At 55.1% G+C, this 47,100-nt stretch carries 43 protein-coding genes and 1 tRNA gene (1 of these 44 running past the window's edge); 16 read left to right on the forward strand and 28 right to left on the reverse strand.

What is annotated here, in order from left to right; translation table 11 throughout:
• Positions 1-713: the 5' portion of a 5-(carboxyamino)imidazole ribonucleotide synthase gene (locus tag MKJ04_RS10835; RefSeq protein WP_241641656.1), read on the reverse strand. Its footprint begins 418 nt before the window's first position; 713 of the gene's 1,131 nt are visible here — the first part of the coding sequence; it begins with the start codon at positions 711-713; the stop codon falls past the left edge of the window.
• 150 nt (positions 714-863) lie between these two features.
• Between MKJ04_RS10835 and MKJ04_RS10840 the strand changes: the two genes are divergently transcribed.
• From MKJ04_RS10840 to hemE, 3 genes are all read left to right on the forward strand, one after another.
• The gene (locus MKJ04_RS10840) at positions 864-1,112 is read left to right on the forward strand and encodes a hypothetical protein (protein ID WP_241641657.1); all 249 of its coding nucleotides are present in this window, start codon (positions 864-866) and stop codon (positions 1,110-1,112) included.
• 40 nt (positions 1,113-1,152) lie between these two features.
• On the forward strand, positions 1,153-1,776 hold the full coding sequence (locus MKJ04_RS10845) for a MarC family NAAT transporter (RefSeq protein ID WP_241641658.1): 624 nt from the start codon (positions 1,153-1,155) through the stop codon (positions 1,774-1,776).
• A 211-nt stretch (positions 1,777-1,987) separates the two neighbouring features.
• Entirely contained in the window at positions 1,988-3,028 is a 1,041-nt protein-coding gene (hemE, locus tag MKJ04_RS10850) for a uroporphyrinogen decarboxylase (RefSeq protein WP_241641659.1), read from the forward strand.
• A gap of 210 nt (positions 3,029-3,238) precedes the next feature.
• Here hemE and MKJ04_RS10855 read toward each other — a convergent pair whose 3' ends face one another.
• From MKJ04_RS10855 to MKJ04_RS10895, 9 genes are all read right to left on the reverse strand, one after another.
• Positions 3,239-5,038 carry a TrkH family potassium uptake protein gene (locus tag MKJ04_RS10855; protein ID WP_241641660.1) on the reverse strand — a complete coding sequence of 600 codons (1,800 nt, stop codon included), beginning with the start codon at positions 5,036-5,038 and terminating at the stop codon, positions 3,239-3,241.
• A gap of 1 nt (position 5,039) precedes the next feature.
• Entirely contained in the window at positions 5,040-6,038 is a 999-nt protein-coding gene (locus MKJ04_RS10860) for a bifunctional heptose 7-phosphate kinase/heptose 1-phosphate adenyltransferase (protein WP_241641661.1), read from the reverse strand.
• Positions 6,038-7,252: a pyridoxal phosphate-dependent aminotransferase gene (locus tag MKJ04_RS10865; protein WP_241641662.1), complete on the reverse strand. Its 1,215-nt coding sequence runs from the start codon at positions 7,250-7,252 to the stop codon at positions 6,038-6,040. Before MKJ04_RS10865 ends, MKJ04_RS10860 begins: the two co-directional genes overlap by 1 nt.
• A gap of 150 nt (positions 7,253-7,402) precedes the next feature.
• Positions 7,403-8,404, reverse strand: coding sequence for a type IX secretion system membrane protein PorP/SprF (locus MKJ04_RS10870; RefSeq protein ID WP_241641663.1), 1,002 nt, complete (start codon positions 8,402-8,404; stop codon positions 7,403-7,405).
• A gap of 23 nt (positions 8,405-8,427) precedes the next feature.
• Positions 8,428-10,407 (reverse strand): gliding motility-associated C-terminal domain-containing protein, encoded by a 1,980-nt coding sequence (locus MKJ04_RS10875; RefSeq protein ID WP_241641664.1) that lies wholly within the window; start codon positions 10,405-10,407, stop codon positions 8,428-8,430.
• A gap of 441 nt (positions 10,408-10,848) precedes the next feature.
• The gene (locus MKJ04_RS10880) at positions 10,849-11,850 is read right to left on the reverse strand and encodes a type IX secretion system membrane protein PorP/SprF (RefSeq protein WP_241641665.1); all 1,002 of its coding nucleotides are present in this window, start codon (positions 11,848-11,850) and stop codon (positions 10,849-10,851) included.
• Positions 11,851-11,859: 9 nt separating this feature from the next.
• The gene (locus tag MKJ04_RS10885; protein ID WP_241641666.1) at positions 11,860-13,821 is read right to left on the reverse strand and encodes a lectin-like domain-containing protein; all 1,962 of its coding nucleotides are present in this window, start codon (positions 13,819-13,821) and stop codon (positions 11,860-11,862) included.
• 243 nt (positions 13,822-14,064) lie between these two features.
• Complete coding sequence (gene recR, locus MKJ04_RS10890) at positions 14,065-14,673, reverse strand: recombination mediator RecR (RefSeq protein WP_241641667.1); 609 nt, start codon at positions 14,671-14,673, stop codon at positions 14,065-14,067.
• An 11-nt stretch (positions 14,674-14,684) separates the two neighbouring features.
• A complete protein-coding gene (locus tag MKJ04_RS10895; RefSeq protein ID WP_241641668.1) occupies positions 14,685-14,972 on the reverse strand; it encodes an ATP-dependent Clp protease adaptor ClpS in 288 nt (95 codons plus the stop codon).
• A 449-nt stretch (positions 14,973-15,421) separates the two neighbouring features.
• Between MKJ04_RS10895 and MKJ04_RS10900 the strand changes: the two genes are divergently transcribed.
• Complete coding sequence (locus MKJ04_RS10900; protein ID WP_241641669.1) at positions 15,422-15,967, forward strand: hypothetical protein; 546 nt, start codon at positions 15,422-15,424, stop codon at positions 15,965-15,967.
• 38 nt (positions 15,968-16,005) lie between these two features.
• On the opposite strand, the gene MKJ04_RS10905 is transcribed toward MKJ04_RS10900, so the two are convergent.
• The 6 genes from MKJ04_RS10905 to MKJ04_RS10930 all read right to left on the reverse strand — a co-directional run bounded on the left by MKJ04_RS10905 (position 16,006) and on the right by MKJ04_RS10930 (position 22,538).
• Positions 16,006-16,770, reverse strand: a complete 765-nt coding sequence (locus MKJ04_RS10905) for a DUF6503 family protein (RefSeq protein ID WP_241641670.1) — start codon at positions 16,768-16,770, stop codon at positions 16,006-16,008.
• Positions 16,771-16,890: 120 nt separating this feature from the next.
• Positions 16,891-17,553: a YceI family protein gene (locus MKJ04_RS10910; protein ID WP_241641671.1), complete on the reverse strand. Its 663-nt coding sequence runs from the start codon at positions 17,551-17,553 to the stop codon at positions 16,891-16,893.
• A 224-nt stretch (positions 17,554-17,777) separates the two neighbouring features.
• The gene (locus MKJ04_RS10915) at positions 17,778-18,452 is read right to left on the reverse strand and encodes a YceI family protein (protein WP_241641672.1); all 675 of its coding nucleotides are present in this window, start codon (positions 18,450-18,452) and stop codon (positions 17,778-17,780) included.
• 39 nt (positions 18,453-18,491) lie between these two features.
• On the reverse strand, positions 18,492-18,941 hold the full coding sequence (locus MKJ04_RS10920) for a MarR family winged helix-turn-helix transcriptional regulator (protein WP_241641673.1): 450 nt from the start codon (positions 18,939-18,941) through the stop codon (positions 18,492-18,494).
• A gap of 353 nt (positions 18,942-19,294) precedes the next feature.
• Positions 19,295-20,284 (reverse strand): dipeptide epimerase, encoded by a 990-nt coding sequence (locus tag MKJ04_RS10925; RefSeq protein WP_241641674.1) that lies wholly within the window; start codon positions 20,282-20,284, stop codon positions 19,295-19,297.
• Positions 20,285-20,396: 112 nt separating this feature from the next.
• Complete coding sequence (locus tag MKJ04_RS10930; RefSeq protein ID WP_241641675.1) at positions 20,397-22,538, reverse strand: ATP-binding protein; 2,142 nt, start codon at positions 22,536-22,538, stop codon at positions 20,397-20,399.
• Positions 22,539-23,487: 949 nt separating this feature from the next.
• Between MKJ04_RS10930 and MKJ04_RS10935 the strand changes: the two genes are divergently transcribed.
• Complete coding sequence (locus MKJ04_RS10935; RefSeq protein ID WP_241641676.1) at positions 23,488-23,919, forward strand: RDD family protein; 432 nt, start codon at positions 23,488-23,490, stop codon at positions 23,917-23,919.
• Here the strand turns inward: MKJ04_RS10935 and MKJ04_RS10940 are convergent.
• The 5 genes from MKJ04_RS10940 to MKJ04_RS10960 all read right to left on the reverse strand — a co-directional run bounded on the left by MKJ04_RS10940 (position 23,911) and on the right by MKJ04_RS10960 (position 28,646).
• The gene (locus tag MKJ04_RS10940; RefSeq protein ID WP_241641677.1) at positions 23,911-25,194 is read right to left on the reverse strand and encodes a DUF389 domain-containing protein; all 1,284 of its coding nucleotides are present in this window, start codon (positions 25,192-25,194) and stop codon (positions 23,911-23,913) included. The genes MKJ04_RS10935 and MKJ04_RS10940 overlap by 9 nt on opposite strands.
• 122 nt (positions 25,195-25,316) lie before the next feature.
• Positions 25,317-25,892: a SixA phosphatase family protein gene (locus MKJ04_RS10945; RefSeq protein WP_241641678.1), complete on the reverse strand. Its 576-nt coding sequence runs from the start codon at positions 25,890-25,892 to the stop codon at positions 25,317-25,319.
• A gap of 63 nt (positions 25,893-25,955) precedes the next feature.
• Positions 25,956-26,645 (reverse strand): phosphatase PAP2 family protein, encoded by a 690-nt coding sequence (locus MKJ04_RS10950; protein WP_241641679.1) that lies wholly within the window; start codon positions 26,643-26,645, stop codon positions 25,956-25,958.
• A gap of 82 nt (positions 26,646-26,727) precedes the next feature.
• Positions 26,728-27,969, reverse strand: coding sequence for a sensor histidine kinase (locus MKJ04_RS10955; RefSeq protein WP_241641680.1), 1,242 nt, complete (start codon positions 27,967-27,969; stop codon positions 26,728-26,730).
• Entirely contained in the window at positions 27,966-28,646 is a 681-nt protein-coding gene (locus MKJ04_RS10960) for a response regulator transcription factor (protein ID WP_241641681.1), read from the reverse strand. The genes MKJ04_RS10955 and MKJ04_RS10960 overlap by 4 nt, the downstream gene beginning before the upstream one ends.
• 266 nt (positions 28,647-28,912) lie before the next feature.
• On the opposite strand from MKJ04_RS10960, the gene MKJ04_RS10965 reads away from it, so the two are divergent.
• The 4 genes from MKJ04_RS10965 to MKJ04_RS10980 all read left to right on the forward strand — a co-directional run bounded on the left by MKJ04_RS10965 (position 28,913) and on the right by MKJ04_RS10980 (position 33,104).
• Positions 28,913-29,971, forward strand: a complete 1,059-nt coding sequence (locus tag MKJ04_RS10965) for an NAD-dependent epimerase/dehydratase family protein (RefSeq protein WP_241641682.1) — start codon at positions 28,913-28,915, stop codon at positions 29,969-29,971.
• A gap of 98 nt (positions 29,972-30,069) precedes the next feature.
• Positions 30,070-30,822 (forward strand): glycosyltransferase, encoded by a 753-nt coding sequence (locus MKJ04_RS10970; RefSeq protein WP_241641683.1) that lies wholly within the window; start codon positions 30,070-30,072, stop codon positions 30,820-30,822.
• Positions 30,809-31,462, forward strand: coding sequence for a lipid-A-disaccharide synthase N-terminal domain-containing protein (locus MKJ04_RS10975; protein WP_241641684.1), 654 nt, complete (start codon positions 30,809-30,811; stop codon positions 31,460-31,462). Before MKJ04_RS10970 ends, MKJ04_RS10975 begins: the two co-directional genes overlap by 14 nt.
• 4 nt (positions 31,463-31,466) lie before the next feature.
• The gene (locus tag MKJ04_RS10980) at positions 31,467-33,104 is read left to right on the forward strand and encodes an ArnT family glycosyltransferase (RefSeq protein ID WP_241641685.1); all 1,638 of its coding nucleotides are present in this window, start codon (positions 31,467-31,469) and stop codon (positions 33,102-33,104) included.
• A 181-nt stretch (positions 33,105-33,285) separates the two neighbouring features.
• Here the strand turns inward: MKJ04_RS10980 and MKJ04_RS22780 are convergent, their stop codons facing one another.
• From MKJ04_RS22780 to MKJ04_RS11000, 3 genes are all read right to left on the reverse strand, one after another.
• Complete coding sequence (locus tag MKJ04_RS22780; protein WP_262918074.1) at positions 33,286-34,068, reverse strand: LuxR C-terminal-related transcriptional regulator; 783 nt, start codon at positions 34,066-34,068, stop codon at positions 33,286-33,288.
• A gap of 498 nt (positions 34,069-34,566) precedes the next feature.
• A tRNA-Leu gene (locus MKJ04_RS10995) sits at positions 34,567-34,648 on the reverse strand.
• 119 nt (positions 34,649-34,767) lie between these two features.
• Positions 34,768-35,481 carry a phosphatase PAP2 family protein gene (locus tag MKJ04_RS11000; RefSeq protein ID WP_241641686.1) on the reverse strand — a complete coding sequence of 238 codons (714 nt, stop codon included), beginning with the start codon at positions 35,479-35,481 and terminating at the stop codon, positions 34,768-34,770.
• Positions 35,482-35,592: 111 nt separating this feature from the next.
• Between MKJ04_RS11000 and thpR the strand changes: the two genes are divergently transcribed.
• The 7 genes from thpR (at position 35,593) to MKJ04_RS11035 (ending at position 43,433) form a co-directional block, all read left to right on the forward strand.
• A complete protein-coding gene (thpR, locus tag MKJ04_RS11005; protein WP_241641687.1) occupies positions 35,593-36,138 on the forward strand; it encodes an RNA 2',3'-cyclic phosphodiesterase in 546 nt (181 codons plus the stop codon).
• 60 nt (positions 36,139-36,198) lie between these two features.
• On the forward strand, positions 36,199-36,690 hold the full coding sequence (locus MKJ04_RS11010; protein WP_241641688.1) for a CinA family protein: 492 nt from the start codon (positions 36,199-36,201) through the stop codon (positions 36,688-36,690).
• 34 nt (positions 36,691-36,724) lie between these two features.
• Positions 36,725-37,414 carry a class I SAM-dependent methyltransferase gene (locus tag MKJ04_RS11015; RefSeq protein ID WP_241641689.1) on the forward strand — a complete coding sequence of 230 codons (690 nt, stop codon included), beginning with the start codon at positions 36,725-36,727 and terminating at the stop codon, positions 37,412-37,414.
• Between the two features lie 551 nt (positions 37,415-37,965).
• Positions 37,966-39,801 carry a M61 family metallopeptidase gene (locus MKJ04_RS11020; protein ID WP_241641690.1) on the forward strand — a complete coding sequence of 612 codons (1,836 nt, stop codon included), beginning with the start codon at positions 37,966-37,968 and terminating at the stop codon, positions 39,799-39,801.
• Positions 39,802-39,913: 112 nt separating this feature from the next.
• On the forward strand, positions 39,914-40,588 hold the full coding sequence (locus MKJ04_RS11025) for a hypothetical protein (protein WP_241641691.1): 675 nt from the start codon (positions 39,914-39,916) through the stop codon (positions 40,586-40,588).
• A 234-nt stretch (positions 40,589-40,822) separates the two neighbouring features.
• The gene (locus MKJ04_RS11030) at positions 40,823-41,839 is read left to right on the forward strand and encodes an MBL fold metallo-hydrolase (protein WP_241641692.1); all 1,017 of its coding nucleotides are present in this window, start codon (positions 40,823-40,825) and stop codon (positions 41,837-41,839) included.
• Between the two features lie 127 nt (positions 41,840-41,966).
• Complete coding sequence (locus MKJ04_RS11035; protein ID WP_241641693.1) at positions 41,967-43,433, forward strand: sodium:solute symporter; 1,467 nt, start codon at positions 41,967-41,969, stop codon at positions 43,431-43,433.
• A gap of 293 nt (positions 43,434-43,726) precedes the next feature.
• Here MKJ04_RS11035 and MKJ04_RS11040 read toward each other — a convergent pair whose 3' ends face one another.
• From MKJ04_RS11040 to MKJ04_RS11055, 4 genes are all read right to left on the reverse strand, one after another.
• Complete coding sequence (locus tag MKJ04_RS11040; RefSeq protein WP_241641694.1) at positions 43,727-44,374, reverse strand: SCO family protein; 648 nt, start codon at positions 44,372-44,374, stop codon at positions 43,727-43,729.
• Positions 44,346-44,858 carry a toxin-antitoxin system YwqK family antitoxin gene (locus tag MKJ04_RS11045; RefSeq protein WP_241641695.1) on the reverse strand — a complete coding sequence of 171 codons (513 nt, stop codon included), beginning with the start codon at positions 44,856-44,858 and terminating at the stop codon, positions 44,346-44,348. Before MKJ04_RS11045 ends, MKJ04_RS11040 begins: the two co-directional genes overlap by 29 nt.
• Before the next feature lie 61 nt (positions 44,859-44,919).
• The gene (locus MKJ04_RS11050) at positions 44,920-45,663 is read right to left on the reverse strand and encodes a YHYH protein (RefSeq protein WP_410896822.1); all 744 of its coding nucleotides are present in this window, start codon (positions 45,661-45,663) and stop codon (positions 44,920-44,922) included.
• Between the two features lie 26 nt (positions 45,664-45,689).
• Positions 45,690-47,000, reverse strand: coding sequence for a sulfatase-like hydrolase/transferase (locus MKJ04_RS11055; protein ID WP_241641696.1), 1,311 nt, complete (start codon positions 46,998-47,000; stop codon positions 45,690-45,692).
• Positions 47,001-47,100: the final 100 nt, after the last annotated feature.

Here is a 47,100-nt window from a genome sequence, read left to right on the forward strand (position 1 = left end):
GCCTCGATCACGCGGGTGGCGATCTCGATGGCCAGGCGCTGTAGCTTGTAGGGCACGTTGGCTGGCGCGAAAAGCGAGTCGACCAGGTTGTGCTCCGGATGGAAGCTCAGTTCCACCACCGGAAAGGCCGTTACCTCGCCGTTGGCGTTCCGGGCCACGATCACGGAAATCTCCTTCTCAAAGTCCACCAGTTTCTCCAGCAGCGAGGGCTCCGCGAAGGCCTTGCCAAAGTCGGCGGGGCTGGTCAGGCGCGTCACGCCGCGGCCGTCGTAGCCCTCGCGGCGCAGCTTCTGAAAGGCAGGCAGAAAGCCCGCGTTCTGGTCAAGCTCGGTCTGGTCTTTCAGCAGTATAAAATCGGAGGTCGGGATGCTGTGCTTTTTGTAAAACTCCTTCTGTAGTCCCTTGTCCTGGATGGTGCGCACCGTTTTCGCGTCCGGGTATACCTTCACCCCCTCCTGCTCCAGTTTCTCCAGCGCGTCGGCGTTCACGTGCTCAATCTCGATGGTCAGGATATCGCAGTTTTTGCCAAATTCATACACCGTGTCGAAATCGCGGAAGCTGCCCACGTAAAACTCGTTGCAGATATCTTTGCAAGGCGCGTTCTCGTCAGGGTCCAGCACCAGCGTGTACAGGTTAAAATCGAGTCCGGCCTGCATCAGCATGCGGCCCAGCTGCCCGCCGCCCAGGATGCCAAGCTTTATTTCTCCTTTCATGTAGCGTTTGGTTTAATTGATATTTCCTCAAAAATACGGATTATAGGCGAACCTCCCTCCCTCTTGCCAGAGGATAATGTTGCACCCGATGTATAGGTTTGTTTTTTTATACAGAAACTTATATATTGGAGGAAACTAATGCAAATGCTTATGTCACAGAAATTGGTGCGCAGCATGATGGTACTATTCCATGTCCCCATGTTCCTTATCATACTCCATATGGTGTGGCACATGGGCAATACCCCAAACACGAACCTATTGATCATGCCGTTTCAGCTGATAAGCCTTGCCCTGGCCGGGTACCTGGTGCTGGGCGACAGTTCCCGCGACGAGTACTACCCCACGTTGCTCGCCTTGCTGGTGTATGATCTGGTGCTGTACTGGTACATTTTACATTAATTCTGACTAGCTTGCGCCTTTCGATCGCCTATTCACCCCTATGGAAATCATACTGGCCACCTTTTCTGCCTTGTTCTCTGTGGTAAACCCCTTTGGGGCCATGCCCGTGTTCCTCACCCTGACGCAGGACGACACCCCGGAGCAGCGCAACCAGCAGGCCCTGAAGGCCTGTTTATATATGGTGGGCATCCTGGCGGTGTTTTTTCTGACAGGGCAGTATGTCCTCAACTTCTTCGGAATCCGGATACACGACCTGCGCATTGCCGGGGGCCTCATGATCATGCGGGCGGGTTTTGACCTGATGACGCCGGGGGCCAACAAGAAAAAAATCTCGCCGGAGGTGGTGGAAGAGGGCCAGCTGAAAGACGACATTTCCTTCACGCCGCTGGCAATGCCCATGCTCTCCGGTCCCGGCTCCATCGCGGTTAGCATCGGCCTGTTCACTACTTCACTCTCCGTCCTCAACATGCTCTCCATTCTGGTGGGCATTATCCTGTTGGCGGCGGTGAGCTACTTCATCCTGCGCTCCTCGCACCAGCTCACGCGCTTCATGGGCAAATCCGGCTTGGCAGCACTCTCCCGCATCATGGGTTTCATAGTCTTGTCCATCGGCGTAAACTTCATCGTCACGGCCCTTATCGCCCTGTTCTTTACCGAAAGGTAGTTTGGTGGTTGTTAATTGTTGGTTGCTAATTGTTGATTGTTAAATAGGTAGGGGTTGATAAATCTATACTTCCTGAATCCTCTCACTATTTAGCTGCCACGTTTGCGACGGCAGCGTTACCGTCTGGTACAGCTGCTTCTGTTTATATATAGCTCGCAGCCATTCGGCAATCAACCACAAACAATCAACAACTTTCTTGTATCTTTGCGGCATGCAACTGAAGAACGATCTGCTATTGAGGGCCGCCAGAGGCGAGAAAGTGGAGCGCACCCCCGTGTGGCTCATGCGCCAGGCTGGCCGCATTTTACCGGAATACCGCGCGGTGCGCAACAGCCTGAGCGGTTTTAAAGAACTGGTGGAAACGCCGGAACTGGCCGCCGAAGTCACGATACAACCCGTGGACATACTGGATGTGGACGCCGCCATTATTTTCTCAGACATTTTGGTGGTGCCCGAGGCAATGGGCTGCACTTACGAAATGATAGAGAAGCGCGGACCTTATTTCCCAAAAACAATCCGCACCGAGGCCGACCTGAAAAAACTGCGCGTGGCCGACCCGCACGAGCACCTGCACTACGTGCTGGACGCCATCCGGGTAACGAAAAGAGGACTGAACGGTCGGGTGCCGCTCATCGGTTTCGCCGGTGCCCCCTGGACGATCATGGCCTATATGGTAGAGGGCAGCGGTTCCAAAACGTTCTCACAGGCGCGGGGCATGCTCTATACCAACCCGCGGCTGGCACACCAGATGCTCCGCATGATCACGGATACCACCATTGCCTACCTGCAGGCGCAGGTAGAGGCAGGCGCCAACCTGATTCAGGTGTTTGATTCCTGGGCGGGCATCCTGTCGCCGTCGCATTACCGCGAGTTCGCCCTGCCCTACATCGCCGAGATTTGCGATGCCATCCAGAACGTGCCAGTGACGGTGTTTGCCAAAGGCGCTTTCTTTTCCCTTGAGGATTTCAGCAAATTGAACTGCGAAACCATCGGCCTCGACTGGAACATGGAAATTGCCACAGCCCGCCAGCAGGTTGGCCCGAACAAAACGCTGCAAGGCAACATGGACCCTTGCCTGTTATACAGCTCTTTCGATACCATCCAGCACGAAACGATCAAGATGCTGCGGGCTTTCGGCCCCCAGCGCCACATTGCCAACCTGGGCCACGGCGTATACCCCGACACAGACCCGGAAAAAGTAAAATGCTTTGTGCAAACCGTAAAGGAGTTTGGGCAAGTGGCAAAAAGTTAGAGAATTAGAGGAAAACGTATCTCCTGCCTATACTTACTGAAAAAGGCCCGCAATATTGCGGGCCTTTTTCAGTAGGTCAGTATATATAAATCTGGTGTCTGAATTCTGAGAGATTCTACTGGCGCAAGCGTCCGCTTGTGCCATATATGCTACGCCATCAAACACTATAACCCTCTAACTTTCTAACTCTCAAACTCGCTACCTCTCTAATTACCCTACGGCCAGCTGCGTTTCCGGGTACTTGTAGGCGGTGGAGTACGCGCGGGTGCTGAGCGCAAGTGCCAGGGTTAGCGTGCCTACCCTGCCCAGGTACATCGACAGGATGATCACGCACTTGCCCACATCCGATAGGCCGGCAGTGATTCCGGTGCTCAGGCCCACGGTGGCAAAGGCCGATACCTGCTCGAAGGCCAGCTTGATAATATCGAACTGGGCATCGCTGATGGAAAGGATGAAGATGAAAAGAATGTTGATGATGGCCGCAAAGGTAAACACCGAGAACGCCTTGTACGCCACAGAGTGCGGGATGGTGCGGTGCCCGATCTCCATGTTGCGCTTGTTCCGGATGGTGGTGGCCACGGCAAAGAGAATCACTGTGAACGTGGTGGTTTTTATACCTCCCCCCGTAGAACCCGGCGATGCCCCGATAAACATCAGGAAGGTAAAGAGCAGCAGGGTTGGCACCGTCAGGGCGGAGATGTCCACGGTGTTAAACCCCGCCGTACGTGTAGTTACGGACTGAAAAAAGGAGGCGATCAGGGCTTCCACAAAGCCCAGGCTGGAGAGCGTGTTAAAGTACTCCAACAGGAAAAAGCCAACCGTGCCCAGCGCCAGCAGGGCCGCAGAGGTATAAATCGTCACCCGGGAGAGCATTTTCCAGTTCTTCCAGGGCATCTGCATACGGATGCGCATGTTCTTCGGCGACAGCACATCCAGGATTGTGGGGAAGCCAAGCCCCCCGAAAATGATCAGCATCGCGATTACCAGGTGCAGGACGTAGGCAAAGCGTATGGGCTGGGTATACAAGCCCTCCGGATAAAGCGAGAAGCCCGCGTTGCAGAAAGCAGACACCGAGTGGAAAATCGAGAAGAAAATCTTGCTGCCCAGGTTGGTGAACGGCACGTCCATGCCCCAGGTCAGGAAAATCGCCACCGCACCGATGCCCTCGATGGTGAGCGTCAGGAAAATGAGTTTCCGCATGAGGCTCTTGGTCGAGAAAAGCGACTCGCTGTCGAGCAGCTCGTGCATGGCCACGTGCTGCTTGATACCCACCCCCTGCCGCATGAGCGAGGCGAAGAACGTCGCAAACGTCAGGATGCCCAGGCCGCCCATCTGAATCAGCATCAGGAGCACCACCTGTCCGGCGAAGGTAAAATAAGTGCCGGGGTCTACCACCGCCAGCCCCGTTACGCAAGAGGCGCTGGTGGCCATAAAGAGCGCGTCCAGAAACCTGATGCCGTCGGGCGAGTTCGTCATTTTGGGCAGCATAAAAAGGCCGGTGCCCATCAGCACCAGCAGGATAAAGCTGAGCAGGAAGGTGAGCGAGGGCTTCAGCTGCATGGTCTTCAGGTGCACGCGCGTCTCCAGCAGCTCCACAATCAGCAGCACCAGCATATACAGCGACACCACCACACGGTAAAGCTCCACCGAGAGCGGGATTCCCATACCCTCAAACACATTGTAGATGAGCGGGAAATTCAGCCCGTAGGTAAAGACCTCGTTCAGGAAGATAATCCCCATCAGTACCCCCTCGAACCAGGTGCGCCGCAGGAACTTGACCCGCTCAAAGGCATACAGGATGCGGAGGAAGTAGATGATAACGAAGATGGCCAGTATGCCGTCGATGGCGTAAAAGAGCACCCGCAGCCGCACCGGGCTCTCCACCACCCCGTGCGCGTAAATAAGCAAGCCAATGGCCAGTAATGTCAGGATGTAAGTGGTGCGGCGCATGAGCGTATACGCCGTCAACTTGCTGCCGTATAAATATCTGTTTAACGACTCTGTATTCATTCTATTCCGCTAGCCTAAGATGCCCGGCTTCCTCTAGCAGCCGGGATTTGTTGATGGGCACGACCCCCACCTGCTCGCACACCAGGCCTCCGCCCAGGTTGCTGAGGCTGGCCATAAACTCTTTTGAGGTACGCATGGCCATGCACAGCGCCGCAATGCTGATCACGGTGTCGCCCGCACCAGATACGTCAGAAATGGAACGGCGGTGGGCCTCAATGTATGTTTTCTCGGTGCCATCGGCCACAAAGACACCCCGCTCCGACAGGGTGACCAGCACATTCTGCACCTCCAGGCGTTTCTGCAACTCAGCCACTGCCTCCTCGAAGGCGGGCAGGTTCTCGTTGGCAAACTCCACCTTCAGGCCCTCTTTCAGCTCCTTCAGGTTAGGCTTGAACAGGGTGCATCCGGTATAGCTGAGGAAATTTTTCTTTTTGGGGTCTACCACGCTCGGGATGCCGCGCGCGTTGGCAAGCTGCAGGAAGCGCTGGATGTTCTGCTCCGAGAAAACACCTTTGTCGTAGTCTTCAAAAATCACCACGTCGGCATTCTCCAGCAGTTTCAGGTAGCGCTCTTCGAGTTGCTGTTCCTCTTGTTGGGTAAGGTTATGCTCTATCTCGGAGTCGACGCGCAGCAGCTGTTGCGCCCCGGCAATAATGCGGTGCTTGATGGTGGTCACGCGCTCCGGGCTCCGCAGGATGCCTTCGGTCGACAGGCCTTTCTCCTCCATCAGGCGCAGGTAATCGGCCCCGTCCTGGTCATCGCCGATCACAGAGCAAAGTAATGGGGTGGCACCCAGGGCCTCTACGTTCAGGGCCACGTTGGCGGCCCCGCCCAGGCGCTTCTCGCGCTGCACCACATTCACGATAGGCACCGGGGCCTCGGGTGAGATCCGTGTTGACTTCCCCCATAGGTATGAATCAATCATCACGTCTCCCACCACCAGCACCGTAAGCCTGTTAAAGGCCTCGAAGAGGTCTTCCAAACTTGTGTGTTGATTCATTACTGCAATTTAGCGAGGCTGCTCTTGATACGGCGCAGGGCCTCTGTAAGCTTTTCGTCTGAAGTGGCGAAAGAGAAGCGGATGCATTGCGGCGCTCCAAAGGCCTCTCCACCCACTGCTGCCACGTGGGCATCGGAGAGCAGGAACATGCTCAGGTCCTCAGAGTTCTCAATCGTCTGCCCCTCGAAGCTTTTGCCAAAGTAGTGGCTCACGTCCGGGAAGATATAAAACGCGCCGTTTGGCAGGTAGGTCTTAAACCCTTCGATGTCCTTCATGAAGTCGAGCACGAGGTCGCGGCGGCGGCGGTAGGCCTCTGCCATTTCCATGGCCGACTCTTTACCACCCTGCAAGGCGGCGGCGGCGGCTTTCTGCGAGATAGAGCAAGTGCCGGACGTGATCTGGCTTTGCAGCTTGTCGCAGGCCGAGGCGATCTCTTTGTTGGCGGCCATATAGCCCACGCGCCAACCCGTCATGGCATACCCTTTCGAGAAGCCGTTCACGGTCACGACACGGTCTTTGATGGCATCCACACAGGCCAGGCTGAAATGCTTGTCCCCAAAGTTGATGTACTCATATATCTCATCGGCGATAACGTATACATCCGGGTATTTCTCCAGCACTTTCGCGATGGCCCGGAGTTCCTCCTCGTCGAACACGGCACCGGTCGGGTTGCAGGGCGAAGAGTACATCACCAGCTTCGTGCTGGACGTGATGGCCTTCTCCAGCTCAGCGGCCGTCACTTTGTAGTCGTTCTCCAGACGGCCCATGATCGGCACCGACACGCCTTCCGCCAGCTTTACGATCTCCTCGTAAGATACCCAGTATGGCGAGAAGATCACCACCTCGTCGCCGGGGTTGATTAGGCACATCACGGCATTGGCGATGCTTTGCTTGGCACCGGTAGACACCACGATGTTCTCCGGCTTATAGTCGAGGTTATTGTCGCGCTTAAACTTGTTCACGATCTCCTGTCGCAGTTCCGGGTAGCCGGGCACAGGCGTATAAAAGGTAAACCCGTCGTCGATGGCCTTCTTGGCCGCGTCCTTGATGTACTGTGGCGTCTGGAAATCCGGCTCGCCAAAGCTCAGGTTTATGACATCAAACCCCTGCGCCGCCAATTCACGTGCCTTTTTGGCCATGGCGATGGTTTGAGATTCAGACAAGGCTAAGATTCTGTCTGACAGTGCTGATCTTACTTCCTTCGTATTTTGCATTAGTTTTAAGGTTAAGCTGGCAATTTAATCATAAAGCCACAGATATTCCAGCAGCTTTACTTTTTATCGCGCCCTTAAATGCCAAAGAAATAAATCAACAGGAAGCATTGTTTTGCTGAGATGGTGTATCGGCGGCGGCCATACCCCTGCTTACCAGAGGTTACTTGGGCACAGTACCTTGGCCTTGTTGAAGACGCGCATCCCGATCACCACCTCGTTATTGCCCAGGCCAACCCCATTAAAAGCCGGTGCCCCGCGGTCGTACGCATAGCCCAGGTCGAAGATATGGTTGATGGTGACGCCCGCAAGCACCGCGTAGTTGCCGTTTTGGCGGTAACTGCCCCCCACCCACAGCCTGTTGTCATACACGGCCCGGAGGTTAAAGTCAAAGGAGCCGGGCAGTTCCTGCACCCACATAGCCATCACGGACGGAATCAGGCTGAGCTCGTCAGTTATGTCGAACCGGTAAGCGCCCGTCAGGAAGGTATGCTGGTAGAGCAGGTTGCGCTCCTCCACGGCGTTGTCGAAATTCACGGTGTTGCCCAGCAGCTGCGTGGCCGAGGCCCCGAGGTAGAAGTGGCTGCCGTAGAGCCAGAGCCCTGCCGCCAGGTTGGGCTTCACCATGTTCCAGTCGGAGTTGGCTGCGTCTGTGGGGTTGGCGAACACCAGCTTGTAGGAGCGCAGCTGCTGCTGGATGAGGCCCGCGCTCAGCCCTCCCGAGAGCCGCACCTCCCGCGACAGGCCCAGGTGGTAGGCATACGCCACACTTGCCTCGGTTCGGGCAAAGGCCCCAAAGCGATCGTGCACGGCCAGGATGCCTATACCGTGGTGCGGCCTGAACTGCTGGCTGATACGGACCCCTTTGTTGCCGCCGCCAAACGCCGGGGACGACCGGTTGGCATGGCCCTGCCCTCCCCTGGAGGTATACCCGATCGGGGCGTGGGCGCTGAGGTAAAAGGTAGTGGGCTCGCCTTCGATGCCGGACATCTGGCTCCGGTTCCCGACTTTCACGTCAGCATAGGCCTCTATCCCCGCGATAGCGGGATTCAGCAGGTAATTGTTGATGGCATACTGGCTGTACTGCGGTTTCTGTTGCCCGCGCACCAGCATAGGGAGGCAGAAGACAAGGAGAAGGGGTAATGGTAGTTTCATAAGCTGATCCTCTGGCCTGTGGGTTAATTCACGATATTGACGTAGCCGGTAAACTTCCTGCCTCCCGGCACGGTGATGACATAGAAATAGGTGCTGACGGGCAGCGGCGCACCCCGGTACGTCCCGTTCCAGTCGCTGCGGTAATTGGTCCGCTCAAAAATAACGTTGCCCCAGCGGTTGTAGACCAGCACCTTTGCCTCCGGAAGGTAGTTGATGTTGGCAATCTCCCAGGTGTCGTTCACCCCGTCTCCGTTCGGGGAGAAGGCATTGGGTATAGACAGTTGCTGGCGCACCGCCACCACCAGACTGGTTGTGTCAGCGCAGCCTTCCTCGTTTTGCACCGTCAGGGTATAGCGGGTGGTCTGGTCTGGCGTGGCAACCGGACTGGCCGCCAATGGGTTGTCCAGTCCGCGTGCGGGGCTCCAGCTGTAGCGCGTGCCCCCACTGCCGCTCAGCTGAGTGCTCTCGCCAAAGTTGATCTCCGTATCCTGGGCGCTTGCCACGGCCTGGGGCACCGGATTAACCGTTACGGCCACGGGCACGCGCGCGCTTTCGCAGCCTTTCTTGACGAGCGACACATAATACGTGCGGCTGCTTTGCAGAAAGGGCGTCGTGAAGGTTCCGCTGGTGGAAGCATCGAGGGCAGTGGCGGCAGTGGCGCTTTCATACCATCTATATTCCCCGGCCGCCCCTCCCGAGGCTGCAATGGTCACCTCCCCGGGGCCGCATGCGCTTGCCTGCGGCTGCACCACAGGCACCGCTGGCACGGGCCGTACCCGCACGATGATTCTGGAAGAAGACACGGCTGTGCCGCAGGCGTTTTGTACCTGCACGGTATAAGAGCCGCTCTCGGTGGCCTGCAGCGTGTTACTGCCTGTGGCATACGCTTTTCCATCGCGCAGCCAGGTATAGGTGAGGGTTGTGTTGGCCTCGGTGCTGAGCTCTACTGCGCCGCCCGCGCAAAACTCTATATCCCCGTTCACGGCAATTTCTGGCGCCACAGGCTTGGTCAGGATAAGAGCCTCTACTGCTACCCGCTCGCTCTCGCACTGTCCGTTGGTCAGGGCCACGTAATAGGTGGTGGAGGCTGAAAGCTGGGGTGTGGTGAATGTAGCGTCCTGTGCACCGGCAATGGCTGTACCGCCTATTGCTTCGCTATACCACCTGTACATGCCGGGGCTGCCGCCTGTTGCCGTAAGGGCTACGGAAGTCTGGAGGCAGCCCACGGTTTGCTGCGCTGCAGGCGGATTTGGGAGGGGCAGCAGTTCCACTGTTTGGCTGTTGCCGCTGGTATAGGTGCCGCATTTGTTGGTGATGCTCGCCGTGTAGGTACCTGCCTCCTGCGCCAGCAGCTCGTTTGTGCCGCCCGGCACGGAGGCTCCATCCCGGAACCACGCATAGGTCACATCAGGGTAAAGCGGCACCGAGAGCTTCACGCTGGCTCCTTTGCAAAAGACCAGCTTGCCCGCTGCCTTCACCTCAAAAGCGGGCAGCGGCATCTGTATCTTAAACTCGACCCTGTTGGAGCTGCTCACCGCTCCGCAGAAATTGGATAGCTCCACGGTATACACGCCTGCCTGACTCGCTGTGTACGCGTTGGTATTATCGGCTACCTCCACGCCGTTCCTTTTCCATACATAGGAGGCGCCCTCCTGAGCTGCCACCGTCATTTTAAGGCTGCCCTCCTGGCACACGATTAACTGACCGGTATACTGAATGGTGGGCGTCTTGAGCTTGTCGGCCACCTGCACCACCACCTCATCGGCTTTCCCCACGCACCCGTTGGCATCGGTCACTTCCACGGTGTAGGTGCCGGCTCGGGTCACGGTAATGGCGGGTGTGGTGGCCCCGTTGCTCCATTTATACCTACTGCCAGCCGTGGATGTGAGCAGCACGCTTCCGCCCGAGCACAGGTTAGTGGGGCCATTGGCTGAGATTTTTGGCTTTTCAGGAGAGGTGCAGGGGCTTTGCTGTATCGGGTAAACAATTTTCCCTGCTCCCATGCTGTGCTCAACAGGTACTACAAAGAAGAATATAACCAATATTATCGCATATAGGCTCAAGCTTTGCCAGCCACTACTAGTAATTTTCATGCTTGAGGGTGAAGCCTGCATAAGTACAAGTAACAGTTATTTATTATGAATAATACTAATAACTAATATTAACTTTATATAAAAAATATCTATTTTTTATATTTATAATGTAAAAAAATAAGCAAATTTAAGACAATATCATTTTATATATAGTTCCTGGAGAGAGGGCATAAAATTCAGAAAAAGGACAAATAATATTATTGGGAAAATCTACTCGCTTTTAAGAGGGAAGGGTGTATTAGATACTACGTGTTTAGAAAAATCCTGCGCAAGAAGAACAGTTAAGCTCCTTGCTAATTTTGACTTTTCATACCTTAGTGGAAAGGAGTTAGCAAGCTGTACTTGATTTGGCTACCACAGGTTTTGAGACGAAAGCATACGATTGGGGCTGAGTATGCGCACCCCCAGCACCACCTCGTGGCTTACGCCACCGAGCGAAGTGGTGCCCAAATCATAGGAATAGCCCAGGTCAACTATTTTATCCCATGTTATGCCTGCCAGAAAGGCAAGGCCCTCCTGTTGCCTGTAAGAAACTCCTGCCCATAGCTTGTTGTCGTAAATGGCGCGCAAGTTATAGTCCACAGACACCGGAAGGGGATACAGCAGCTTGACCATTACAGACGGCAGCAGGTCTATTTTTGTAGATGCCGGAATCTTGTAAGCAGCCGTGAAGAAATAGTGGTTCTTAAAACCTATGGCCATCCCAGCATCATCTCCAATGGAGACGGTGTTACTCAGCAGTTCGCTGGCGGAGAGCCCGGCATAAAAACCACTGGCATATAACCATACCCCGAGACTCAGGTTGGGCCTGTATGTCGTCCAGCTTGCGCCAGCCGCATCCCCCGGGTTTGCAAACACAAGCCCCTCTCCTCTGAGCGCATGCTGTGCCACACCCGCCGCCGCACCTGCCGCAAGCTTCACTTTATCTGTCAAAGGCAGATGATAGGCATAGGACACATTAACCTCGGTGCGCGAAAAAGGCCCGATGTTATCGTGCAGCAACAACAGGCCAATTCCGTGGTGCGGCACTGCGTTGGCACTCCGGTAGATGCTCCGGGCTTCGCGTGATGCCGCAAACGAAGGGGTTTTGTTTATCGCCGCCGGGGCGGGCTTTTCATTCTTGGTGAGCTTGGTGTGCAGGCTGAGGTAAAAGTTTTGAGGCGCATCGTCAATCCCAGTCCACTGGTTCCGGAAACCTGTCTTCACATCCATGTATTCCTCAATGCCGGATATAGCAGGGTTCAGTAAAAAATTATTGAGCATGTATTGGCTATATTGTGGCTTTTGCTGTGCGAAGACGCGCAAAGGAGATAGCAGCAGCAAGAGTAAGAAGGAAGCTGTTTTAAGGTGCATGGCTATCTTTTAATGTACAATACTAACAGAGCCCGTTATTTTCTTGCCTTGCCCCTGTATATCCTCAGGAAGGGTGATAACATAATAATAGGTACTGACGGGCAGCGGCCTGCCCCCAAAGGTCCCGTCCCACTCGCTGGTATAGCGCACTTTATCAAAAACGCGTGTCCCCCACCGGTCATACACCTCAACCCTGGCCGTAGGGTACGCCTCCAGCGTTTTTATTTCCCAGGTTTCATTCATCCCGTCTCCGTTTGGGGAGAAGGCATTGGGCACCATTATTTTCTGCCGCACCAACACATTCACCTGGCCCGTTACCTGGCAACCGGCTGCAGTAATGGCCACCACCGTGTAGCGGGTTGTTTCTTCGGGGCTGGCTATTGGGTCAGCGGCGTTGGGGTCGCTCAGGCCGAAGGCAGGGGACCACGCATAGCGGGTGCCTGCATTGCTGTCCGGTTTGTTTAGTGTTATGGCATCGCCTTGGGTAATGATATGCGTTGCAACAGGCGCGATGTCTGGAATGGGATGAACCGCCGCCTTCACTGGCTCACGAGTGCTCTCACACCCATTCCGAACTAGCGAAACATAATAAGTTGTGGTGTCAGTAAGTGCCGGGGATGTATAGCTTGGGCCCGTCTCACCATCCATCGATGCCGTGCCTGATGATGCGGTATACCAGCGGTACTCCCCATTTTTGCCACCAGTAGCCGTTAGCGTAACTGCACCAGGGCCGCATCTTTCGACAGCAGGTGCCACCGGCGAACCAGGCAACGGGAAAACCTGTACCACAACCGGGCTTGCCGTAACTGTACCGCAAACGGTGGTCACATCCACGGTATAGCTTCCCAATTGCTTTACGGTTATCTCCTGGCTTTGAGCCTTAAACGGTTTACCGTCCTTTTTCCAGGTATAGGTAGGGCCGACCATACCCGGCACTAGCAATTTCACCTGTCCTCCCTCACAAAAAGAAATGGGGCCTGCAGCAACTATCTCCGCAGGGGCTAGCGGCAGATTGCACCTTACCTTTATCCGCACTTTTGCAGTAGTGGTTTTGGCATAGCACTGCCCTGATCCGGCATCACTAACCTCATAGGTGAGCACGTCGTCGGCCTCGGCAGTCCATGCATCTGGGGTATAGATTAACTTGCCCCCGGCGATTTCAACAGTTCCCTGCCCTTCCTGATGCACGATACTTGTGAGGGTGAGGGTGGTGCCACCGGTATGCGTATCGTTTGCAAGCACATCCACTGTGATGGGTTTACCTGGCTCGGCCTCCACAAAATCGTCTGTTGCAACGGGCTCGCCCCCATACCCCAGCACACAGATGGTCTGTTCGTTTGAGTTGCCGCCCGTGGAACCTGTAAAGCCATAGTATACCTCTGCGCTACCCCTAAACACGTTTCTTACGATGTCATCGGTATGGTTGAAGCGCTCCTGACCGTCAAAGAACAGCTTTAATTGCTTTGTTTCCGGGTTCCACGAAATTCTGTAGGTATGGCATTGGTTGTTCTCCACATCTGGGTTGTTCGGGTCGATCTGGATGGCGGCTACTTTGGGGCGGCTAATATCGCCGTTATAGCTCAGGGCGGTGTGGTCTACTGCGATGTCGGCCGGGTCGTTCTCGTTATGCCAGGTATCAAACTCTATTGCCACTGAAGGGCTGATGCCGTAGGGTTGCGAAAAACCAAGCCCCCCGCCAGTGGCACCCGTGGCCTCAAATCCCCTGGAGTCGTTGTGGAACAGAAATGCGATGCCATCGGCACCTTCCTTATCCTTGGTACCCATGTAAATTATAAATTCCAGCTCAACGGGCTTTGTCAGGTCAATTTTCTTATCTGCCCATATCGAACCATACCGCTCCAGCCTGTCCTCTGTTATTTTGTAGCACATCCCTGACAATTTCACAGCATCGCCGCGGGTCACGAACTGCGCCAGGACTATAGAAGGAGCAGAAATTGCGATCAAAAACACACATAGGAGGGAGTAAAAGCACTTTTTAAAGGTGAAAACGGCAGACGTCTCTATTGGTAACAGCTTGTTCATTACTCCATTATAACAACAAAATATGTAAATAAAAACATAATTTCATATTATTTCGAGATGGGCTGGAGAGGCGTGCTGAAAAAGGCTTTGTAAACTCAGTATCATAACAAGGTATAGGAACCCCAGCCCCTAAACGACAGTATGCCTTCTGTCGTTTAGGGGCTGGGGTTCCTATACCTTGCCGTAGGCGGTGCGCTCTACGATGCTGCGGCCAAGTGTAATCTCATCGGTATACTCCAGTTCGCCGCCCACCGGCACGCCGCGCGCGATGGTGGTGATGCGCAGGGGGTACTCGCGGAGCTTGCGGGTCAGGTAAAAGGCGGTGGTGTCGCCCTCCATGGTCGGGCTGATGGCCAGCAGGATTTCCTTCACCTCAGAGGCTGGCAGGCGCTCCAGCAACGACTCGATCTGCAAGTCAGAGGGGCCAACGCCTTCGAGGGGAGAGATCACGCCGCCGAGCACATGGTATAGGCCCTTGTACTGCGAAGTGTTCTCAATGGCAATCACATCCCGGATGTCGCTCACCACGCAGAGCACGCTTTTGTCGCGCAGCGGGTTGGCGCAGATGCTGCACACCTCTGCGTCCGAGATGTTGTGGCACTGTGTGCAGTGCTTTACGTCGGTGCGCATTTTTGCCAGCGATTCCGCCAGCGCGTATGTCGTTTCCGACTCCTCTTTCAGCAGGTGCAAGGCCAGGCGCAACGCGGTTTTCCTGCCGATGCCCGGGAGCTTGGCCAGTTCCTCCACCGCATTCTCAATTAACTTAGACGGAAAATTCATCAATCTCCCTTCTATTCGATATTTGCGGAAAGGTCTTTGGCGTGCAGCGAGGTGCACATGCCCGCCAGTTCTTCATAAGACCCTACCTTCACGGTGCACTTGCCTTTGTAATGGATCAGCAGGGTACACTGCTCGGCCTGCTCGGCCGTGTGCCGGCATACCTTGATCAGCGTTTCGATCACGTGGTCGAAGGTATTCACGTCGTCGTTGTATACCACCAGGTTATGCAGCTCGGTGCTCTCTTCCAGCAATTCGACCTCATCCTGTTCTTTATGTAAAATTTCTCTATCCCAATTCATGATGCAAAATTACGAATTTTTAAGCACTTAACGAAGTCAGCGGCAGCGGCTAACCCCTTTCTTTTGCCTTATTTGTTTGATCCGGCATTGATCCGGCGGGCATTGATCCGGCGCTAGTGTTTAACAATACCGTGGTCTGTATGATTCCTGCCTCCCACGGATTTACCGATATATGTTGCCGCTAGACCACTTCCATGGCTACAAGTGAACACGGCCGGTTGTTTTGCTTCGCCGCGCTGCTCACTTCAAGTGCCCCTTTGTTGACGAAAAACCATAAATGCACTATTTTTGCAGAAATTGCCGCTATGCCGGTGGCCACACAAAATCGCTGCTTTTCCGTAGGCCCTTGTAGCGTTAACTAAACTTAAAATAACCTTGGGTACCCAAGCAGGCGCGCCACTGCCCGCCAGCTGCATTTGCTGGGCCTCCAAAACCTTCCGGACTACCCTATGCCAACCATATCCGCGGATTTCCGCCAGGCTGTAAAACGGCTCACCGACAAAGAAAAAGAAGCGATTATTCTGAAAGCAGCCCGCCGCGACGCCGAGTTGTATGCGATGCTCTCCTATGAACTGGTTGAGGACGTGACGCTGGAGGAGGTGTTTGCCCAGAGCGCCGACAGGATCCATGCGCTGCTGCTAAACGCCACGGGCCGCAACCTGACCAAGGCGCTGACCAGGGCCCTGCGGAAAGTGCTGAAGGAAATTGCCAGTTTCAAGCGCATCACCAAAAGCCCGAAAGCCGAAGTAGACCTGCACCTGTACACGCTGCGCCTGATTTTCGACAACTTCACCGGGCAGTTCGACAGCTACTACAAAGGCTTTTATACCGCCACGGCGCGTCTGCTGCTGCGCACCATACAGCTGATCCGCAAGAACCTGCACGAAGATTACCATCTGGAGTATAAGCCTGAACTGGATGGTTTTCTGCAGCAATTGCACAGCCGCCACACGCCCCTGCCCGCTGCCCTGCCCCACGTTTTTGAGACAGAGTAACCCTTCAGCGGGGAGTCATACGGTATAAGCTAGCTAAATCAAATCCCGCTTACCTTGATATCCTCCAGGTTGATCTCCGACAGTTTCTCCAGCTTGCCAGCCTCAAAGGCCCGGTCGTAGTTCTCTAGCGGAAAGCGCTCTTTCGCGGAGTAGTTGTTGTAGTCCTGAAAGCGGATGCCGCTTACCTCGCGTGGGTTGGTTGCCTCCCGGAAACGGGTGCCTTCATCACCGTTGTCCTCGGCGTAGCTGTATGCCAGGTAATCGAGGGTATGGCGCTCCTTATGGAACCAGTAGACGAACACATCCTCGTGGTCCTCGCCGCCGCCGTCAGCCGCAAACGTCACCTGCACCTTTTGGTAGGGCTCACCTTTCACGGTGGCTTCTCCCAGGTATTTTTTCTGCACCGCCTCATCGTTCAGGAAATAGGGCAGCAGCGCAAAGTAGATTACGGAGTTTACAGAGGCGCTATACGCGTCCTGCCTCTCCTGCGGCACTTCCGCCACGGCATCATCTATCGTGCGCTGGAAGCCGCTGTTGCGCAGCACGTCGTGGATGCGCTGCCCCGTGGAGTCGTCGGTGAAGGTGCGGCTGTATACGAAGGCTCCGTTATCGCGGAGGGCACGGTACTGCCTGCCCCGGAACCGGAACGTGATGGCTTTTTTGTCTATGTGCTGGCCACCGTGCGCGGCTATGGCGGCATCTACCACCTCCTGGGCATCTGAGTTTTTGCTGCCTGTGCAGCCTGTGGTGGCAAGCAACACCAGCCATACCAAAATCTGTAAGCGTTGAATCAGGTTTCTCATATCATGCTGAAAATATAGCCAAAGGTAAGCATTCGCCCGGAATGCAGCCAGGGGGGTATAAACGAAAACCGCCCCGCGCTTCGGAAAGTGCAGGGCGGTGTAGATGGGGTATGCGATGCCTTACTGCTGAGCAGTCAGGTCGAAGGCTACGGTAAACTCATCGTTAATCGCCTTGTCGCCCAGGTTATCGAAAAAGCTGTTAGAGCCGTAGCGGATGTCATACTTCGTGCGGTCCACGGTCACGTCTGCCTTGGCGTTCACCATACCGTCTGCCATGTTGATGGTAGCCGGGAAGGTAACTGCGTTCGTCTTGCCCTTGATTGTCAGGTTGCCTGTCACGGTATAGTTCGGCTCGCCTGCGGCTGCTCCTGCGATAGGGGCCGCGCTGGTAATCTCGAATTTAGCGGTTGGGTGGTTCTCCACGCCAAAGAAATCATCCGACTTCAGGTGGCCTTCCAGCTTCTGCTTGTCTTCGGCGCTGGTAATGTCGGAGTTCGAGATCGAGGTCATGTCCATAACCAGGGTACCGCCTGTCAGCTGTTCGCCGGCTACAGTCAGCTCGCCGCTCTGCAAGTTTATGTTTCCGGAGTGCTCGCCGGTCACTTTCTTGCCGTTCCAGCTTACCTCGCTTTTCTCTGTCACAACGTTATAAGTCTCGCCCTCTCCGGTGATAGGCGCTTCTGCTATCGTCTCAGTGGTTTCTGCGGTTTCGGCGGTGTTGCTGTTACAGGCCGAAAACAAAAGTGCTGCGGCAAAAGAAGCATAAATGGCTGTTCTTCTCATAATTGTGATGTTTTTACTTATTCAAAAAAAAATACCTGTGTGGTTTCCGGCAGAAAAGCCGGGGCACGGCACAAATATATGTATATACATTTAAACCAGAACAACGCCTAAGCTAATTAGTTCATTTCTGGGGTCAGAGAGCAGGCACCGGCAGTTTCTTATCTTGCTCTTTTCCTGCTAATTACCCTCTTCACCCGGCAATTTCCGGGTGAAGAGGGTATGGCTTACTTCTGCGCTGTGACGGCAGCCTGGTTGGCGGTCACGTCAATGCTCACCACAAAATCATCGTGGATGGCTTTGTCGCCCAGGTTGTCGAAGAAGCTCTTGGAGCCGTAGCGGATGTCAAACTGTGTGCGGTCTATGGTTACGTCTGCCTTTGCGGAAGCCACGCCATCCTTCACCGTGATGGTGGCCGGAAACGTGACTGCCTTAGTGATGCCTTTGATGGTCAGGTCGCCGGTTACGGTGGCGTTTTCCTTGCCAGCCGCCGCCTTGGCCATTGGCTTCACGCTCGTTATTTTGAAGGTAGCGGTCGGGTTTTTCTCCACGCTGAAGAAATCGTCTGACTTCAGGTGCCCAATCAGCTTCTGGTTATACTCGGCATCCTTAATGTCGGTGCAGTTGATGGAGTTCATGTCGAAGGCAAAGGTTCCGCCCACCACTTTGTTGCCCTGCACGTCCATCTGGCCGCTTTTCAGGCTGAGGTTGCCCATGTGCTCGCCCGTCACTTTTTTGGCGTGCCATTTGGCGTCGCTCTTTGCCACATCCACTTTATAGGTACGCGCCTTTGCGGGAGCGGCCACCTCGGTAGTGGCGGTGGTTGGCTTAGGGTTGGTACCGGCCTGGGCCGTAGTCATAAATGCACCTACAAGGGCAGCGAGGATTGTGATTTTCTTCATTTGATTTAATTCTAGGTATGAGTTGTTTGTGTATGCCAGTTAGTCTCTGATCTTGTCGAGGAGCGTGTTGAGCTGCTTTGCCTCCTCCACGGTCAGGTTGCTGATGCCGGTTCCCTGGCCACCTTCCAGTGCGTCCATCTCTTTCAAAAGGGTCAGGCCCTTCTCCGTGATCAGCACGTCTACGGTGCGGCGGTCGGCAGGGCACTGCTTGCGCGTCACGAGCTCCTTGGCCTCCAGCTTGTCCACAATCCGGGATGCGTTGGAGGTTTTGTCCAGCATGCGCTCAATCAGCAGGCTGATGGTGGCGGGCTTGGGGTGTTGCCCCCGCAGGATGCGCAGCACATTATACTGCGGCAGGGTAACGCCGAAAGGCTTAAAGATGCTCGCCTGCGCCTGCTGCACCCAGCCAGAGGTATAAATCAGGTTGATGTGCGCTTTCTGGTGTTCGCTCTTGAAGGAGCTTTGCTTTATTTCTTCTTCAATCTTCATGCTGCTGTCCGGTTCCTTTCTGATGATGCAAATATATGTACATACATTTAATGTACAAACAACTCATACCGTTTATTTTTAGTTCAATCTTTCTGATTATTTAGAATGCCTTGTAAAAGTGAGAGTTATAATGGAGAGCGTATATATAAAATTTACCCTTTGGGCTGCACATGCGTGCTTTCAAAACCTGACCGTAGCTTCCCCGCAACCACCAGGCCGCGCCATGTTGCGGGCAATAGCGCTGCCATTCCCCGCAACATGAGCTTTGTCAAAATTTTATACCCCTGGTTTCGCCTCCAAAATCAAAACTCAAACAAGCTCAGTGGCATTAGGAAGTATAAAGGGCTGAAAGCTTATTTCAGGTAAATCATACCCTCCTGCTCCTGCACCAGTTGGAATGGCTCATTCTCCACAATCAGGAAGCCGTCCAGATCAGCGAAGTCGAAGGCGCCGCTCAGCTGCATCGCCGACCATATCCCCAGCGACGTCTCTACCATGCAGCCCAGCATCACCATCATGCCGTGCTTCCGGGCCTCCTTTAGCAGGCGCACCGCGTTCAGGTAACCACCCGCCTTCATCAGCTTGATGTTGATGCCGTGAAACTCGTTGCGCAGCAGCTCAAAATCGGCCATGTCGGTCACCGACTCGTCCGCCACCAGGGGGATCGGGCTGCTCTCCTTGATGTGGGCATAGGCGGCGGCATGCGAGGCGGGCATCGGCTGCTCCACAAACAGTACCCTGCTGGCGTCCAGGGCATGCAGAAATGTTATCAAATCGTCGGGAGTCTGCCAGCTTTCATTGCCGTCTATCACCACGCTGGCGCTTGTCGTCCGCAGTACCTCCTGCACCAGGTCCAGCCCCTGTTCCTGGTTCACTTTTACCTTCAGGCTGCGAAAGCGCCCCAGGTTGTGCGCCTGCATAAACGCTTGCACCTGCCCCGCCTCCATAATCGGTAGCGAATAGCACGTGGCCTGCGGGCCCGGCGCGGGCTGGCCCAGCAGTTGGTGGACCGCGATGCCCTTGTGCTGGCAAAAGTAATGCAGGTAAGCCGACTCAATGGCGAACCGCAGCGCATTGACCGGGGGGTGCTCCTGCAGCAGTTGCAGCAGGTCCTCCATGCTTTTCATGTGGGCCAGGCCCGCCATCAACAGCACCTGGTACTGCTGCAGCAGCAGGTCGGGCGTTTCGCCATAGCGGATGTTGGGGGCGGCCTCGCCAAAACCGCTGAAGGTGCCGTCGCTCACCTGCACCAGAAAATTCAGTTTCTCGTTGCTGGCATTGCGGGCAATCTTCCAGGTATACTTTAGTTTGAGGTTCAGGGCCTCAATGTGCCATGTCAGCATAATGCCTTGTCTTTTAAGAGTGGATCCGACAACTTAATTTGCACTTTTTTATCTTAAAAAGCTACCGTGGCCGCCAATGCTGCCGGCAAGCCCAGCCCTCAGGCCAGTATGGCTATGCCTGCCCGGAGGGGTGCGGAAAGTATACCCGGAACACGGATCCCTCGCCAACGGTGCTCTCCACCTCAATTTTGCCGCCTGCGTTCTCCATGATTTTCTTGACCATGTAAAGGCCGATCCCTGTACCTTCCACGTGGTCGTGCAGGCGCTTAAACATCTTGAAGAGCTTGTGCTCCCGGGTCAGGTCCATACCCAGGCCGTTGTCCTGCACCGAGAAAACCTGAAAGGAGGCGGTGGCATAGCAGCGCACCTGTATAAGCAGCGACCGCTCCGGGGCGTGGTACTTGAGGGCGTTGGAGAGCAGGTTGTAGACGATGCTGCGCAGGTTTTTCTCTGAGAAAGAGATGGTGGGGCATGCGCTCACGTCGATGTCCAGTTCTGCCTGCACTTCCTTAATCACAGGCACCAGGTCCGACTTTACGTCGGTTAACATGGTTTCGAGGCTAACCGGCTCCACCTGGGAGTTGTTTTCCTTCTGCAGCTTGGTGATTTCTGTCAGATGCTCTATGGTGCGCTTAAAGCGCTGCACCGAGCCCAAAATCAGGTCCATGGTGCGCTTCATCACTTCCGTTTGCAGCGTGTCGGGACCTAGTTGGTCCACCAGCGCCTCCATCAGCCCCTCAATATTAAGTATAGGTGCTTTCAGATCGTGCGAAGCGGTATAGATAAAGTTATCCAGGTCTACGTTGGTGCGGATGAGCTGCTCGTTTGAGGTGCCCAGGTTTGTGATGGACGACTGGAGCGCCGCGTTTGCGACCGTCAGTTCCTCGTTCAGCTGCTGGACTTGCTGGCGCGCGCGCACCTTTTCCGTGGCATCCAGGATAAAGGTCAGAATGCCCAACGTCTGGTTGCGCTCATCCATGAGCGGCTGATAAATAAAGTCTACGTACTGCTGCTCGGGCTTTCCCGTGGCAGCGTCATACAGCATGGCAGGCATCTCAACCCCGATAAAGGGCTCCCCTGATGTATATACCTTGTCCAGGAGATCAACGAAGCCCTGCTCCACAACTTCCGGGAACACCTCCGCCACCGTTCGCCCCACTTTTGTCCGGTTGCCGGACAGCTGCTGGTAGCTGGAGTTGAAAAAGGTATACCGGTGCTGCGGCCCGGTAAGGGTGGCGATGGAGGCGGGCACCTGCCCCAGAATGCGTTGCAGGAGGCTTTTTTGCTCCCGGAGCTTCTCGCGCTGGTTCTCGGTTTCCTGCAAGGCGGCTTCCAGCTGTTTGGTACGCTCCAGCACGCGGGCTTCTAGTTGCTGGTTGAGCTGCTGGACCTGCTTGCGGGCGGTTATCTGGGTGGTCACGTCGTAGGCAAATACCAGAATCCCGTCAATTTCGCCTTTCAGGTTGCGCGTGGCCTGGTATATAAAGTTATAGTAATTCTGACCCAGGGCACCGCCTGAGTTGTCGTGGTCCAGCGGCACCAGCATTTCGTGGGCATAGAAGCTTTCCCCGGTTCGGTACACCTTATCCAGATGCGCATAAAAGGGTTGCCCATCTAGTTCCGGCATGGCTTCGGCGATCGGCTTGCCCAACAGGGGCCGGTCTCCCACAAGCTGCTGGTAGGGCGGATTCACCAGTTTGAAAACATGATCAGGCCCTTCAAAAATACAAAACATCGCTGGCGCCTCCATAATCACGCGGTGGAACTTGTGGCGCTGGAGGTCGGCCTCGGCCAGGGCGGCTCTTTCGCGTTCCTGGCTTTCGCGCAGGGCAAGCTCTACCGAAGAGCGCTCGTGGTCGGCTGTGTCGGTAAAGCTCACAGCCAGGCCATTTCCGCTCCGGCGCGCCGCGATTTTGAAGAAGTTGTTGAGGCCGTCAAACTGATAGTCCACCTCGTGGCTGGCTGGCTTACCCGACAGAAAGGTATCCCGATAGAAGGAGAAAACACCTTTTTCAAGGGCATTTGGGTATAGCTGCAGAAAAGTTTTGTCGGGCCGCTCGGGCAGTTGCAGCATACGCTGGGCAGCCGCATTCACCAGAACGTATTCCAGGTCTGTTATCTCCCCGGATTTTGGGTCATATACCGGTTTAAACAAGAGAATGCCCGTAAGCGACACCTCCAGAATATTGTGTAACAGTGCTTCCGGTTGAAATGTATCTTCAGCGTCTATAGTAAAGGCAACCGTATCAGACATGCGAATATGATAAAAATAAGTAAGCTTGTAGTCAGGATGCCAAGATAGGCATACTGATTGAATTTTCCTGAAACAGGTTTCTTGTTGTCTCCGGCCAATTGCTACGCGAATCCCGTCAAAAAGTAAATTTCCAGGGGAAAAAGTCTCGTAAAGTGCTTCTGTGAAAACTTGGGGAAAAGGCAAAATCAGTGACTTGATGCCACACACAGCCATTGCTGTGCTTATACTACTCTCAATTAGAATTTGCACAGTCAAATTTGACGTTACGCAAGAGAGCCGCGCAGTTCGTAAAAGTCCCCCTTGGGGGTAGGGGCCCTCGACGAAGAAGGTGGCAGGGGGATGAGAGGCGGCCGGGAGTACCTTTCGTGCTCTTGCTTGATGAGAAACAGCTTCTAAAATATTTCACAGTAGACTCTACGCAGGGGGTGTCATCCCCCTAACCCCCTTCAAAGGGGGACGAATGAGGGCATGGCGTAACAGCAAGTAATAAACACTGCACGAAAATACTTTAATACGCTAAGAAGCTGTTTTAAAACCTATTCGAGAGCTATTTTAGAAACAGAGACTATAATCATAAAGGCCATTTCTGCGGCATTTAACCACTTTTAAGGATTTCTACTTTCCCGCTTGAATAGGTTTTAAAACAGCTTCTAAGTCCATTCGATATTGGTATTATCCTGCAGAAACCGGGTACAGGATGCAAGGCGTACAGCACGAAAAAACTGGATGGATTCGACCCTGGAACTCAGTTTTAGGGAAATCAGCAGCCTTTGTTTCGTTAAATCCGGCGCTGGCGATCAGGTATAAACCTAGCTGATCCGTTGCTGCCTCCGGCCATACCCCCTATGCGCCATTAGGTATAGAAAGCGGCATGTTGTAAAAGAAATCAGGCTACCGCAACTTAGTTTATTTATATCGGTATAAGTCATCCCCGGAAAAAGGTATCCATATGCAGGTGTTTTCTACCACATCAGACAGTAAAGAAGAACTGGCCAGCCTCAGTAAAAGGCTGATGGCGCTTGCGCTGGATGTGCTGCTCATCCTGGCTTTGGTCGGCATCGCGGACATGCTTACGTTTAGCAGCGATGACCAGGCGCTGCTGTTAAAGCCCGAGCGCCTGCTGCATCTGCTGCTGGGCTGGCTTTACTTTGCGGGTGCCGAGAGCTGCACCTGCCAGGGCACGCTGGGCAAGTACCTGCTTGGCTTGCGGGTGACTTCCGCCACGGGGCAGCGCATCGGTTTCAAGGCGGCCAGCGTGCGCTATTTCGCCAAGCCCATCACCCTCCTCACTGTCCTGCTGCGGTTCCTTTCCAACGGCACGCCCAACACGGGCATTCCCTTCCATGACGCCCTTTCGAAAAGCAGAGTCGTGTTACGGTAAGCTCGGTTTGTTGCCCTCGTAATCCAGCACTGTGATACTGAACATGGGATCGGCGTTAAAGTGCTTTTCTTTGATGCGCTTGTAAAGCAGTGCGCTCACCTGTGCCTTCACCTGCTCGGCTGTGCGGGAAGGGTTGCGGTTGTAGAGGTATAGCTCGCAGATGACGGGGTTCAGGTCGGGCAGCGTGCCGCGCGTGAAGCGCGCGTTTACCTCAATGGCCTCCACGTCCTCCATTTCGCTGAGCGCCTTATGCATGACCTCGGTGATCTGCGTGTTCAGGCTGGATTTCTGAAGTCCCGGCTGGCTGGAGAACTGCCAGTACAGAAGCCCCGCCAGCACCAGCACCGACACGCCCAAACTCAGCCGGAACACGTTCTCCTGCCCATCGGCGAAGCGCACTCCTTTCACCGTTACCTTGCCCATATACCGAAACACCAGCGCTGCCGACAGCTGTATACCCGCCAACTGCAGGATCAGCAGAAAAACGCCGCTCCGGATCAGCTGCCAGTTGCCAAAGTGGAGCGCCATCCCGATCAGGCCGGTGGGCGGGGCCAGCGAGGCCGCCACCAGCATCCCCACCGCCGCCCCGGACACGAGGCTGTCGCGCTCCGACTGAATGAGGTTTATACCCCCTGCCACACCCGCCACCAGGGGCAGCAGCACCGAAAGCTGAGAGACCTGGCTTACGGCCACCATCATCGGCGTGGCATGCTGCTGATCTACGAACAGCGAGAGCAGGTAGGCTACCAGCACGCCCGTGCCGATGGCCATGAAATAGCGCAGCAGACTGCGCTTCAGTAGCGCTGTTTTGCCGGAGGCTGCGGCTAGCGCGGCGTTCATGGCCGGGCCGGCGAAAGGGGCCACCAGCATGGCGGCCACCAGCAGATAGCTCGTGCCGGTATACAGGCCCACCCATACCAGTATGGCGCCAGCCACCGAGTACACCAGCAGGCCGGTTTTGGATCCCACGCTTTGCAAACCTCCCAGGAATATCTCGATTGGGCTGCGGTAGGTCACGTCTGTCACCTGGTCGGGGGCATCGCCCTGCGGCGGGTAGAGCGTGATAAAACCGCGGGGCGCCAGGTTGATCTCAGCGTCCTCGAGGTGATCTATACTGGCGATGAACTGGCTGACATTGCTGTTACTCAGGTATACCGTCACCAGGTCGGCAGTCACGGCCTCCTGCACGCTTATGTTTTTCCCGTTGAGCTCCCGGGCCTTCTCTTTCACTTCCGCTCCTTTTCCTGTTGGTACTTTTATGGTTAATTGGCGCATACAATTTCTGGCTTTAGCACTTCCTACGGCTCTGGCAAGCGTTGGTCTATCTGTAAAAGGAGCCGCCCCTGCGGCACAAGGCAACAGGGGCGGCTCCAAAACGGAAGGCAATGACAGCGCTTTTACTTGCTGGCTGCCCCAAAATGGCTCGTCTCCACGGTGGGTGCGCCTGTGGCGGGCACGGTCAGTTTAAAGAGAAAGTCGTAGGAGCTGTCGAGGATGGTAGGCACGGGTCGGTTCGCCCCAAAGGCCTCCACAATCGGCAGCACCGTGTTGGAGTGGCCCGCAATCACCACCGTCTCCCCCCGGTGCTTTTCCAGTATCTTTTCCTTCAGGCTATTAAAGTCGTGCGCCTCATACTCCTCCAGCGCCAGCTGACGGGCTTCGGCCAAGGGCTTCAGCGTGTTCTGGGTGCGGATGTACTTGGTAGTATACAGCGCCCCTACCTCCTGCCCCTGCAGCGTGGCGCGCAGGGCCTCGGCCCGCTCCACCCCTGCCGGGGTCAGGCCAGGGTCCTCGTTTTTTGGGTCAGAGACGTCTTTTTCGGCATGGCGCACCACATAGATCACGGTAGGGCTGGCGATTGCCCCCTGGCCCGACTCGGCCGCCATCGCCTCGTTTGCCGGGTTGCTGCGGCAGGCTACGCTGAGCATCAGCAGGAGCGCAAAGCACAGTTTTAAGAGTAGGTGTAATTTCATACGCATCGGTTGGTTGAGGTGGAGTGTTTCGGTTTGCAAGACAAGATACAAAAAGTTAATCTTTTAGTCTTGCTTGATTTGCCTCACAAACCTACCCTCGATTTTGCGCAGCAGGTATACCGACAGGATCAGCCAGAGCAGCCCCATTGCGTAGCCGGCCAGCACATCGGTGGCATAGTGCACTTTCAGGTAAACGCGGCTGTAGCCGATGAGCAGGAGCAGCAGGCTGAGCAGGATGGTAATCACCCAGCGCCATACCCGCGAGGCCACAGTTTGCCACACGATGTAGATGAGCAAGCCATAGAAGGAGCCCCCAATCATGGCGTGGCCACTGGGGAAACTGAGCCCCGACTGCTCCAGCAGGGCAATGGCCGGGCGTGGGCGCTCGAAATAGCGCTTCATGGCCTGGTTCAGCAGGGTGCTGGTCAGGGAGATCAGCAGCACCTTGAGGCCATACCAGCGCAGCCGCTCAAAAAAAGAGAACACCAACACCACCAGCGGGGGCACTACCATCAGGTACTCGGCGGAAGCGAAGAAAGAGATGACTTTCATTACCCGTGTGGTTTGGGGCGAGGCATGGCTGCTGGCAAACCGGAAAAGCATCTCGTCCAAAACGGTGTCGCGGGCCACAAACACGGTATTGGCCATAAACAGGAAAAGCAGCAGGCACCCGACAAAAGCCAGCCACAGCACGGCCGCCTCCACGGTGAGCAGGGCCAACAGGCGAAAAAACAATTTAGTCAGGCGCTCCATCTTTCAGAGAGAGTGTACGCACCGCTGGCCGCGCCCGTTTATAGCGCGTCGCTTTCCTGGCCCCAAGCCTGAGGGCAGGGCGTTACCGGAACCGGATGGTGAACCGGTGCTGCCCCTCTTCATAGCCATAATCAGGCACCCAGGCGTGCATCCTGCAGATCTCGAACACGATGGCCAGGCCAAGGCCAGTGGTTTCGGGGCGGGCATGGCTCCGCTTGAAACGGTCGAACAGCTGCCCGGGCGGGAAATCAAGCGGCTCCCCGGAGTTGGTGACCGTGAAGCCCCCGGCTGACAGGGTGGCCGTTGCCATACCGTCCTGGGGTGTATACCGCAACGCGTTCGACAGCAGGTTTGAGACCAGCACCCCGCTCAGGTACTGCTGCGCAGCCAGCTCCACGGGCATCAGGTCTACCTCCAGCAGGATGCCGCGCATGGCAAAAAGCTCCCCCATCAGGTCCACGTGCTCCTGCACCACCGCGCTAAAATCCACCGGTTGGATGTCCTGGAAGGCGCGGTTATCCAGCTTGGCCAGCAGCAGCAGGTTTTTGTTCATGCGCGTAAGCCGGTCTACGCCCACCTTGGCATGCACAATGTGCTCCGACATCTCTTCGCTCATGGGGTACTGGGCCAGCCTGTCCAGCTTCGACCGGATGATGGCCAGGGGCGTCTGGATCTCGTGCGAGGCGTTCTCGGTAAACTCCCGCAGCGCCCTATACTCTTGCCGGCTGCGGGTGGCCATTTCCTCCAGCACCTCCTTCAGCTCGCTGAACTCCCGGATACCCGTGTCGTGGAGCTGCAGCGGTGCCGCCGCACTGACCGAGAACCCCTGCAGCCGCCGGAGGTTCTCGAAGAAAGGGTGCCAGATGGTTCTGGTCAGGAAATAGTTAATGGCGGCCCCGGCGATGCCCAGGAGCAGCCCCATCAGCAAAAAAACCACCAGTATGGTGGTATAGTACTGGCTCCAGCCCATGTATGCGTCCATGACCGTGATCTTGAAAAACCTGCCATTGACGGGGTGCACGTCCGTGTAATAGTAGTAGTCCTCGGCGCTGCGCTGCACCTGGTCATACACCAGCGTGTCGCCGAAAACCCTTTTGCGCGTGGCGGCTTCGGGCGGCACCTCCACAATGGTGGTGAGCGGGATGTGCGAATGCTCCCCTGCCGCCAGGTCTTCGGCGATGAGCTCTGCCTGCAGGGCCAGTTCCTCCTCCATCTCGTCGCGCACGCTCGCCTGCAGGATGAGGAACAGCGCGAACCCCGCCAGCAGCAGGATCAGGGCGGTGGCGGCAACGTAGAGGCGGGTTGTCTTCTGCAGCAGGGTCATGGGGTGGCCCATTTATACCCCATCCCATACACGGTTTTGATATAGTCGTGGCCGGTGGCGCTGGTGAGCTTCTTGCGCAGGTTCTTTATCTGCAGGTACACAAAGTTGTAGTTGTCGGTCATGTCGTAGCTGTCGCCCCACAGGTGCTCGGCAATGGACTGGTGGCTGAGCATGCGCTTTCGGTTCACCACAAAGTAGAGCAGCAGTTCATACTCCTTTTTGGTCAGGGTGAGCTCCTGCCCGTTTACGGAGGCCACCTTGGCCGCCGTGTCTATGTGGAGGGCGTCGTCCACCTGCATCACCTCGTGGCCGTGGTAGCTTTTGCGCCGGATCAGCGCGTTGATGCGGGCGTTGAGCTCCTCCAGGTGGAAGGGCTTGGTGATGTAGTCGTCGGCCCCTAGGTTCAGGCCCGTGAGCTTGTCGTGCAGCGAGTCTTTGGCCGACACGATGAGCACCCCCGCCTCAGAGCCCCGGCGCTTGAGTTGCTTCAGCAGCTCAAGCCCGTTGCCGTCGGGCAGCGTAATATCCAGCACCACGGCATCGTAGTGGTAGAGCATAATTTTTTCCTGGGCGGAGGAAAAGGTAGTGGCGTGCTCACACAGAAAGCCGTGTTCTGCCATGTAATTTTCTATTTCGCCCAATAAAAGCGGCTCGTCCTCGATAATAAGCAATTTCATCTTAACTTTATTCAAAACAGCAGGGTATAGGCAATATACTCTTGCTGAGGGGTATGGGCAAGTATAGGTAAAAAACCCGGATGTTGCGCTGCCCTGGTGGCATGTGGCAGAAAGTACAGATTTTCTACAGATTCTGCACCTTATATTTACAGCCGGCCTGCACACGGCCAGGGTATACCCCACCGGCTTGTGCACGGCCTGGAAGCCGGAACAGAGAAGCTTGCGAACGTGCGGCTTGGCAGACCGGTTAACTTTTTAAGTGACGTATGGCAAAGAGGCTTAGGGTTTTAGTAACTGGCAGCGCTGGCTTTATAGGCCACCACCTGGCACTGGCATTGCAGGAGTTGGGCTGCACGGTGGTGGGGCTCGATGCCATCCTGTCGTACTACGACCCCATGCTGAAGTATGGGCGCCTGGCCCTGCAGGGCTTTGAGCGGCACGACATCCGCTACAACCAGCTGCTGGGCAGCAACCTAAAGGAGGGCCTTTCCTTCATTCACCTTGACCTGACCGACGAGCTTGCCCTGAACAGGCTTTTTGAGGAGCAGCGTTTCGACGTGGTGGTGAACCTAGCAGCACAGGCTGGCGTGCGCTACAGCATGGACCATCCGCAGTCATACGTGACCAGCAACCTCGTTGGCTTCGCCAATGTGCTGGAGAGCTGCCGGCAGCACCACATCAAGCACCTCCTGTTCGCCTCCTCCAGCTCGGTGTATGGCCTCAACCAGGAGACGCCTTTCAAAACCAGCATGAAGACGGACCAGCCCATCTCGTTTTATGCCGCCACCAAGAAAGCGAACGAGGTAATGGCCCACAGCTACGCGCACCTATACCAGATTCCGATGACGGGGCTTAGGTTTTTTACCGTGTATGGCCCCTGGGGCAGGCCCGACATGGCCTACTACAGCTTTACCAAGGCGATCCTGGCGGGCACCCCGATCAAAGTGTTCAACAACGGAAACATGCACCGCGACTTCACTTTTATCGACGACGTGGTGCGCAGCATCGTGAAGCTGATCGACGTGCTGCCAGCGCCCGCCCCGACAGCCCCGTATAAAATCTACAACATCGGCAACAGCCAGCCAGAGCACCTGCTGGAGCTGATCGCAACCATTGAGCGGCTGCTCGGCAAGAAGGCGATCATTGACCTGCACCCGATGCAACCCGGCGACGTGGAGGCCACTTTCGCGGATGTGGAAGACCTGAAGGCCGCTGCCGATTTTCACCCTGACACCCCGCTCGCGGAAGGTCTGGCCCAATTTGTAGCGTGGTATCTGGCTTACCATGGCAAACAGGCGAAAAACGCGATGAACGCCTCTGACTGAACTATTTACACAGGCACGGGTTAAATACAAAAACAAGCCCGCGTGCCGCACCCTGCTTTTACCCGAATTAAATTATACCATATCGTAATCCTGCTTTCATGGCAACGACTGACACCACGCTCACCATCATTGTCCCCGTTTACAACGAGGAAGGCTGCCTGACCCGCTTCTGCGAGTCGATGGACGCTTTTTTGCAACAGGCCCCGGTGCCCACGCAGGTACTGTTCGTGAACGACGGCTCCACCGACAGCAGCCTGGGCCAGATACGGGAAATCTGCCACAGCAAACCGGGCTACAGCTTCATCTCCCTGGACCGGAATAGGGGCCTGAGCACCGCCATCAAAGCCGGCATCGACCACATCCAGACCACCCACATCGGGTATATCGACTCCGACCTGCAGACCTCGCCCCTGGATTTCCTGCTGTTTTTTGAGTTTCTGCCCGCCTACCAGATGGTTATCGGCATCAGGGCCCGCCGCAAGGACACCTTTGTGAAGAAAATGTCGTCGAAGATCGCCAATGGCTTTAGGCGGCGCATGATCAACGACGGGATAAAAGACACGGGCTGCCCACTCAAGATCATGGATACGGCATATGCCAAGCGCGTTCCTTTTTTCGACGGCATGCACCGCTTCCTGCCTGCCCTGATCCAATTGCAGGGCGGCAGGGTGAAGCAGCTGCCGGTGCAGCACTTCGAGCGCTTTGCCGGGTACTCCAAGTATCACCTCTTCAACCGCCTCTGGGGGCCCTTAAACGACACGTTTGCCTTCAGGTGGATGCGCAAGCGCTACATCAACTACCAGATTGCCGAGGCTTTCGAGAACCAGCCTGTTTCGAATGGACGTATCTGAGTTGTTGATATATGGGGTCGGGCTACTGGCGCAGGTCCTTTTCTCGGCCCGTATCCTGATCCAGTGGATCATGTCGGAGAAGGCGGGAAAGGTGCTCTCGCCTGCCTCGTTCTGGACTACCAGCCTTATTGCCTCCATCCTGCTGATGGTGTATGGCGCGCTCCGCAACGACATCGTCATCATCGGGGGGCAGGTGATTTCTTATTTCATCTACCTGCGCAACATCAAGCTCAAAAACATGTGGGACGCGCTGGCACCGCCCGTGCGCTGGGGAGCCGTGGCCTTTCCGTTTCTGGCGGCGGGCTGGCTGCTCTGGAGCGAGCAGTATAGCTTCAGTTACATCATGGAGCACAGCAAGATCTCCGGGGCGCTGATTGCCTGGGGAGGGGCCGGGCAGCTGGTCTTCACGCTGCGCTTCGTCTACCAGTGGTACTACTCGGAGCGGGCGCAGGAGTCGGTTATACCCAACGGGTTCTGGGTCATCAGCCTGGTGGGCAGCCTCATGATCATCTCCTACGCCGTCCTCCGCCTCGACCCCGTGCTTTTCCTGGGGCAGATCTTTGGCGTGGTGGCCTATAGCCGCAATTTCATGATCGGGTTGCGCGAGGCGCAGCCGCAACAACACTCCACTACCAACTAAACCCATGCTAGAATCTGATCGCCTGCGCAGTAGCCAGCTGCTGTATGGCCTGCTGTTCGTGTTCTTTTTGCTGCTGCTCTACAATGCCGGAGGCTGGGGCGTGATTGAGACCAGCGAGGCCCGCTACGCTGAGATCAGCCGCGAGATGCTGCGCAGCGGCGACTGGCTGCACCCGCGACTGCTTGGCATCCAGCACTTCCATAAGCCGCCCGTTACCTATATGCTTTCTGCTTTCGGGATGGAGCTTTTTGGGGTAAACCCCTTCGGGGCGAGGTTTTTCCTGCAGGTCTCGCTGGTGCTGCAGGCCCTGCTGGTCTACCTGATCGGCCAGCTGCTTTTCCGGAACAGCAAGCAGGCGCTGATTGCCGTGGTGGTCTACATCACGATGCCCGCCGTCCTGATCTCGGCCCGCAACCTCACCACCGACTCCTTCCTGACCACCTTTGAGCTGGCGGCCATCTGGGCCTGGCTGAGGTATAAAAGCCGGTATGCCGCTGGCTGGCTATACCTCTTTTACCTGCTGCTGGCCATCGCTTTCCTCACCAAAGGACCGGTGGGGCTGATCTTCCCGGCGCTGGTGGCCATTGGCTATCAGAAACCAGCTGTGTCGGGCTATACAAAGGGGAGAAACGCATGGCACCACCTGCCAGCTGTGCTGCTGTTTCTGCTGGTCGGGGCGTCGTGGTATGGCTACCTTATCTGGGAAGACCCGAAATTCTTTGACTACTTTTTTCTGAAGCACACGGTGCAGCGCTATGCCAACCCCGAGGCGTTCGGCCGGTCTAAGCCGTGGTGGTTTTACATTGTGCTGGCCCCGGCGCTGAGTCTGCCGTGGGCAGCCATTCTGGCGGTGCAGTATAAAAAGTTACGTGAGCCTTCTTTGCCTCAGAAAAGGCTGTTTATCCTTTGGCTACTGTTGCCGCTCGTGTTTTTCTCCTTCTCCAGTTCCAAGCTCATCTTATACATCCTGCCGCTGTTTGCCGGTATGGCGCTGCTGATGGCCTGGCTCCTGACGAACCTGGCCCCGAAAGCCGTTAAAAAAGCCGCCGCCGGCAGTCTGGTGTTCTTTGCCGTGCTAGCCGTCGCCCTTCTGGTGGCTCCTGTGCTGCCTGTGGGCATACGTCTGCCCTGGGCGGCCTTGCTATACCCTGTCCTGATGCTGGCGATTCTTTTCCTGCTCTGGCGCTCCGATGCTCTGCCGCTCAATAAACTCCTGCTGAGCAGCCTCGCATTCACGCTACTGCTCCTGCCCTACTCTACGCACCTGCTGGGCAACAACCCCGGCATGACCAACGGAAGCACGCACATCGCAAACTTGATCACGGCCAGGAAACTGCAGGACCGCAACATCCTGGTATATGACAAGCTGCTGCCCTCTCTTGCCTTCGAGCTCGACAAGCAGCTGATCACGCTCCACAACAAAAACAACGACTTAGTGCGCGAAACGCAGTTTGAGCGTGACGAAGCCTGGCGCTCGCTGCTGCTGGAACTCGGCCAGCCCGACGACCTGACACGCGTGAAGGCGCTGCTGGAGCGGCAACCGGTACTGGTGGTGCGCAACGAACTACCGCCTGAACAGGCCTGGATGGCGCGTTACTTCCAGCATAAGCAAAAAGTTGGCAAGTGGGTGGTGTATTATTGATGTAAACGCGGGACGTATAATACTGAATGAGAAAACGATGCAGTGCTTTTTAAAAACCTTGGCCTTACTTACGCTAGCACACCTGAGTCCTCCCGGGTACTTTAAAAGCCTGATAAGACTACTCTGATGCCCGCCCTGTAAAACGCGGGCGTGCTAATGTTCTATTCGATTAACTTGAACTTTATACCACCCCTGATTTCACAGCAAAGGAGATAAGTGCCGGAGTGCTTCTGCAACCCGTTTTGCGCAGGATGTTCCTTCGGTGCGTCTGCACCGTGCTCTTGCTTATAAAAAGCTGTTCTCCTATTTCTTCGCTCTTATAGCCCTGGGCAAGTAATAACAGCACCTCTATTTCCCTTGCAGAAAGCAAGTTGTGAGCAGGAAGGCATACTTTTTCAACAGGAACGATGGTGTAGGAGGGCTCCCCATTGAGGCCAATGAAGGAGAGCACAGGGGCGCCACCCTGCTTCAGATGAGAAATGTCCGTATGAGTGCCAAGGGTGCGCAGCACATGCCCCTGCTCATCAAACTGTATGGTGACCACCTGCTGTAGAATCCGGATATACTCCCCGTTCTTTTTTCTGATGCGGTAGTCATAGCGGACTTTGTAGTTCGGTATCTGCTCCAAGGTCAACCCGGAGAAAAACTCCCCGACTTTTTTCTCACAGGACAGAAACCAGTACTGATCTTCTGGATGTATAATACTCATTATAAATGCAACGTCTACCTCTTCAGGCGCATACCCTAGCACGGAAGTCACCTCTGCACTCACCAGGTCGAAGGAAAAGGCCCTTACATTGAGTATAAAATAGTAATACTCTCCTACCTGAAAGAAGGAAAGAAGCCGTTTATGCAGCTCGAGCTCAAATTTGGTGTTCTCTGCAGTAACGGCTCCTCCGTTCCCATTCCTCTCAGAAATTACTTTCCAGATTCTTTGCGCTTGTTCATTTATAGCTGGCTTCATTTGCTTTTGACTTTTAAGTGCAGCCCACAACTCTAATGGTTTGCCTGCAGCAAGTGCACCCGATAGATAGGACAGTAAATAGTTGTGATAGAATCACTTACGTAGATTCTAAAAATGAGGCGCTCACCGAAAACCTAATATTTCAACGCTTGCCCAATGGAAGATCTGTCACCCGAATTCGCTTTGGGTTGACCTTACCTCAAGATACAGCAGTGCGTGTTGCACGCCCCATTAAATATAGCCGTAATCTGGGCTAAAACTCCCTATACTTCTTCAGGGATAAAAGCTTCATTATAAGTAGTTTAACTTAAAGCCATCCCTAAGTCAACGTTAATGATGAGATCCCTATAACCGGTATAAAACAGAAATCCCCCTGCACCAAAATGCAGGGGGATTTCTGTTTTACGGACAGCCGGCGATTTAAGCGTCAGTCATCGTCTGGAAAGGCCCGAAAACACAAAAGCCAGTCCGAGGACTGGCTTTTGCTAATTGTTGTAGTGCGCACGGGGAGATTCGAACTCCCACACCCGAAGGCACAGGCTTCTGAGACCTGCACGTCTACCAGTTTCGCCACGTGCGCGAAACTCAATTTGTTACTGCGTAACACCCAAAAACGCTAAACCCTAGTCGTTGGTTGGGATTGCAAAGGTAAGCGGTAGTTTTATATATGCAATACCCCCTCTAAAAAAAATCAGCCGGTCAGACTACTGTTTCCTCCTCCACAACCGGGTTAAGCTCCTTTTTGGACAGTCTCTCGATGCGGCGCAGGGTATAAATACCGATGATAACCCACAGAAAGCCAGCAGAAAAACCAGCCAGCACATCGGTGGCGTAATGCACCCGCAGGTATATCCGGCTAAAGCCGATCAGGAGCACAAAAATCATTAAAAAAGCCACAAAAATATTTCGCCACCGCTTCGGTTGCACATTGTGCCACACCAGGTAGATGATCAGGCCATAAAACGAGGCCGCCACCATGGAGTGCCCGCTCGGGAAGCTGAGGCCAGAGGCCTCTACCAACGGCATCAGGGGGCGGGGCCGGTCGAAGAAGAACTTGAGCACCATGTTGAGGGTAATGCTGCCCAGCGCGATAACCGGCACTTTGAGCGAATACCACCTGTGCTTGCGCACAAACAGGAAATACGCCACCAACAGCAGCGCCGCCGGCGTCAGGAACTGCCGGGAAGCGAAGAAGGTGATTCCCTTGATGAAGATGTCTAAGGAAGGATTTGCGATTTCCCCGGCAAAGCCAAAGGCCGCCTCGTCAATGTTCAAGGTCTCCCCCTGCATGATTTCTGCACCGAGGTACAGAAAGCCAATGATGCAGATCAGGAAAAGCAGCCACACAAAAATAAGCTCTATCGTAAATAGTGCGGCCCCAGCCACTGCTTTCTTATAGATTCGTCGGATCATACGTGCGTTTTCTAAATTCTTCTGCGGTGTACGCGTACCAATGTTGCTCCTTTCCTACGTAATCAGGATACGTCAAGGTCATATACCTGTTTAATCCATACCCTTTCCTCCATGCAAGACAGCATCCGGCTATTTGTGGCAGCCCTCCTGCCCGAGGCGCTGAAAACGCAGCTTGAAGAACAGCTAGCGCCTTTCCGGCACCCTTCCGTACGGTTTGTGCCCAGCTCCAATCTGCACCTCACGCTCTACTTTATCGGTAACGTGCCCGTGCAGCAACTCAGTGCCTTTCAGGAAAAAATACAGGAGGTGGCCGCGCGGCACGCTCCCTTCACCCTGAACTATGCGTGCACCGAGCCCGGGCCAAACCAGAGGCGACCCCGGTTGGTGTGGGCCCGGTTCGAAGCGCACGAGGCCTTCAGCGCCCTGAGTGACGAGCTGACCACGGCCTTGGCCACGCACCCCCCAAAGCGGCGCAAGGCCATACCCCACGTCACGCTGGCGCGTTTCCGGAAAGACGTCCCGTTGCCAGAGGTTCTGCCAATCGTGCGGGCAGAGGCACCGTTGGCGCTCGGGGTGCAGGAAGTGGCGCTGTGGCAGTCGGAGCTGGCCTCGCCGCACCCGGTCTATTCTGTGCTCAAAACTTTCCGGCTGGGCTAAACCCGCCACCGCCAGACACAGTATGATAAGCACTGTGCCAAAACCTGAACCAACACCTATATGAACCAAACAGAGCTGACCAAACTGACGATGGACCTGAAAGACAAAGAACTGACCGTGGCCTTTGCGGAGAGCTGCACGGCGGGCCTGCTTTCCTCTGAGTTCGTGAAAGCCAAAGGAAGCAGCCAGGTGCTGCTCGGGAGCCTGGTGGTATACCAACCCGAAGTAAAGCACAAGCTGTTGGGCGTGCGCAAAGAGACGCTGGAGCTATACACGGCCGAGTCGCAGCAGGTGACCAACGAGATGGTGATGGGCCTGAAAAAGCAGCTGGACGCCGACATCTGCATTGCCACCACCGGCCTGGCCGGAGAGGGCGGCTCTGAGACGGCGGAAAAACCTGTGGGCACCATGTTCGTGTCTTTCCTGTATGACGGCAAGGCCGAGGAGTTCCGGGAGGTTTTCGAGGGAAGCGCCGAGAGCATCCGGAAGGAACTGGTCGACTACATTTTCCGGAAGCTGCGCGGCGTTCTGGACGAGCACTATGCCCGCTGATGCGTACCTTTGCATCGAACCTCATACCAACCTTTTGCCCTACCTCCCCGACAGCGGCTTCGACCGCGTAGCCCCGTTCTATGACCGCCTGGCCCACGTGGTGTATGGCCGAGCCCTGGAGCAGGCGCAACAGGCCCTGATGCCATACCTCCCCAGGAAAGGCCGTGTGCTGGTGATTGGCGGGGGCAGTGGCTGGGTGCTGGGGCAGTTGCTGCAAACAGGCAGGCAACTGGAGATTCTATACCTCGACGCCTCCCCTGCCATGCTGCGACGCGCAAAAAAACGCTACCGACGCTACCAACCGGCACATCCGTGCACCGTTTCCTTCCGGCTGGGCACCGAGCACAGCCTGCAGCCGCACGAGCAGTTCGAGGCCGTGCTCACCCCTTTTCTCTTAGACCTGTTTCCGCCCCCACGGCTTCAACAACTGATGGCCAGGCTGGCGAGCGCCCTCGTGCCGGATGGCAGCTGGCTCTTCGCCGATTTCTGGCCGCTGCAACAGCCCCCACCGCGCTGGCAGCGGCTGTTGCTCCGAAGCATGTATGGCTTTTTCGGGCTGGTAAGTGGCGTGCAGGCAAAACAACTCCCGGCATATGGTGCGCACTTCAGGGCCCTTGGTTTTGAGGAAACGCACAGCAGCAGTTTTTTCAAGGGGATGGTACAGGCTAAGGTTTTCCGGAGAAAGGCATCCGCGCAACTTACTGACCGGGATAAGAAAGGGTGATACCAGCTCCATCAATACAAAAGTTTTTGCGGGCTCTCACGCACAACTTGCTGGTCAGATGATGTAATCATAGCCGTTTTATATTTTAGCGTGAACTGGGGAATATCGCGGTTATTTCTAAACTGGAACAGCATTGTTGCCATAGCTTGCTTTGCGCTCCACGCCTGGGGTAGGGGCCCTTCTTAAGCTAGGGCGCGTTTTCCCGCTCGGCACTGTGTAGTTGAAGCTGCCTTCGCTCTGCTCAGGCTGCCTCACTGCGTTCGGCACCGCAACACCTACAAGGTACCTCCCGGAAAAACTGGGAATCATTTTGCTTTGTTCTGATAGCAGAATATCCTCACTAGCAAGAAACTTCATTTTGAAGTTATTTAAACTACCGTAATTCCCGGGTCACGTTACTTTAAAACAAACGGCAATCTCTTCAGTTGGCGGCATTGGGGCCAGGGCGCTGTAATATGCTTCTCTCCTGCTTACTGCCCAGGCCATGCAAAATTGCACCATACCGGCACAAACAGTATATTTATGCCACGACTGATCCTTTCTACTCACACATGAAGCACAACATCTTCGGCCTGCTCGGCCTTGCAGCAACGCTTTTGCTGGCACACACCGCGCAGGCGCAGCAGCAAACTGCCTATACCCTCTCCTTCCCCAACGCCGTGCACCACGAGGCCGAGATACAGGCCACCTTCTCGGAGGTGAAACAGGACACCCTTCACGTATGGATGGCGCGCACCTCGCCGGGGCGGTATGCCATCCATGAGTTCGCGAAGAACGTGTACAACGTGCGGGCCACCGATGCGCAGGGCAAGCCGTTGCATGTTGTTCGCACTGCCACCAACACGTGGGGCGTGACAGGCGCCCACGGCACCGTGAACCTAAGCTATACCCTGTTTGCCGACCATGCCGACGGCACTTACGCCGGGGTAGATGAAACGCACGCGCACCTGAACATGCCTGCCACGCTCCTGTATGCCCGAGGTTATGAGCAGTCGCCGGCCTTTGTCACGTTTAGCCTCCTGGAGGGGAAAAACTGGAAAGTGGCCACCCAACTGAAACCAGAGCAGGGCAATACCTTCTCCGCCCCAAACCTCCAGTACCTGATGGACAGCCCCGCTGAGTTGAGTGACTTTGACCTGGCCGAGTGGACCATCCAGGAAAACAGCACAGCGAAGACCATCCGGATGGCCCTGCACCACCAGAGCATGAAGGAAATGTTTCAGCTGTATGTGGACAAGGTGAAAAAGATTGTGGCCGAGCAGCAGGCCATTTTCGGGGAGTTGCCAGCCTATGACTATGGCACCTATACCTTTATCGGGTGCTACATGCCCCAGGCTGTGGGCGATGGCATGGAGCACCGCAACTCCACGATCCTGACCAGCGCCAACCCGCTGGAGGCCTCCATGGACCGCCTGCTCAACACGGTGTCGCATGAGTATTTCCACGCGTGGAACGTGGAGCGCATCCGGCCGAAGAGCCTGGAGCCTTTTGACTTTCAGGAGGCCAACATGTCGGAGGCGCTTTGGCTGGCCGAGGGCTTCACAAGCTACTACGGCGACCTGGTGATGGCCCGCAGCGGGATTTTCGACCTCCGGAAATATGCCTCCGACCTGGCCGGTGACCTGAACTACGTGCTGCTCTCGCCGGGGCGGCAGTACCACAGTCTGCAGGAGATGAGCATGCAGGCCCCCTTTGTGGATGCCGCCCGCTCCGTGGACCCCGTAAACCGCCACAACACCTTTATCTCGTACTATACCTACGGCAGCATGACGGGACTGGCCCTGGACATGACGCTTCGCCAGAAGCACAGCAAGACGCTGGACGACTTTATGCGGGCGCTCTGGCTCAAGTACGGCAAGCCGGAGAAGCCCTATACCCTGCCCGACCTGGAAGAAACGCTGGCCGAGGTATCCGGCGACAAGGCATGGGCCAGCCAGTTTTTCAGGGAAAGCGTGTATGGCAGCCAACTGCCTGATTTCGCTCCGTTGCTGGTGAAGGCCGGGTTAGCGTTGCGGAAAGCCAGGCCTGGCGTGGCTACGATCAGCATGGTTTCGTTGGAATACGACAAAGCAGGCGCTGTTATCTCGGACGGAACCGCTGTGAACACGGGGGCTTACGCGGCCGGGCTCGACAGAGGCGACCGGATTCTGACACTGGACGGCAAAAAGATCCGGAAGGAGAAAAACCTGCAGAAGGTGCTGCATAAGCATAAGCCCGGCGACAGCATCCCGGTGACTTACCTGCGCCTGGGTCGCCCACGTGCTGCCACGCTGGTGCTGGACGAGGTGCCGACGCTGGAGGTAGTGCTGTATGAGAGCATCGGCAAGCAGCTGACACCCGAGATGCAGCAATACCGTCAGGAGTGGCTGGGCACCAAGGTCCGGTAGCGGCCTCGCAACAAATGCCGGGTAGGCGCGTTCTGAAACCAGCTGCGCGATCCTTTGATTTGAGCAACTTTCCGCGTAACTTTAGTATATACAAGACACTCAGCAATTTCACGTGAAAAACATAGCTAAGATAATCGGGGCGATATGCCTGCTCTGGACAAGCAGCCACGCCATGGCCCAGGACACAAAGCCTAGCCTGGATGCAGCGCCAGCGCCTGTGCTTACCGACATGCCTGCCAGCAGGGTGGCCGCTCAGGCCGCCGAAGCCGACACAAAAGAAAAACCCGCCTGGACCGGACCGCGCCTGAGCTACAGCCTGGCCACTGGCATGAGCTTCAGCAGTGGGTATGGCAGCAGCCAGTTCATCACCCCGTCGGTGCGCTACCAGGTGAGCAGCAGGTTTCGGGTTACTGCCGGCCTGACGTATCAGAATTTCTCGGCCTATACCACCAATGCTACCACTCCGGAGGGCACCACGGTGCTGTACCGCAATGGCGGCGGAAGCCAGTATCTGGCCAGCGTAGGCGTGGATTACCTGGCCACCGACCGGCTGATCCTGAGCGGAAACATCTGGCGGGATTTCTCCAATATGCCTGCCCAGTCTTTGCACTACAACGGCCTCTATAGCCCGGGGCGCATGGGCGCTGACCTGCGCGCCACCTACAAAATCACAGACAACCTCTCGGTAACCGGCGGGCTGCGCTATACCAACGGCGCGTCGCCGTACGGCAACCCCTACTATAACTCTGGCTTCGGGAGCTATGGCCCCGGCGGCTTCGGATACTAAGCCGTTTTCTGTTGCCCCTTTTCTGAAAGCAGCTGGGTCAGGTGCCGCTGTCCGCTTTTCCTGTTGCTGAAATCTCCCTCACGCTCCGCACTTTTCCAGTTCTGTGTGCGCCTGTTGTACTGTAAAGGCCGTTACGGCATCTGAGGCGCGCAATCTATACGCGCATGCACATAATGTTCTAACCTTGAGCAGCGTTTCAGGGTTAATACAACAGAAAACAAACAGCATACAACTTTGCAGCATACCAGTAAAATTCGCCACGTCAAAAACGAGCGCCTCGAAACCATTAAGCCCGATTACCGGGGCAACAAGACCATCAAGGGCCGCTTTGCAAACGGCGACGAGCTTTATACCCCTGATCTAAGTAACGTTGTCCGGTGGCAACTTAGCCGGAACCCGCAGCGCGAGGAGAAAAAGGACGATGCCTATGTGCCCGATGTCATCCACGGCTCCGATTTCATCCACTCGGACAAGGACATGGTGGTATGGCTGGGCCACGCCAGCTTTTTTATCCGGCTGGGCGGCATCACCTTCCTAACAGACCCTGTTTTCTACGACGTGCCGCCGCTCTCGCGCAGGGTGGGGCTGCCCTGCCCGCCCGAGCAGCTCCGCGATATCAGCTTTCTGCTGCTCTCGCACGGGCACCGCGACCACCTCGACAAAAAATCCATCCGCACCCTCTTCCAGCACAACCCGCAACTCAAGGCGCTTGCCCCCCTCCGGGCCGGGAAAATCCTGCGCAGCATCAATCCGCAGTTGCCCTACCAGGAAGCGGGCTGGTACCAGAAATATGACCTGGTGCCCGGCGGCGGGGTAGAGGTATACTTTATGCCCGCCTCCCACTGGCACCGGCGCGGCGTGCTCGACATGAACAAAGTGCTCTGGGGAAGCTTCGTGCTGAAAACACCTACCGTGAGCCTTTTCTTTGCCGGAGACTCTGCCCTCGGGCCGCATTTTGAGGAGATAGAGGAGCTGTTTGGGCCGATGGATGTCTGCATTATGCCCGTTGGGGCGTACAAGCCCGCGTTTCTGATGGCCAAAAGCCACATGAACCCCCACGAGGCCGTGAAAGCCTATAACCTGATGCATGGCGGCACCTTCCTGCCCATGCACTACGGCACCTTCGACCTGTCTGATGAGCCGCCGGGCGAGCCAGTGCGCCTGTTGCGGCAGATTGCCGCCGGGGGGATGTTGCAGGGCCTGAAGATTCCTGCCATCGGGGAGCCTTTCCTGTTGCAGGACTTGCAGTAAAGGCAGCACATGGGTGCATTAATTTGCTATATTTGTCTACTTGACCTGAGCGCGCGCTTAAATTCCGACTTTGGAAGCGAAATTAAACACGCGCTAAACAGCGAGCTCACGAACCCTAGCAATTGCCATGTCTCCAACCCTTATCATTGGCCTGATCGTCGCCTACTTTTTTGTGCTCATCTTCATCTCCTACCTCACCAGCAAGAATACCGACTCTGAGACGTTCTTCCTGGCCAACCGCAAGTCGCCCTGGTATGTGGTGGCCTTTGGTATGATCGGCACCTCGCTTTCGGGCGTTACCTTTGTGTCGATTCCGGGGATGGTGCAGAAGGCGCAGTTTTCGTACCTGCAGCTGGTGCTGGGCTACCTGCTGGGCTACCTCGTGATCGCCACGGTGCTGATGCCGCTGTACTACCGCCTCAACCTCGTCTCGATTTATACCTACCTGGAGCAGCGCTTCGGCTACTGGTCGTACAAAACCGGGGCGGGTTTCTTTCTGCTCTCACGCACGCTGGGGGCCGCTATCCGCCTGTTTCTGGTGGCGGGCGTGCTGCAACTGGCTGTGTTTGACGATCTGGGTGTGCCCTTCGCTGTCTCCGTGATCATCACGATCGCGCTCATCTGGGTTTATACCTTCCGGGGGGGTATGAAAACGATCATCTGGACAGACACCTTCCAGACCACCGCCATGCTGCTGGCCGTTGGCACCAGTATCTGGCTGATTTCGGACGAGCTGAACCTGGGCTTCCAGAGCATGGTAACCACCATTAGCGAGAGCGACTACTCGCAGGTGTTTTTCTGGGATGTGAAGGACAGCCGGTATTTTCTGAAGCAGTTTTTCTCCGGCGCTTTTATCGCCATCGTGATGACGGGGCTGGACCAGGACATGATGCAGAAGAACCTGAGCTGCAAGAATATCGGCGAAGCCCAGAAGAACATGTTCTGGTTCAGCATCATCCTGGTGTTCGTCAATATCCTGTTCCTCTCGCTAGGGGCCCTGCTCTACCTCTACGCCAACGCGAAGGGTATTGCCCTGCCTGCCAAAGGCGATGATCTGTTTCCGTTCCTGGCCCTGGGATATTTCCCGCATGTGGTGGGCGTGGTGTTCATCCTGGGCATCATCGCGATAACGTACGCCTCCGCCGACTCCGCCCTGACGGCCCTCACCACCTCGTTCTGCGTGGATTTCCTCAACTTTAAAGACCGGAGCGAGCACGAGCGGGTGCGGCTGCGCTACATCGTGCACGTGGGGTTCTCGGTGCTGCTAGTGCTGGTGATCCTGGCCTTCGACGTGCTGAACAGCGACAACGTGGTGACGGCCGTGTTTAAGGTGGCTGGCTATACCTATGGTCCGTTGCTGGGTCTTTACAGCTTCGGTTTATATACCAAGCGCGCCGTCCGCGACAGGTTTGTGCCCGGCATTTGTCTCATTGCCCCCATGCTTACTTATATCATCAGCTATAACTCCGTCGACTGGTTTTGGGGGTATGAGTTCGGGTTTGAGGTGCTCATCCTCAACGGCTTCCTGACGTTTATGGGCCTGATTGCGGTATCGTCGGGCAAGGTGGGGGAACTGGAGCTGGCGCAGCAGTAAGTAATGTGAGGGACGCACGTATCAAGACACACGATAAATTTATATCAATCAGGACTTTCGCAAAGCTGCCCTTGTTGCGTCTTTTAACCAACAAGTTGTTGGTTAAAAGACGCAACAAGGGCAGGCTACAGACTGCGTTTGCTCCGTGTTTCGATTAGATGCGAAAGTCCTGTCATATTCAAAGTGCTTCGTTTGTGCTACACCACTGGCAAAACTATACTTTGCATTTAGGAGGATGCGAACATTGGCACGTGCGCTGTATGGGTTAGCCAAACTGTATGAGCAGCGCTAAATTATTTCAGTAATGTGCCGATGTCCTCCATCATTTGTTCAATTTCGAGTTGAAGCGTGCCATTGTAAATCCCCCGTATCCTTTTCGATTGGTCGATTAGCAAAACATGCTCGGTATGTAAGAACTCGGTGCTGTCTTTGGTGAAGCCCAAATCTTCTTCGGCAAAGTATGACGTTCTGGCAAGGGTGTAGATCTCCGATTTGTTTCCTGTAAGCAAATGCCAGTTGGGGGATACAATTTCGTTCGCCTCAGCGTAGTCATTCAAACGGCTTACCGTGTCAATCCAGGGCGTTACGCTGTACGATAGTATGACAACATCAGGGTTATCACCAAACTTTTCCTGCACCAGCTTCATATGCTGCATCATGACCGGGCAAATGCTCCCGCAACTGGTGAATATGAAATTAGCAACGTGTACCTTTCCCGCTATGGTTTGCTCTGTGACAGTCTGGCCGTGCTGGTTGGTGAGGGAAAAGGGGCTGATGACATGCTCAATTTTCTGTGCCGCTTCATCCCCGTCAGAAATAAACTGTGGGGTGAAATCCGGGGTATTGTAGTACGGCAGCGCCTTGGCTTTCTCTTGGGGCGAGCAGGAAATCAACAAAGCACACAGCAGCAGGCTACTTGCTAAAGACACTATCCGATACATTAACGCAGTTTTTGGTGCCCAGCAAGCCATACCGCCTGCCATTTTCGATAATATAGTTTGCTCTGATCTTTCCGTTGTCATACCATAATTGTTGAGGGCCTTCTTCGTGGCCATTCTTGTAGTGCATGGCCTTCACCAACCGGCCTTCCTCGTTCCACTCCTTGCAGCTACCTTCATACTCATCGTCCTTGAAAAAATAATGCAGCTGCTTTTCTCCGTTCTCCCACCAGGCGATGTATTCCCCAGTCTTTTGGCCCTGTTCGAAAAAGCGCTTTTCCCTGAGTTGCCCTGAAGGATAAAATTTCTTCCACTCCCCATGCTCCCTCCCATTCTGGTAGCTGGCAAGCTCGGCCGTATCCGCTAAGGATTCAAAAAGGGTATACAGCCTCCCGCTGAAAGGCTTTCCGTCAACAAGCAGCACTCCATTGTCAATGCGTAGCGGTCCCGCATTCTTGTCCAGTAACACTGTGGGGCTTTTAGCCAAGTTCTCTGACGGGTTCTGCGTGCATCCCCAAACCAGAACAGCTAAGAGCAGTGCCGTAACGCTATTGCGTAACCGTGCCTGGCGTGCCATAGAATCCGCTTCCGTTGATGTAAGGATCTGCATCGGTGATGTGGTAATGGTATATACCCTCAGGGTAATCTTCAGTGGCGTGGGTATGGCCGTGGTAGGCATCCAGCATAGCATTAGTAACGGCTGCTCCGTTCTCTACAGGGCCATACACCGGAAAACCATCCAGCAGAAAGCCTAACAGAGATGACTTCGTGGCTTTTACAGTGGTGAGGTAGATCGGCTCGAGGTGGTAATGGTAATTACTGTTCGCAGTTGGATGCCCTGAGTACTGGTCAAAACTCTGAAACTCGTTTGTTAAGGGTTGGTTAGGCCCGGCATACTGGTTGTAAAACGGCACACCATTGAGTGAAACCCCAATAGCACCCAACGGCGTGGCGGCATGCGAGGCGGCAACTTCGGGGTATAAGGGTATCTTGAAGGTATAATTGAAAGAGCCAATGGTGTTCGGGTTCTTCCTGAACGTGTACGTAGTGCCAGCATAGGTAGTACTGCCGCTGAAATTCTCGTACAGGCTGCTTGTGCTAGGATAATAGACACTTTTGTGGTCGGGTGCGCCGGTTGTTTTGATGATGACATAGGTGCCATCAGTCGTAATGCTGCTCGCGCCATATAACTTCTTATACACTTCCGGGACTTCCTCATTGGCGGGTGCAAAATCAGCGCTATCCTTACAGGATATGATGAAGAGTAGCATAACAAAATTCAGAAATAGCATGGTGTTCTTTAAAGGGTTCATTGATTTCATTGAAGTTGCAGTTTTTCAGTTCGAATGGCATTCAGTGCAGTACTTGCCTCAGAAGATAACGTAGTGGAGAACAAATTGCTGGTTTCAAACGGATTGACGCTTAGATCATAGAAATATTCGTTTCCGTTAGTCAGGTGGATAAGTTTATACCTGCTGTCGCGCATGGTCCAGCCCTCCCCTCCGTCACCCGCACCAAAAAGCTCGCTGTACGCATACTTCCTTTGAGACGCATTTGGCTCCCCAAACAAAGATTTGAGCGAGTAGCTATCATGAATCTGGTTCACGCCGGCACCGGCTACATCTGCAATCGTGGCATACAGATCCGTTCCGTTTACAAGCGAATGATCCGTTGTGTTCTGGCGGGCAACTCCATACCCACTTACAATCATGGGTGCGTTTATACCTCCCTGCCACAAAGAGCCCTTAGAGGTATAGGATGCGGAGGGAGCCTGCGCCACCTGCGTGCCTGTGCCATTGTCGCCAACAAAAATGATGAGCGTGTTCTTTTTCTGCTCCTCGGTAAGGCTATGGAAGAACCTGCCCAACTCAGTATCCATAGCTTCGATGGCAGCCAGATAATATGGCAGCTTGTTGCTGTGGATGGTGGCGGCATCATCGGCAAGGGTTTTATCGGATATGAGGTGTAAGGGCGGGCGGTGAAAAGGAGTATGTGGCGCGTTCAGGGCTAAGGTCAAAAACCATGGCTTCTGCTGTTCCTCAACCCATCGCATGGCATCGTCTATAAAGTATGTAGTCGCGTAGGTGGTGACAGTAGTCTGTTGGCCGTTGGAGGTTTTTGTCCAGTTGTAATAGCTTGGCACCGTACCCGTGAAAATCCCTGAATAATAACCAACGCCAAATTGTTCAGGCGCAGCTAACTGCGTGTTGTTGCTCATGTGCCATTTTCCGATGACAGCCGTGGCATACTGGTTGCCTGTTTTGTCGTTGATGAATTTTTGCAGCAGCGTTTCGGATGAATTCAGTCCTCCGGTTTTACCTCCTATAGCCGAGCCAACGCCGGTGCGAAAGCCATACTTGCCCGTGAAAATGCTGGCTCGTGTAGGTGAGCACTCCGGGTTTACCCACAAATTAGTAAAGGTAATGCCGCTTTGCGCCAAAGAATCCAATACGGGCGTCTTTGCTTTCTGTCCGTTCGTGCCTGGGTATTTCCCGAAAGCATCCCAACCCATATCATCGGCAATAATTAACACGACATTTGGTGTATCAAGGGCAGTTGGGCTAACAGGGGCGTCCTCATTGCAGGAAACGGAGCAAAGCAAAAGCATGAGGATTGCAGCTGCTGCCATGTGTTTTATCATGTATGGGTAAGTTTAATTAGTCGCTCCTTAGCAAGTCCCAATACCTAAACTAAACAATCTTAAACTGAGCAATCGGCAGCGCCCAAAA

It is taken from the genome of Pontibacter sp. E15-1 (assembly GCF_022601975.1).
Taxonomy (GTDB): Bacteria; Bacteroidota; Bacteroidia; order Cytophagales; family Hymenobacteraceae; genus Pontibacter.

Excerpts from the sequence above, each read along its gene's own strand:
- MKJ04_RS10840 (WP_241641657.1), top strand. The coding sequence starts at position 864 with ATGTCACAGAAATTGGTGCGCAGCATGATGGTACTATTCCATGTCCCC.
- MKJ04_RS10845 (WP_241641658.1), top strand. The coding sequence starts at position 1,153 with ATGGAAATCATACTGGCCACCTTTTCTGCCTTGTTCTCTGTGGTAAAC.
- hemE (WP_241641659.1), top strand. The coding sequence starts at position 1,988 with ATGCAACTGAAGAACGATCTGCTATTGAGGGCCGCCAGAGGCGAGAAA.
- MKJ04_RS10855 (WP_241641660.1), bottom strand. The coding sequence starts at position 5,038 with ATGAATACAGAGTCGTTAAACAGATATTTATACGGCAGCAAGTTGACG.
- MKJ04_RS10860 (WP_241641661.1), bottom strand. The coding sequence starts at position 6,038 with ATGAATCAACACACAAGTTTGGAAGACCTCTTCGAGGCCTTTAACAGG.
- MKJ04_RS10865 (WP_241641662.1), bottom strand. The coding sequence starts at position 7,252 with ATGCAAAATACGAAGGAAGTAAGATCAGCACTGTCAGACAGAATCTTA.
- MKJ04_RS10870 (WP_241641663.1), bottom strand. The coding sequence starts at position 8,404 with ATGAAACTACCATTACCCCTTCTCCTTGTCTTCTGCCTCCCTATGCTG.
- MKJ04_RS10875 (WP_241641664.1), bottom strand. The coding sequence starts at position 10,407 with ATGGGAGCAGGGAAAATTGTTTACCCGATACAGCAAAGCCCCTGCACC.
- MKJ04_RS10880 (WP_241641665.1), bottom strand. The coding sequence starts at position 11,850 with ATGCACCTTAAAACAGCTTCCTTCTTACTCTTGCTGCTGCTATCTCCT.
- recR (WP_241641667.1), bottom strand. The coding sequence starts at position 14,673 with ATGAATTTTCCGTCTAAGTTAATTGAGAATGCGGTGGAGGAACTGGCC.
- MKJ04_RS10895 (WP_241641668.1), bottom strand. The coding sequence starts at position 14,972 with ATGAATTGGGATAGAGAAATTTTACATAAAGAACAGGATGAGGTCGAA.
- MKJ04_RS10900 (WP_241641669.1), top strand. The coding sequence starts at position 15,422 with ATGCCAACCATATCCGCGGATTTCCGCCAGGCTGTAAAACGGCTCACC.
- MKJ04_RS10905 (WP_241641670.1), bottom strand. The coding sequence starts at position 16,770 with ATGAGAAACCTGATTCAACGCTTACAGATTTTGGTATGGCTGGTGTTG.
- MKJ04_RS10910 (WP_241641671.1), bottom strand. The coding sequence starts at position 17,553 with ATGAGAAGAACAGCCATTTATGCTTCTTTTGCCGCAGCACTTTTGTTT.
- MKJ04_RS10915 (WP_241641672.1), bottom strand. The coding sequence starts at position 18,452 with ATGAAGAAAATCACAATCCTCGCTGCCCTTGTAGGTGCATTTATGACT.
- MKJ04_RS10920 (WP_241641673.1), bottom strand. The coding sequence starts at position 18,941 with ATGAAGATTGAAGAAGAAATAAAGCAAAGCTCCTTCAAGAGCGAACAC.
- MKJ04_RS10925 (WP_241641674.1), bottom strand. The coding sequence starts at position 20,284 with ATGCTGACATGGCACATTGAGGCCCTGAACCTCAAACTAAAGTATACC.
- MKJ04_RS10930 (WP_241641675.1), bottom strand. The coding sequence starts at position 22,538 with ATGTCTGATACGGTTGCCTTTACTATAGACGCTGAAGATACATTTCAA.
- MKJ04_RS10935 (WP_241641676.1), top strand. The coding sequence starts at position 23,488 with ATGCAGGTGTTTTCTACCACATCAGACAGTAAAGAAGAACTGGCCAGC.
- MKJ04_RS10940 (WP_241641677.1), bottom strand. The coding sequence starts at position 25,194 with ATGCGCCAATTAACCATAAAAGTACCAACAGGAAAAGGAGCGGAAGTG.
- MKJ04_RS10945 (WP_241641678.1), bottom strand. The coding sequence starts at position 25,892 with ATGAAATTACACCTACTCTTAAAACTGTGCTTTGCGCTCCTGCTGATG.
- MKJ04_RS10950 (WP_241641679.1), bottom strand. The coding sequence starts at position 26,645 with ATGGAGCGCCTGACTAAATTGTTTTTTCGCCTGTTGGCCCTGCTCACC.
- MKJ04_RS10955 (WP_241641680.1), bottom strand. The coding sequence starts at position 27,969 with ATGACCCTGCTGCAGAAGACAACCCGCCTCTACGTTGCCGCCACCGCC.
- MKJ04_RS10960 (WP_241641681.1), bottom strand. The coding sequence starts at position 28,646 with ATGAAATTGCTTATTATCGAGGACGAGCCGCTTTTATTGGGCGAAATA.
- MKJ04_RS10965 (WP_241641682.1), top strand. The coding sequence starts at position 28,913 with ATGGCAAAGAGGCTTAGGGTTTTAGTAACTGGCAGCGCTGGCTTTATA.
- MKJ04_RS10970 (WP_241641683.1), top strand. The coding sequence starts at position 30,070 with ATGGCAACGACTGACACCACGCTCACCATCATTGTCCCCGTTTACAAC.
- MKJ04_RS10975 (WP_241641684.1), top strand. The coding sequence starts at position 30,809 with ATGGACGTATCTGAGTTGTTGATATATGGGGTCGGGCTACTGGCGCAG.
- MKJ04_RS10980 (WP_241641685.1), top strand. The coding sequence starts at position 31,467 with ATGCTAGAATCTGATCGCCTGCGCAGTAGCCAGCTGCTGTATGGCCTG.
- MKJ04_RS22780 (WP_262918074.1), bottom strand. The coding sequence starts at position 34,068 with ATGAAGCCAGCTATAAATGAACAAGCGCAAAGAATCTGGAAAGTAATT.
- MKJ04_RS11000 (WP_241641686.1), bottom strand. The coding sequence starts at position 35,481 with ATGATCCGACGAATCTATAAGAAAGCAGTGGCTGGGGCCGCACTATTT.
- thpR (WP_241641687.1), top strand. The coding sequence starts at position 35,593 with ATGCAAGACAGCATCCGGCTATTTGTGGCAGCCCTCCTGCCCGAGGCG.
- MKJ04_RS11010 (WP_241641688.1), top strand. The coding sequence starts at position 36,199 with ATGAACCAAACAGAGCTGACCAAACTGACGATGGACCTGAAAGACAAA.
- MKJ04_RS11020 (WP_241641690.1), top strand. The coding sequence starts at position 37,966 with ATGAAGCACAACATCTTCGGCCTGCTCGGCCTTGCAGCAACGCTTTTG.
- MKJ04_RS11035 (WP_241641693.1), top strand. The coding sequence starts at position 41,967 with ATGTCTCCAACCCTTATCATTGGCCTGATCGTCGCCTACTTTTTTGTG.
- MKJ04_RS11040 (WP_241641694.1), bottom strand. The coding sequence starts at position 44,374 with ATGTATCGGATAGTGTCTTTAGCAAGTAGCCTGCTGCTGTGTGCTTTG.
- MKJ04_RS11050 (WP_410896822.1), bottom strand. The coding sequence starts at position 45,663 with ATGCTATTTCTGAATTTTGTTATGCTACTCTTCATCATATCCTGTAAG.
- MKJ04_RS11055 (WP_241641696.1), bottom strand. The coding sequence starts at position 47,000 with ATGGCAGCAGCTGCAATCCTCATGCTTTTGCTTTGCTCCGTTTCCTGC.